Source organism: Anaerosporobacter faecicola, from assembly GCF_012070565.1.
Taxonomy (GTDB): domain Bacteria; phylum Bacillota; class Clostridia; order Lachnospirales; family Lachnospiraceae; genus Anaerosporobacter; species Anaerosporobacter faecicola.
In genome coordinates, this window is record NZ_JAAQRO010000042.1 from 1 (window position 1) to 57,671 (window position 57,671).

Genomic DNA, 57,671 nt, shown 5'->3' on the forward strand with positions numbered 1-57,671 from the left:
AACGAATCAAAAAATACAAAGAAAAATGGTGTGCATAAAAAATGACCATACCTCATACGAAGTATGGTCATTCAGTAAACACTCATTTTAGATATTTAACCTGTCTACTTGACAGGGGGCATATCAATTTAAACTACTACGCTTTAAAATTCTAACATTTGAGGTCACATCAACACACTTCGGACGCTCCCTTTTTATATAGAAGTTATTCTTTTCTCAGTCCTTTATGCATCAGAACATTTTATTAAAGCATCAACTTCACCCTGCCATAATGTTCGTAAGTATCTATTTCTTGAAAGTTAATATAAAGCTTGCATCTAAAATATAAATACACGAGCAACCACTACAATGATTGGTAACGTAATAATCGTTCTTTCAATAAATAAAATAAATATTTCCTTCAGATTGACCGGAATCTTACTAGCAAGCAGCAACGCTCCCACTTCTGATAGATAGATCAGCTGACAAACCGACACTGCAGCAACGATAAAGCGAGTCATATCATTGGAAACATTTGCGATCAATACAGATGGTAATAACATATCAGCAAAACCTGCAAAGAGCGTCTGGGATGCCGCAACCGCTTCTGGTACTTGCAACAGTTTTAGAATTGGTATAAAAGGAAGACCTAATATCTTGAACACTGGTGTATATTCCGCTATTACTAAAGCAATCGTACCGACTGTCATAACAACAGGGATTACTCCAATCCACATATCGATCACATTATGAAAACCATCTACAAAAATGCTCTTCATCATTGGTAAACCCGATACTTTTTCTAAAGCTCTTTCTATTCCATATCGTAAACTACTTGTATGAGCAGGTAGTTCCTCTCGATCATTGCTATGTGATCCATCAACATAACAATCTTTCTTTTTTGATAATGGTGGAATCTTAGGAAGAAGAATTGCCACAACGATACAAGCAAACGTGATTGTTAAGTAAAAAGGGATAAACATATGTGGTAATCCAACCGTATTAATAACAACTAAACTAAAGGTAATGGAAACTAAGGAGAAATTCGTTCCAATAACACACGCTTCCCGTTCTGTATAAAATCCTTCCTCATACTGTTTACTTGTAAGCAGTACGCCTATCGTCCCATCCCCCAACCACGACGCAATCGCATCAATTGCTGCTCTACCAGGTAAACCAAACACAGGACGCATAACTTTGATCAACAATGCTCCTGAAAATTCTAATAACCCAAAGTTCAGTAGCAATGGCAATAAAATTCCTGCAAGAAAGAATATAGTAAAAAGAATAGGTAACAGATCATAAAATACCAAAGCTCCCGTATCTCCAGATGAGATAGCATTCTTATCACCACCAAATATTACAAGCAATCCAAATAGGAAGGCAATTCCTCTTGCCACTAACCATAGGGGAGATACTTGAAAAAGATTCTGCAATAAACTTTTCTTTTGCTTCCCCTTCTTTTTCTCCATGCCCATAAGTTTCCAAGCAACAGCTCCTCCAAAGGAGATTGTTAAGATCGCAAGTAAGATCCACTGTATATATGGTGCAATCCAACCTTCCAACAAACCAGATAAAACGGCTATTGGGATTGTCACTTTCCCTTCTTGTATGATGGGACACATGAATAGAATCATTCCAATAAGAGATGGTACAATAAATTTTATATAATTCTTACAATTTTTCACATTCTTTTCTCCTTTGCATATTTATTACTTTTATTCATAGTCTTTTCTTCTTTTGTATAATTATTACTTTTATTCATATTCGATTACCTTACCAAAACAAACATACGTCTATAGTTTCAGATTATGTGTGCTAATTACTATATCGAATTATGTATAAATAGTCAATACAAACACATAAAAAACCAGTGGTATGTTTTACCACTGGTTTTTCGTTATTGATGTTATCCTATTTCATTTAAAGTCTTGCTCTAATTTTTGTTTTAAACATTTGCTATTTTTTGTTGTGCTTAAAATTCATGTTCAAACGTTTCACCAATCCTTGTTAAACACTTATTCAAATCATTGCTCTAGCTCGAATCATTGTTCTAATAAGAAACGATATTGTGACATATATAATTCTCGGTATTCTCCACCATAACGGATTAATACATCATGGCTACCTTTCTCGATGATCTCCCCTTTATCAACATACATGATACAAGTAGCATTCTTAATCGTTGACAAGCGATGGGCAATTATAAAGGACGTACGATTCTTTAAAAGTCTGTTTAATCCTTCTTGTAAAGCTATCTCTGTCTCTGTATCAATACTTGATGTTGCTTCATCAAGAATCAAGATTTTAGGATCTGCTAATAATGCACGGGCAAAGGAAATCAATTGTCTCTGTCCTGCCGATAAACGATTACCACGCTCATTTACCTGTGTTTCATATCCGTTCTCCATCTGCATAATAAACTCATGTGCCCATACCGTTTTTGCAGCTTCAACGACTTCTTCATCAGTTGCCGTCATATTGCCATATCGAATATTATCCATAATCGTTCCAGAGAAGATAAAGCTGTCTTGTAACATTACACCCATTTGGGAACGCAAGGATTTAATTGTTACGGTATTAATATCAATTCCATCTATCAAGATCTGTCCTGAATCTAAATTATAAAATCTGCTTAGTAAGTTGATAATCGTCGTTTTTCCTGCGCCTGTTGGTCCTACAATTGCGTACGACTCCCCTTGCTTTACTTGGAAGCTGATATCTCTCAATATAGGATTACCTTCTTCGTAACTAAAGTTAACATTTCGAAATTCCACATCACCATGAATTGGAGGCATTTCAATTGCTCCTTGCGCATCCTTGACATCCACTGGTTCATCAATGGTTTCAAATATACGCTCCAGATAAGAAATCGCCGTAAGTAAGCTATTATAAAAACTAGCGATGTTCGTAATCGGCGCCCAAAACCTACCAATATAGGACGCAAATGCAACAAGAGTTCCAATGGTAACACCATAAAAGCCATCTACTAACCACGAGATTCCTAGTACATAGATAATGGAAGTCGTGATTGTGGATATATTATCAACCAATGGAGATAGCATAAAATTATAGTGTACTGCGTCCAACCAGGCAACACGGTAATTATCACTTAACTTATTAAAGATATCGGCGTTAGTTTCTTCTCGCACAAATGACTGGGTAACACGGATTCCATTCATACTTTCCGCTATATACGCATTCAAATTGGATGATTTGTTACTTAACTTCTGCCATGCTTTTCTCTGCTTCTTCTTAATCGTGATTAAGAATGCAACCATAACAGGAATACCACACAAACAAACCAGTGTTAGTCGAACATTAATCATTAACATGAATAAGATGATAAAAATCAAGCTAAACAGATCCGTTATCGTATTGATAATACCATTAGAAAGAAGATCACTTATATTGTTCACATAGTTAACGACACGTACTTGAATCTTCCCATGTGGTCGCTCATCATAATAGGAAAATGGTAATTCTTGCAGATGTACAAACAGATCTTTTCGAATCTGGTGTATGATATCTTGCCCAATCTGCGCCATTAATTTGATCTTAATCTTTAATGTGACAACAATAACCAGTACGATTGCCAAAAAGAGGAGACTCATACGTACAATTCCACCAATATTATTATGTGGAATATAGTCATCCATTACAACCATCAATAATCTTGGATTTAACATGCTCAATGCACTTGCAGTCAACATGATGATTACGACAAAGATCATTTTTTTTCGATAGGGTTTTATATAATGAAACAAACGTTTCAATTGGTTCACGTCAAATTGTGTTTCCAACGATTCGTCGACATCATATTTGTTTCTTGCCATTATCTCATTCCCTCCTTCATCGCCTGAACACGATCAAACTCACCATATTGATGATTGAATACCGTATAGTAATATCCCTTTTTCTCAAGCAAACTATCATGATTTCCCGACTCCACGATTCGTCCATTGTCTAGGACAAGGATCAAATCAGCATCCTTAATTGAAGAGATTCTATGTGCTATCACGAATACCGTTCTCTCATCTGCAAGATTCTTCAATGCATGTTGGATCTGTGCCTCCGTCTCCATATCGACTGCAGATGTGGTATCATCAAGAATGACAATGGAAGGATTCTTCAGTAAGGCTCTAGCAAGTGATATTCTTTGTTTCTGACCACCTGATAATCCAACACCTCTCTCTCCTACAATGGTGTCATAGCCATCTGGCATCTTCATGATAAAATCATGGGCATTTGCAATTTTCGCAACCCGTTCTACTTCTTCAAACGTACAGTTTGGACGACCATACGCAATATTCCCTTCAATAGTATCAGAAAACAAAAATACATCTTGCATCGCCATACCAATATGATCTCTTAGATAATGCAGATCCATCTGTTTTACATTAACACCATCTACACAAACCTCTCCCTTTGTCACATCATAGAAACGACAAAGAAGATTCATAATTGTTGATTTCCCCGAACCCGTTGCACCAATGATACCAACCGTCTGCCCTGCTTTAACCGTAAAATCGATATCTTTTAAGATAACATCATCCTGTGCTTTGTAATTCACATGTCGAAATTCAATATTTCCACGAATCCGTTTTCCTTTGTAAGCATCTTCTGGAACCTTAATATCTGGTTCTTCGCAGAATGTTGCATAGATTTTCTCTACGGAGGTTACAAATCGCTGTACATCATTCGTCAACCAACCAGCCATACGAAGTGGATTATTCAACATCCATAAGTATCCATTGATTGTAAACAAATTCCCCATCGTCATTTGCTTTTTTACAACCATGATTCCACCAACCAACATCAAAATGACATATAACATATTTGAAAAGAATTCAAATATTGGTATGTATTTGCTCCAAATTGCAGTAGCTCCTAATTCTGCTGCACGAAATGCATCATTTTCTTTATCGAACTTGGAGATTTCATAGTCTTCTTTTGCAAATGCTTTTACCACACGGTTTCCACTGATGTTCTCCTGGGCAAATGTATTCAAGCTAGAAAACTGATTTCTTATCTTATGAAAGGCTGGCTTAATGTTCTTTGACTGAAAATATGTCGTCAATGCCGTAAATGGAAGAACAATGATCATACAAAGTGCCAATCGTACATCCACTGTAAAAATCATGACTAACGCAATAACAAACAGTAATACATTCTCATACAATGAATAGATAACATAAGCTACAAAATGTCGGATGGCATCCATATCTCCTGTCTGTCTGGACATCAGATCTCCCGTACGATTCTTGTTGTAAAATTGAAAATCCTGTTCCAATAAACGTTTATACAACGCATCCCTCATAGAATATAAAACCCCTTGGGAGGATTTTTCAAAAATCATTAGGAAGAGATAACGCAGGATCGAACGTAATATGGTAATGCTAATTATGATCAGGATCAACTTAGGTAATAAACCATGCTTCCCTTTCTCAATTACATCATCAATCAACATACCCGATACGTATGGATTGATAATCGCAAGGATTGATGTAACTGTTACCAGGAGTAAAGCACAAAACAAACGAAACTTGTATTTCTTAACAAATGTATAAAACCATTGCATTGCTGTCATACGGTTTCTTTTCCTCTCTTTCATCAAAGTTTAACTTCCATACATTATAGGTCAATCAACTCTGAAATTCTAACATTTTCATTGCATTTTCTAACATTTTCATTGCATAATCTACGTACAAAAAGTCTTTTTATTATTGTAGAAGAACAATATACATAAAAAAAGCAACCTTCATAAAGGTATCCTGTCTCCCGCACTCATTTTGCGCTTGTTTAAGGTCCTTTTTGAAGATTGCTTTTTAATTGTAAATTAATATATGGATTTAGCAGCCATATAATTCATTGTTCTTAGTACTCGTCTGGTTCTGCATACAAGATTGCTTCTTTCACAAAATCAGGAATCTTATCGTATGGAATTGAATATTGATTCTTATCTACATTTCCATATTCATCTGTCTTCGTTGTTACTGTGATTGACAAATAGGTATCATAATTCAATAAAACACCATTATTCCATGCATAACTAGACTCAACTAGATAAGGCAGGATCTGTTCGATTTCCTCTTTCTTGGTAAGGTTCAAGGTTATATCATATGGCATCTCCGGATGACTCTCTGCATATTGCTGATATTTTTCTTGATCTCGCAAATTATAAGGAACGGTATACTCTAATTCCACTTCACTTACCTGTTCTAAGTCAAATGTCTTGGTAAAATCAAATCCATGATCGGTAAGGAATGTCATCGTCTTTGTAAACGTTGGATAGATATATTCTTCTCTATCAACATAAGCATCACGGAATACGATCGTTGCAATTGGAGCCGCTGCCTTAATATCTGTAATTGATAACGAGGTTAACTCCTCCTTATATAAAGCCAATAATTGTGCTCTTTCTTCTGCTGATAATGTCAAATCCAAATTCTGGAACCGGTTATAACAACTGATACTATTCGCTTCTTTCATCTGATAAATCAAGAAGATTCCTTCTTTATACTCATCTGACACATATAGTTGATCCATTAGGTCTACGATTGGATCAAGCATAATTTCATAACGTCTATTAACCTTTCTACCCGAACGTAAACGGTACTGAACTGTCATTGTAACCCATTTTTTGTTCCTACTGTAGTCTTCTTCCATTACTGCATATTCTTCACTTGCTGCAATTTTCCCAATTTCATATGCGATATCAAGATTCTTAATCCGCATAAATCGATTCGCGTATTCTGTTGAATTCATATACAAGAAACTATCATTATCCACATCGTACACACGATAATCATGATTATTTTCTAACTCCATGAAGGAGATACTCATAGTCTCAATGCTGTTCTTTCCTGGAATATACGTATCATAATGAAGGAGATCAAACTTAAAGGTAAAGAAGATAACAAACATGAATACTGCACCAATCAGTAACTGTAGTTTACTCTTTAATGCTGCTTTAAAATCAAAATGATAAATGATTTCCATAATAAAGCTACACAGCAAATATCCACACACCATACCAAAGATCAACCAAAACGATGTGTTGGTATCCGTTAAGGAAGTGAAGATAATTCCACTAATCAATCCAACTGGTACACACACAAAGGTTTTGATAATTGGTTGCAGCTTTGGATAAGAGATCGCTTTTCCTGCTGCATCTGATTTTCTTCGATTATTCAAAAAAAGTGCCAAAGCAAATAAAGCAACTGCCACTACAAGATAGAGCAGTACCGCAACTCCACTTAGATTATCTTTGCTCACACCACGAGTCAAATACGAATAGGAACTGATTGGTGACAACTTAAATATAAAGGAATCATAGACAGAACTTTGATAGTAATAGTTGGTAAAGTATTTACTCCCCAATTCTCTTCCTAGTAACACCACCATAGGAGCATACCCAAAGAATACGGCGCAAGCTAATAAACTAACAATTAACTGTCCTGTTAACATAACGGCAATGATTACAACGGAATATGCGATACAGTAACCTAAAACATTAATACCAAATGTCTTCCATGCTGTCATCCACACACTTCCATCATATGCTTGATTTGCTGCTGCAATCACAAAACTGATGCCTAACATGATTACATAAGGAATTACGTAGATCAATAATCCATTCACATAAGAAGATACAAATAATTCTTTTCTCTTTACTGGTAAACTATGATAAAAATCTACCTTTCTCTTTGATTGCAAATACATGAATCCCGTTATTCCACATATCACAGCAAGTAATATTGTAATGAAAGCGATTGATGTATTCCTTGGACCAAAACATTTGGTTGCTGTTTGTATTAGTATCCAATGCTTATCCTGTGCCGTCATACCATCTTCCAGATAACGTACTGCTTGTTCTAACGATGTTGCAACATAGATTGGAAGCAAGAATACAAATACGAGAAAGGAAATAGCTAATGACCAGATTCTTCTCTTTCCATCTTCTTTCATCAGTTTACACAATAAGTTTTTTGATATCATATCCAACAACCTCCGTTTCACTGATGAAGATTTCTTCCAAGCTTAATGGTAAGATCTCCAGAAATACTGGATTTCTCTTCTGTAGTATTGCAGTAATCTCTTCACAGTCTCCCCTTGCTGTGAACGTATATAGAGATCCCCTCTGTTCTTTTTTTACCAGATTCAGTTCCTGATCAATGGTATCCACGGGATCATCTGCCTGGAATACGCATTGAACCTTATGAATGCTACATTTCATATCATATAAATCCTTCGACAATAATATTCCTCCCTTATGCAATAATCCCACACGATCGCAGATGTCTTCCAATTCTCTTAGATTGTGAGAAGCAATGATCGGTGTCATCTCCCTCTCTGCCAACTCTTTTGCAAAGATACTTTTGACTGCCTGCCGCATCACTGGATCTAATCCATCAAAAGTTTCGTCACAAAACAGATATTTCGTATTGGCACAGATTCCACAAATTACAGACACCTGTTTCTTCATACCTTTGGAAAAGGTATTGATCTTCCGATTCAAATCAAGTTCAAACTGTCCAATTAATTTGTTAAAACGATCCACATCAAAGTTCTTGTAGATTCCACGATAGAATTCCCGCATATCCTTTGGCGTTGCATTCGGAAAAAAGTACTGCTCATCGGATATATAATAGAAACGTTCTTTTGCAGCGACATTCTCATAAACTTCCATTCCATCTAACTTGATCTGACCGCTATCTGGTTTTAATATTCCACTCATCATTCGTAAGAAGGTACTTTTACCAGCACCGTTGGTACCGACTAAGCCAAAAACATTCCCCTCTTTGATGGTTGCAGTAATCTGATCGACTGCCTTAATCCCATCAAATGATTTGCTTACATCAATCGCTTCAATCATCGATCTGTTCCTCCTTATATATTGCCTGACAAGTCTTTTCAATCTGAGAATACTCGATTCCGGTCTTCTTTGCCTTACTCACAGCTTCTTCCAACTGCTTTAAGACTTCATTCTTCTTAAATTCCATAAGCTCCACATCCCCTGCTATAAAACTTCCCTTACCTTTTACTGAATAGATATATCCTTTTTGCTCTAATGTTCCATATGCTCTTTGTATGGTATTGGGATTAATCGATAATTCAATCGCCAAATTACGTACAGAAGGTAATTTAGAATCTGGTGGTAAAGCACCATTTAATATCAGCTCCTGAAACCGTTCTACTACCTGTTCATAAATCGGTCTCCTGTCTTTATAGTCTATTACAATCATCCAACTCTCCTTTCTTGTAATATACATGATGATGAGGTAAATGATATCTCCGCATCCATACTAACTGTATTAACACTAGTAATACAGTTAGTATAGTCATAGTATACTCCTTTGTCAATAGAAATATGTAAATATTAACAAAAAAATGTTCTGACCGTTTGTTACTCTAAGTCTTTATACGCCTTTCTTCCCTTTCGTGAGTAGAGAACGTGCTTCGATTTGTAGTTTTTTATTGTGAGTTTTAGTCAATGTTATAGTTACTCTACTAAGAACAAAGTGTACTTCGTACACTCTCACGTTAATCTGCTTCAAAGTACACTTTGTTCTTTGCGCCGAGCACGGTCAGTTTCGAGTGCGCAACCCCCGAAGGGTTTATTTAATAGGAAAGTTGGACTTTGGCTCGTTGCTCGCGTAAACTATGATAAACACGTTTTGCGAGTTTATCAAGTTATCGCGGCAGTCCCCAAGGTCTCAAGTAAACTTGGATTTTGGCTCGTTGCTCGCGTAAATAAAAAAGCTTCTGTATGAAAGAGATTGAGACTCTCTTCATACAGAAGCTTTTGGTTTTTTTTTCGTTCAAAACATTCAAGGGCGAAGTTTGTTTCCTTATCTTTTTGTCGCTTTAATCGTAAATGTCTTTGGTATCCCCTTGTCATACTGTTCACAGGACATGTTCGGTTCTTCATCAAGACTTTCAATGTGAAATCCAACTTCCGCCATAGCCGTAATGATTTCTCCTAGGTTCCATTTACGTAGATATACTTTCTTCGTCTCACTATCAGGCATATACTTCGCATAGGAAATTTCACTCTCCACTAATTCTGTACTGAAGTAATCTCCTGTTACCTTATGTTTTCGAATCTTTGCAGTCGTACCACGAGATGTGATCAGCTTGTTACTAACTGGATGAAAATCTCGTAATACAAAGATTCCATCTTTTTTTAACAACTGATACGCTGTTGTAAACAGAGGATGAAGATCTGTAAAGTAATGCAGGATTCCAATTTCTGCAAAAACAAGATCATAATCGCCTGTTAATTCTTCTTCTGGTAGCTCCACAATATTCTCTAAAACATAACGAATTGAAACACCTGCTTCCTTCGCTAATTCAAGCGCATAACGACAATTACCTTCCGAAAAATCCATAACGGTAGTCTGTGCACCCATTAACGCAAGGGCAACAGCCTTCGTACCATTGGAACCCATGAGATTCGCAATTTTCTTTCCCTTTACTTCCCCGAACTTAGGAAGTAATACTTGTAGCATCTTCTCTGGATTTTTTTGAATCTTCGCTGCTGCTTGTTCACAAGTTCCAAACTTATGGATCCATGCTTCATATGTTAACTGATTCCATGCAACTTCATTCTCTTCCTTACAGATCTCTGCTGTCTGCTCTTTCATGGTCTCATTCATTATTCTTCCTCCATCTTTACGTAATCCAATCTTCTGTCTACTATAGCATAGCTTCTCTGACTTTGCAATTACAGAAGCTTTTGTTGACATTCTCCTATGATGGAGATTCCTTTCGCAATCTCTTCTATTGTAACCCTTGATAATCCCAACCGCAGTGCCTGATCACCACTTTGATCTAGTGAGAACACATCTCCTGGCATGAAGATCACCTTCTTCTCATAGCATGCCTTTAGCAGCTTTCTTGCTGGCACCTTCTTTAGCCCCACATATAGATGTAAACCTCCATCTCCCCAGATATAATCCGGATCCATATATTCTTCCACACAATCCTTAGCCCATTCAAATCGTTCTTTATAGGACTTTCTCATTCGCTTCATCTGTCGCTCCAATGCATTGGATTGTAGATATTCATAGAGAATTCCTTGATCAATAGAAGATGTGTGGATATTCTTACATCGCTTCACGCTTTCTAACAAAGAGATAACTCTCTTGTCTCCCATGATCCAACCTATTCGTAGTCCTGGGAATAAAATCTTCGAAAAACTACCAATATAGATCACTCCATTTCCAACCCGATCAAATGAAGCGATTGGCATCACATGACTGCTTCCATATAACAATTCTTCTGTAAATCCATCTTCAATAATCGGCACTCCATGAAAACGACAACATTCGTAGATCTTCGTCCTCTTTTTTTCTCCGATTACAATTCCTGTTGGATTATGATACGACGGAATAACATAAATAAAACGAATGGGATACCGTTGTAACAATCGTTCCATCTCATCTACATTCAAACCATCTTTTCCCATTGGAACACCAATTACCTTTACACCATGTAAATGCATGATTCGCAATGCCGTATTATGCGTAGGGTTTTCACAAAGAACATAGTCTCCTGGATTCGTAAATGCTTCAACCATCATCTCAAACCCTTCTGTGAATCCATTGGTAATTAAGATGTCCTTCTGTTCCCCACTTACCCCTTTTTCCGCCATATATTCTTTCAGGTATTCAATCAAAGGCAGGTATCCCCTCGCATATCCATAATTCAAAATCTTATTTCCTTCCACAGATAAGCGATAGAGAAACGACCGTTTAAATTCTTCCAAATCGAATAACTCACCATCAGGTGAGATACTTTTAAACGAAATCAAATCCTTACTCCAAGGGATTTCATTCTTAATTATATCCATCTTTTCTGCCTGCAAAGCATATGTATTGGCTTTGCTATTCCAATCCACACGCCAGTCTGGTTCTTTTTGAATTTCTGGTTTCCTCTGCAAAAAAGCATTCCCCGTTATAAAGGTTCCTCTTCCCTTTTTCGTCTGGATCATGTTTTCTGCTTCCAGATTTTCATACGCCTGTATTACTGTATTCCTGCTAACACCCAAAACGTGAGCGAGCTCCCTTGTGGAAGGGAGCTTACTATCTGGTGTCACCAGATTATTCTGTATGGCGTATTGTATATGTTCCATAATTTGTTCATAGATTGGTTTTTCTTGATTAAGAATCAGGTCATGAAATAACATACGTACCTCCTACCTGTAAATTACTTGCAAAAATGTATTTGTCTAGCAACTCATTATCCTATTTACTGTAATGAATACTCTATAATCTTATCCAACAATTCGGGATATTCCATTCCTTTGGCTTTTGCACTCTTTGGAATCAAACTTGCACTGGTCAAGCCCGGTAAAGTATTCGCTTCTAGTACATATGGTACACCACCACTTATAATCATGTCAAATCGTACGTAGCATTTACAATACAATTCTCTCCACATGGTTTTCGATGCTTTCACAATCTTCTCTTGTAGAATTGGTTCGAATTCTGCAACTTCCTCCTTCGCACCTTCCACATTATATTTGGATTCATAATTAAAGAACTCTCCCTTATTCGCTTTGATTCGTAATGTTGGAAATACTTCCCCATTTAGCACAAAAGAAGTAATCTCATCTCCCTCTACATATTGTTCTATTATGGCTTCTGAATCATACTTGAGCACTTCATGAACGGCCTCCTTCACTTCTTCCTCTTTTTGCACGAAGAACGTTGCTACGCTAGAGCCACCATGATTCGGCTTAATGAATACGGGATATCCTAATTTACGCATTTCATCATAATTGATTTCCTCAAGACTCCGATAGGTTACCCACTCTGGTGTAACCAATCCACATTGCTTAACAATTGACTTCGTTAATGCTTTGTTCATGCAGATGGCACTACTTAAAACACCACAACCACTATAAGGAATTCCCAATGTCTCCAATGCCCCTTGTATGGTTCCATCCTCTCCAAATGCACCATGTAAGGCAAGGAATGCAAAATCAATTCCCTTTACCCGCTCAATTACATCTTTTTTCTCATCAATCATAATCGGAACAACTTGTTCATACTTATCTCGATTCATGTATTTCATTACTTCTGCTCCTGATTGAAAACTAACTTCTCTTTCTGTTGATATTCCACCCATAATTACACCGATTCGCATTCTAATCTCTCCCATTCTAATTTTCATTTTTCCTTTTATAACTCTTGCCCTTGCAGATTGTTACGACTTTGTAGTCTCACATTTTCGCTCGGTCACAATATTTGTGTATCTAGTATACTAGTATACTCATTTCTTAATATAATGGCAGTACCACCAAAGAAACGGTTTCTTTGATTCGTGGTTTCACTTTTTATTTCGTTGACAAATGTCATCAAAACATATTGACATTTGTCAACAAAGGAATTATAATCCAATTATGCGATGTTAACATCTTACATTTTTACTGTGTACTTCACGAAAGGAAGGCAAGACATGGAGGTCTAGCTACCTAGGGATGAGGCCGTATTACCAATCGTTGATGTTTTGTCAACGTATACATATGGATCCGTACTGCAACACGACTGGAGTTTTACACATAACCAAAAGGAAAGGAACAGGCATTGTTGGATTATGAAAAAAGAAGAAGAAATAAAAGTAGATTTAAAAGAAGAGAATATGAAATTACCAGATTCCGAATTGTTTATAATGCAAACACTTTGGAAAGCAGAACCTCCTGTAGGAACAGGAAAGATTGTGGAATTGATCACACAGTCTAAAGATTGGTCCCGATCCACCATTCAAGTATTGTTAGCCCGATTGGAAGAACGTGGATTTTTACGTATGGAAAAGCAAGGTCGACTGAAATACTACTCACCACTTGTGAAAGAGGAAGATTACCGATTCAAAGAAACCCATTCCTTTGTCAAACATTTTTATCATAATTCTTATAAAAAATTGATTGCTTCCCTAGTACAAGATCAGCATTTATCCGATGAAGATTATGATGAATTACTGACAATTATACAACAAGCAAAGGAGCGTGAATGATGTGCAGACTTTTCTCCGATCATTGATTTCTGTTTCCCTCTCTGTTACCTTACTCTTTTCCTTGGTAACGATTGCAGATCTCTTTTTGAAAAAGAATTATTCTCGGCGTTGGAAACAAATTGCGTTGATCCTATTGGGTATTCGGCTCCTTATTCCCATTAACTTAGGAGTCTTTACGTTACCTGTACTTCCTTTGGAGCAATCCGGAAGTTCTACATCGATTAATCCCCCAGAATCTACCGTCGCTCTGGATAGCACTACTAAAATACCAACTTCAAAGGAATCAATTACTAATACCGAAACTACTACTACTTCTGTAACAGATTCCACATCAGAGTCCACAACAGATTCTACATTGGACGCCACACGAAGCTCTGCTACAAGATCTCCTGATGACCAGGTATTAGCGGATCCCCATTCAACACGTACGAATTCTTCAATAATAATTTTTTCCATTTGTTTCGTCATTTGGGCTGTTGGTTTTCTATGCTTACTTGTCCTGCACTTGTTATCATACAGGAATTTTCTTCATTATATGAAGAAAAACGCCATTGTTATTGATCAACAGGAACTATTATGGCTTTTACAGCAAGAAAAAGATGCGTTACATATTACGAAGGAGATCTCCCTCTATTATCAAAACGGGCTCTCCTCTCCCATGTTAGTTGGTTTACTGCGTCCTCGGATCTTACTTCCGACTTGTACCTATACCAATGATCAGTTTTCTTTTATATTACGTCATGAATTAACACATTATAAACATCGGGATCTATGGTATAAATTCATATTCCTGTTAGCCAATGCCCTACATTGGTTTAACCCGATCATATATCTGCTTAATAAAAATGCGTCTCTTACAATGGAACTCTACTGTGATGAGTCCGTTACCAAACAAAAACCGCTCTCCTACCGAGAACAATACAGCCTCACCATTTTACAGATTTTAAAACAAGGGTCATCATCCAAGCAAGTAATGCTCTCAACTGGTTTTACCAATTATGCGAGACATATGAAGGAACGTTTCCAACACATAATGAATACCAAAAAGAAAAAGCGTGGAAGTATCCTACTTTTATTATGTATCCTATTGATTTTTATAGTTAGTAATATTGCAGCCGGACAAAAGAATGCAAAAACTCCTGCCGATACTACAGCGGATGCAAATGAATCGCAACAACAAGTACAAACAAAAGATACAGAACAAGAGACCAAAACTTCCTCTCTTGCAGACACAACGAATCTACTGGTTATCGGTCTTGATTCCCTTTCCAAACAATCAATGGAAAATGCCAGACCAGACAGCATTCTCTTATTAACTATGAACAAAAAAAAATAATACCATCACGCTTACCACGATACTTCGCGATCTCTATGTAACCTTACCAAATGGGGATTCCGATAAATTAAGTTCCGCATATTCCCAATATGGGGAGAACTCCGTTAAGGAAACCATCGAAGATAATCTAAATATTAAGATTGATCATACCGTTACTTTCACCATGGATGGATTTGAATCTTGTATCGATCAATTAGGTGGAACAACAGTAACCCTAACTACAAAAGAATCGGATTATCTAAACAATACAAACTATATATCGAAAAAACAGTATCGGAATACCATCGAAGGGGAACAACATCTTAATGGAAATCAGGTCCTTGGATACCTGCGAATCCGTCAAGTTCCTACTGCAGATGGAGATAATGGGGATTATGGACGTACAAGAAGACTTGTTCAAGTTTGGCAACAGCTCAGTAAGCAAGTATTTCAAAGTGATCTTCCAGTAATACTTTCTCTTGCCAAGGAAGTTCTTCCTACAATAAAAACGGATCTATCCGCAGACGAGATTTCCGAATATCTGGAAGCATTCTCATCACAAGATACCACTCTGCAGAATTTCTGCATCCCTTGTGTAGAAGATTGTAACGCACAAGTTATTGATGGAAAATCAGTTCTAGTTACTGACTTAAACGCAGCATCCATTGCATTACGTGCATATATGGAATAGTACCAGATTTTATGTAAATAAACAGTGCCAGATTGAATCTGGCACTGTTTATTTTGTCATTTCTGTATCTTTTCGCAAAGCCAAACATTCGATATAGTATGATGCAAGGGTCAAAAGGTCATATTCACATTGTGCTTGCACAAATGGGAATATGACGTGTTGACCCGCTAAACATGAGCAAGTAGCGCTTTTTAAGCGGATTGCGAATGTTTTAGAATTGTGAGAGTTGCTATGCAACGGAACAATTCGTGCATCTGCAAGGGTCTTCTATGGAAGAAGAATCTCCCTAGTGCACGGGGAAGATTACCATTCCATAGGGTCTCTGAATTACGAAAGGATAAGGTACTTATTATGAATAATAAAACGAAAAAAATAGTATTTGCTGCACTTATGGCAGCGTTGGTTTATGTTGCAACTACGATCATACGAATCCCAAGCCCGACAGAAGGCTTCATTCACCCAGGTGACGGTATCGTGTTCTTATCTGGGATTCTACTTGGACCACTCTATGGTGGTATCGCTGCGGGAATTGGCTCTATGTTTGTTGATCTTCTTGCAGGGTATACCCATTATGTGCTTGGTACATTACTGATCAAATTATTTGCAGCGATGGCCTGTGGAGCTCTTTTTAAGATCCTTTCTACTACATGTAAGAATATTGTTTTACGAATCTCCATCAGTTCACTTGTTGGTGCTGTCATTATTGTTCTTGGATATTTTGGATACGCCAGCCTCTATCTTGGAAAAGGTATCGCAGCTGCCGCAAGTATCCCGGGCAATATTGCACAGACGATCTTTGGTGTTGTCACCGTTTCCATTCTATATCCTGTACTCATGAAAACGAATCTCTTACAGATTCTATCGGAATAAGGTAGAAAATTAATTTGTGCGATGCAGTTCCCATTCTAACTACATCGCACCATTATCCTATCCTACATAAGCTTTTATAATTTCTAAGAAGCGTTCCCCATATCGTTCGTATTTAACTTCTCCAACACCGGATACGGTTAACATACTATCCTTGGTTTTAGGAAGTACACTACACATATTAACTAATGTTTTGTCTGCAAATACCAGATATGGAGGAACCTTTTCTTCTTTGGCAATCTTTGTTCTCATCTCTCGTAATTGTTCGAATAATGTATCATCAATCGCTTTCTCACTATGGGCTTTTTTCTTTGTAACCTTCGGCGTTTTCTTCTCTTGTTCTAATGGTACTTTCATAAGAAGCATTCCACCATTTTCCAGATAATCTTCTGCTAGTTCTCCTAATTGTACCACCGGATATTGCGACACAGACAATTCCAGATACCCATGATGAAGTAGATAATCCATAATCTGTCGTAATTTTGCTATGGTGTAATCCTCTAAAATGCCAAACTGTGTATTCTGATCCATACGATACTGTTTGAGTTTCGCATTCTTACTTCCATGAACCGTATCCAGTATAATAGTGATTCCATAGCGTTCCCGGCATTCCTGCACACAGGTTAGGATTGCTGTCGTAGCTTTGGTTATATCCATCTTTTCAAATTCTACGAGACAATTGGAACAATTTCCACAGTAAGGTTCTCCCTGTTCTCCAAAATACTGAAGAACATATTCCCGCAAACAATCTGTTGTCATGCAGTAATAAATCATCTTCTTTAGTCGTTCTCTGTCACGTTTCCGTACCACTTCTAGTGCTTCAAAATCAAGTGCTTCATTTTCTCGATTTTGGTCAATAAGAAATTGATTCATGATTACATCCTGTCCACTATACAGTAGGATACATTCCGCAGGCTCTCCGTCTCGTCCTGCACGACCAGCTTCCTGATAGTAACTCTCGATATTCTTCGGCATATTGTAGTGAATCACATAACTGACATTGGACTTATCTATTCCCATACCGAATGCATTCGTTGCAACCATGACTGGTTTTGTATCATAGATAAAATCATCCTGGTTTTGTCTTCTCTCATCATCTGATAAACCAGCATGGTATCTGGTTACCGCCACCCCTTCTCGTTGTAAGCGATTGCTGACTTCTTCTACACTTTTCCTTGTCAAACAATAGATGATGCCACTTTTATCTGGATTATTCTTCACATATTGACTGACATATGCATACTTATCCGCTGGTTTCGCTACTTGATAGGACAGGTTGTTCCGATCAAAGCCTGTGATCAATAAACGTGGTTTGCGTAACTTCAAGATTTGAACGATATCTTCCTGTACTTCCTTTGTTGCAGTTGCTGTAAATGCGCTAACAACCGGGCGAACAGCTAATTGATCAATGAACTCCACAATTTTCAAATAACTTGGTCGAAAATCCTGTCCCCATTGGGATACACAGTGTGCTTCATCCACACTAATCATGGCAATGTTAGCCTCTTTGGCAAACGTAAGGAATTCTTCTGTGGTCAATCGTTCCGGCGCCACATAGATGATTTGATATCTCCCTTGTCTCGCATAATTAAGCGCCAGGCAATACTGGTTATAACTTAATGAGCTATTCAGATAAGCTGCATGCACGCCAGCTTGGTTTAGTGCACCTACCTGATCTTTCATTAAGGAAATCAGTGGAGAGATTACTAAGGTGATGCCGTTCATTACTAAGGCTGGTACCTGATAACAAATGGATTTTCCTGCCCCAGTGGGCATAATTCCCAAAGTATCTTGTCCGTCTAGAATGCTGTCGATCAACATCTCCTGCCCTTCCCGAAAGGTATCATATCCATAATAATGTTTTAACACTTCATATTTATCCATTCTAATCTCCATTCAACAACGCTCCCTAAGCGTTTCCCCTTTTCTGCTTATTTCCTATCTTTGATGAATAAAATGATACTGATTTTTTCCTGCTTTTTTTGCGATATATAATGCTTGATCTGCTTTTTCCATAATTTCTTCATTGGTCGTCCCATCCTCTGGATAACAAGCAATTCCAATGGTAACGGATAACATCTGACAGGAGGCTCGTTCTTTCTCAATCTTTGCAGCTAACTGTTCTGCAAGGTCTTTTAACTGCGCCTGGTCTTTATAATTCTTCACAAAAACAATGAATTCATCACCACCGAATCGTCCAATAATTTCATCCTGCGTAAATACTGTCTGCATACAATCTACTAACAACAAGATCAATTGATCGCCAATCTTATGTCCTAACGTATCATTTACTTTCTTAAAATTATCAATATCAATAAAATAATACGCATGTTTTCCTTGTCTTCCTTCCTTTTGTTCCTCTGCAAGCAATTCATCGATTTTACGGATAGTAGATACTTTATTGTATACCTGTGTCATTGCATCTTTCTCCACAAGAATGGAAAGTGCTTCTAGTTCTTCTTTTTCTTTTTGAATATCTTCTAATTTCCCGATGACTCGATTCCCCATTCGCTCTGTTCGAACGGAAGTCACCTTTCCACGAAACCATCTTGTTTCCTGTTGATTAACAAGCCGTAATTCCATCTCTTCTTCACAACTTCCCAGTTCAAGCAATGTTTTCTTTCTAAAGTACTGCTCTCTGTCGTCCGGATGAAGATAGGTCTCGAATTCTTTAATTGTTTTTGGTTTGGATACACAGAAAATATCTTTTAGATTGTTAGAAATATAGAAACTATCCTCCGTGGAATAGTATTCAAAGATTATATTATCCATTCCTTCCGTCGTGACACGATATCGTTCTTTTTCAATAAATAAGGCGTCATTACTTTTATCTTTAATTCGAACAACCTTAAAATGAAAATAAATCATAATCGCAGCTAATGTTATAATCAAAAGAAGAAGTATAGCAACTGGAAACCGAATCGCATTTCGAACCGTCTGGATTGAACTACTTAGTTCTCTTTTTCTTGTTAATGCTACCATTGTAAAACCAGTAAGTGAATTCTCACATGTATATATATAATACGGTGTCTTCAAATAAGTAAACAATAATTGATTTGTATTCTGCTGCCCTACCGATACAATCCTTAGCTCCGGTAGATTGTGTTCCATTTTCGTAAATATCTTTTCCAAATAATCGAGTTTTACCTTATTTTTCTCTGTACTGGCTATGATTTTGCCTTCTTGGTCCAATAAGGAATGAACCATATGTTTCTGATACTGCTGTTTTTCAAGTAATTCTTCTAAAACCGAATAAGAATAGAAACAACTGAGATATTCTTTGTCCCCGGATTTTTTTTCAATTGGTATTGTAATAAAAAGTTGTTTACCATCCCGATCCACATATACCTCCTGCTGCCGGATTTCATCCCAATTTTCTCTATATTCTTTCCATTCAACATTTTGTTGTATATACTGAAGCTGTCCTTCTTCATCAACAAGTATTACATTAGATGGAATAAGAAGCGTCGAGTGCTGAAGGGTTTGACTTGCTGTATCTAAATCGACAGCTTCTTTTCCATAGAGATTTCCCATAATTGTTGCATAGTTCTTCATCTCTTCTATTCGATCAGATAGTTGCACATCCGATTGATTTAATTCACTCATAATCTGCATCTCAAGTTGTTCCTTTAAAATTGTATTCAATGCTTTTTTCAGATACGATGTTGAACAACTGAGTGCAACGCACGCTCCAATAGCGACTATAATTATGATGATATTTCTTTTTTTATCTGTTAAACACAAACTGTAACTCCTATTTCTATTGGCAGATCATATTGGAAACATTCTGATAGATCTTCTTAGCCACTTCTGGTTTATTCATCGAATAAACATGTACTGCATTCACACCATTCGCATACAGATCAATAATCTGATCCGTCGCATATGCAATTCCTGCCTGTTCCATTGACGCCTGATCATCCCCAAATTTCTCAACAATTGCTTTGAACCGTTGTGGTAATACCGTACCAGACAGATCACAGATCCGTTTTATCTGTTTTGAATTGGTCACGGGCATGATTCCTGCAATTACAGGGATATGAATTCCTGCTTCCCTTAAATGAAATAAGTAATTATATAGGATGGAATTATCAAAAAACATCTGGGTCGTTAAGAAATCACAACCACAATCCACCTTTTCTTTTAGATGAAGAATATCTTCCTTTCGATTGGCAGCTTCTACATGTCCTTCTGGATAACAAGCGGCTCCAATACAAAAATCTCCTGTTTTCTTGATTACCTTGACAAGTTCACTTGCATATTGATACTCTGCTCCGCTTATCATCTCTTTCCCAAGAACTCGATCTCCACGTAACGCTAGTATATTCTCAATTCCTTTTTCCTTCAGGCGAGTCAGTTGCATGGCAACCTCTTCTTTTGTTGAGGAAGCACAGGTGAGATGTGCCAACGGGGTAACCCCACATCGATTCATTAGATTTGCAGCAATTTCTACCGTATGTTTACTTGTTCCGCCACCGGCGCCATACGTAACGCTCATAAAAGCCGGATGTAAACCAGCAATCTCTATGGTAGCTTCTTCAACTTTTGTATAATCACTATCCTTTTTTGGTGGAAATACCTCGAATGATAACGTTGGTTTTTTCTTACTTAATATGTCCTTAATCTTCATCGTTATGTTTACTCCTTCAAGTATATGACTACTCCAAAACTTTACTCCTTATTATAGCTTTTTTTTTACGGTTTTTCCATAGGTTTCTTTTCTATTTTCTCTTTTTGCAAGTTTTTTCTCACGTTCTTGCATTTTATGATTTTTATTATGTGGTAATATTTATATAAACTTCGTATTTTTCCCATTTTCCCTACTCTTTTATCTATTTTTTCACCATTATACGTCATTATATTCCTTTATTCATCATATATTCTTTATTTATCCATTTATGGAATAATTGTTACGTTGCGGTTTCCACCATTTTCAGTGATGATATATATAGCAGACAAAAATGACAGTATTTTAGAAAAGGTAGGATAGTTATGAGAAAAAACAAAAACAATCAACAGACGAAAGTATCCTTTATCGAACGCGTCGGATCTAAGATTCCTGATCCTGTTATCATCTTCATATGTTTATACATTTTTGTTATGGTGATCACAGGTATCTTTGGAGGAACGACATTCGAAACGATCGGTAACGATGGTTCTAATGTTGTTTATGAAATAAAGAACATGTTTCAACGCGAGAATGTTCTTTGGATCTTTAACAATGCACTACTAACAAACTGGTTGGCATATGCAGGCGGAATTCTTGGTACCATCTTAATCGTAATGTTTGGTATCGGAATTGCAGAAGAATCTGGTTTACTTGCTACATTAATTCGTAAGATTGGTGGTAATATTCCAGAACGTTTATTACCTTATCTTCTTGTTTTCCTAGGTATTATGAGTAATATTGCAACTGACGCAGGTTACATCATCTTAATTCCACTTGCTGGTTTGCTTTACTTAGGACTAAAGAAGAATCCATTGATCGGTATGTTTGCCGCATTTGCAGGGGTATCTGCTGGATTCAGTGCAAATTTAGTACCTGCTACCGTAGTAGACGTTATTGTTGGTAAAAACGCTCAAAGTTTTGCCGAAACACAAGGTGTACCTTTTGTATCTTACTTAGGCAAAACAATTAATCCATTCATGATGCACTACATCTTCATGATAGCATCAACATTATTACTTGTTGTATTAGGTGGATTTATTACAAACCGCGTAATCCGTCCAAAATTCGAAAAAGTTGAATATACAATTCCAGATGATTTTCAACTTGGTGAATACCAGGTTTCTAAAGAAGAGAAAAGAGCATTACGTTTTGCCGGATTAGGATTTATCCTTTCTGCTGCTCTTTGTGTTGCATTAGCATTTGGACCATTATCTTCTTATTATGACGAAGCTGGTACAAAAGTTATGCCTTACTTAGATAATATCATTCTATTGATCACCTTCGTATTCTTTACAAGTGGTCTCTTCTATGGTATTGCAATTGGTAAATTCAAATCTGCATCTGATGTTGTTACAGCGATGTCAAAACAAGTAGGTGGTATGGGTTATACCATTATCTTAACGTTCTTCAGTTACAATTTCTTAGCATTATTAACGTATAGTAACTTAGGAACCTATATCACTTATCTTGGAGCAAACCTATTAGAAGCTTTAAATCTTGCAAATTCTCCAACCTTATTGATCATTGGCTTCATCGTGATTACCGCAATCATCAACCTTTTCGTTGGTGGACTTACTTCGAAATGGATGTTACTTGGGCCAATTTTCATTCCTATGTTATACCAAGCCAATACAAGTATGACTCCTGATGTTGTAGCAGCTGCTTATCGTCTTGCAGATTCCTCTACCAACATCATCACTCCATTAATGAGCTATGCAGGAATCATCTTAATCTATATGAGAAAATACAAAAAAGACTTTACCGTTGGTAACCTTGTAAGTGCTATGTTCCCATACTCGATCACATTCCTAATCAGTTGGACTTTACTTCTACTTGCGTTCATCGGTTTCAAAATTCCATTAGGATTCTAGACTCAAATGCCCTCGTTCAATTTGTGGCCCAATTTGCACAGAGGCAAAGGGCTTTTGATGTCCCTAACCAGTTCTAAATAGAAAAAGCCCGAAGTTTTATCTTCTAAGGAAATATATCTGTACTCTGGATATTCCCAAGAAGAAATGCCTTCGGGCTTTTGTTGTATGCTCTTATATTCCAAGCTTCTATATTATGATGTAAGTGTCAAAAGTAGATTTTATTCTACACTCTTTAGTGATTCAACCATGTCAATCTTCTTGACCTTCCAAAACATACTACCGTTAACGATAATTGCAAAGAAAATGGTAATCAGTATGCTATAAAGATAACTCATTCCTTGTATCTGCCGTCCAAACATAATGATATCAATCTCACAGGTTTGTATGATAAAGCGATGTAAAAAGATTCCTAACACTACACCAAAACCAATTCCTACAATGGTTAAGATTCCATTTTCTCGATAGACATAGCCTGCCAATTCCCCATCATAAAAACCAAGTACTTTGATGGTAGCTAACTCTCTTCGTCGTTCCATCATATTAATATTATTTAGATTATACAACACGATAAATGCCAGCAACCCAGCGGAAGAAATCAGCACCCACATAACCATATCTAAACTCTTCATCATATCCTTCACTTTTTGATCTAGTTCTGTAACAAAGGTAACGGACTGAATATGTTCTTGTCCAAGTAACTGTTTGCCCAGTTCTTCCTTTTGTTTTTCGTCTATATCATTGAGCTTCATATATAGCTGGTTATAAGAAGGTTCCTTCCCCATCAGTTTCTCATAATACGCTTTGGTCATATAGACATAGTGATTCATATAGTTCTCCGCAATCGCAGTAATCTTTGCTGTACAATTCTCATATGAATCAAGATCAATCGTTATGGTATCTCCTACCTTCAGTTCTAGAAGCTTAGCAAGTTTTTCTGTAACCACAACGCCGTCCTCTTCGATCTGATAGTGCTTTTTCGTAACACGATCCTTCAGAACAACAAAGGAAGTTAGCTCCTCTAAGGAATTTGGCACGAAAAGATTGGCGGTCTTCGTTACTCCATTCGCTGTTACTTCCTTGCTTGTGACCATCGTATATAAGGTTTGCTCCACCTTTTCATGGTCTTCTATATTCTTTCCTAGTTCCTGTAACTGGGTTTGGTCTCCCTCTTCAATCGTAGCATAGGCATCATAGGTCCAGATCGTTGCATACTGGTTGTCTACAATTGCCTGGATAGAATCTCGTAATCCATATCCAACCATAATCAATGCCATACAACCACCGATACCAAATACCGTCATAAAGAACCGTTTTTTATATCGAATAAGATTTCTTGTTGTTGCTTTCCAAGTAAAATTAAACCGCTTCCATAAAAATGGAATTCGTTCTAACAAAACACGTTTTCCTTGTTTTGGAACAGCTCCTCGCATTAATTTCGCTGGTGTTGCGAGTAATTCTTTGTAGCAGGCAATGACCGTAGCCGCAACTGTACAAACTACACCTAATCCGATTGCTAACAAGGAATACGAGAAATTAATCGGTGTTAATTGCTTTGGAATGTTCACATACATCATTCCATACGCCTGTAAAATTACACTAGGCAATACTTTACTTCCAATCAATGCACCAACAATGCTGCCTATAAAACTCGCAAAAAAGGCATAATAGAGGTATTTGGATATGATTGAAGCTTTGCCATACCCTAACGCCTTCATGGTACCTATTTCAATTCGTTCTTCCTCTACCATTCGTGTCATGGTCGTCAAACTCACTAATGCCGCAACAAGGAAAAAGATTACAGGAAACACATTGCCTATGGCACCAATTCGATTGGCATCCATGCCATATTCTACATAGGATTCTATCGTATTACGATCCAGTACATACCACTGGGCTTCCTTCTCTTTCGCTAACGTTTCCAACCTTCCTGCAACCTGATTCACCTTGTCCTCATATGATTTCTCATAACAATTCAGTTCTTTGGTTCCTGTAGTATTCACATAGATTCCTGTATATACAGGACTCAAGAAACAGCTCTTAGGTAGACCGATAAAATAATCAACACTTCCTGTACCAATACTTGCTGTCCCACGGGAATAATTCAGATATTGTGCATAGTCTCCATAACCAACGATGGTATAGGTCTGTTCTTTCAACATGGCTTCCATTGGAACCGTGTCATTCCCCGTTTGCAAGGTAATGGTATCTCCTAGTGCATACCCTTGTTCCTCCATGAACATCTCGTCCATAAAGCATTCATTTTCTTTCTCTGGTAGTTTTCCTTCTACCACTTGAAACGTATTCAATTCCTCTCCTACAGAAAATACATTTGCCACGAACTTGCTATCTTCCGATGCAATAAAAGCCTCGATTGCATAGCTTCCTTCTACATGACGAACACCCTCTACCTGGCTAATCACTTCTACGTCTTCTGCCGTGAAACCTTGCGTTCCCAGTATCCGTAGATCAAAGAAATTCATATCATCATAATACGAATCTACTGTCAATTGCATATCTGGTTCAGCTGAACGAACCCCCGCATAAAATGCCACACCAAGTGCAACGATACATAAGATAGAGAGGAAGCGATTTTTTGTATTCCACATTTCTCGAAACAAATCCGTTCTTTGTGCTTTCTTCATCTTCTCACCTACCACTCTATCGTATCAACCGATACGGGTTTTTCATTCATTCGTACATGACTAACTTTTCCATTCTTCACTTCAATGATCCGATCTGCCATTGGCGTAATCGCAGAGTTATGGGTAATTACAATTACTGTCATATTCTTTTCTCTACATGTATCCTGGAGCAACTTTAATATCGCCTTTCCTGTCTGATAATCCAAAGCTCCCGTTGGCTCATCACAAAGTAACAATTTCGGATTCTTTGCTAGCGCTCTGGCGATTGAAACACGCTGCTGTTCTCCTCCTGATAATTGAGCTGGGAAATTATCCTTTCGATCCTCCAGTCCAACTTCACCTAACACCTTCTCTGCATCTAATGGATTCACAGCAACTTGTGAAGCCAACTCAACATTCTCAAGAGCTGTCAGATTTTGTACCAAGTTATAGAATTGGAATACAAAACCAATATCATTCCGACGATACTTTGTCAATTGTTTTCCCTTATAGGAACCAATCTCCTGACCATCCACCCAGACTTCTCCGCTAGTGATTTGGTCCATTCCACCTAAGATATTCAATACGGTTGTCTTACCTGCACCACTTGGTCCAACAATAACAACAAATTCTCCTTTTTCAATGGAAAAATCAACTCCATCCACTGCATGAATCGCAATCTCACCCATATGGTATGTTTTTCTTACATTCTTTAGTTCAACAAATGCACTCATTGGAAACCTCCTGTTTCGTTTTGCTATTGATTTTTTCCCCCGTTATTAAACAGAACATTCCATCCTAATCATTAGAATACTATCTCACCTAATGATATGCAAGGAGTTTATAAACTTTTTATCCTTTTTTTAGTTGTATATGGTACTAATTCTTTACATTTGCAATTAGTACGGTATAAACGTAAAGCAAGATATAATTTATTCTTGACCCTTGCATCTTCATTTACAAATATCAAAACATACAACAGTACCGTCTGTCCCATTTTTCTAAAATTCGGACAGACGGTACTAAAAATGCAGTATAAAGAAGTTTCCAAATCTTCTATAATAATGATACAAGGGTCAAAAGTACCTTTTGACCCTTGCTGATGCACAAATTGCTTCGTTGCGTTGCAACTCTTGCAATTCTAAAAACATTCGCAATCCGCGTAATAACGCTACTTGCTCATATTTTGCGGGTCAAGATGTCATGTTCACTTTCGTGCAAGCACGAAGTGAAATGACCTTTTGACCTTTGCATCATAATAATAAGCTCTTAACCATCTCTGGTGTATATGTAACGGAACTGACATGATCTACTTCAATCTGATATAGAGAATTCGCTACAAGATGCTCTGCTGCCTGCTCTAGATCTCGAATTCCGCTTGTATTCGCATAGATCTCAACCACAGTTTTCACTGCCTCCTCTGGTATTATACATTCGTCTGCTTTTAAACTCATTCGTTTTAATACCTTCGGTAAGACGAATTGCGAGAATATAATCTGCTTCTCCTTTGTTGTATAATCTGGAATATCGATTACTGCAAAACGAGACATCAATGGAGCACTAATCTGGTCTTTGTCATTCGCAGTAGCAATTGGATAAACACCAACCGTAGGCACCATACACTCTAAGTAGTTATCTGTAAATCCTAGGTTATCCAATAGGGTCAAAAGTACATCAGCCGGATTACCATTTCCTTTTCCTGATGCTGCCTTGTCCAACTCGTTAATAATGAACACAAGATTGGATTCCCTTGCTACAGAAAATGCTTCCATGATTATTCCTGGCTTTGCATTGGAATATATTCTTGAACTTCCGGTCAACTGCTCTGGATCATTGATCGAGCTCATATCTAGCGTGGTCCATGGAAGTTTTAGAATTCTTGCTACTGCATAAGCAATCTGCGATTTTCCTGTTCCTGCAGGTCCTACCAACAATAAGCCATACGCAGGCAAGGTATGGGTTCGATTGATCTGAATGATCGTCTCCATAATTCTCTGTTTTACTCGCTCCATTCCATAGAGTTCTTCATCTAAGATTCGTCTTGCTTCTTTTGGATCAATCGCTTCAAAGTAATTGCTCTTCCACTGTATATTCATCATGATTGATAGCGCACGTTGTGCATGGCGTCTTTCCTCTGGTGAAACTTCATTGGAGCGAGCAACTGCAAGATTTCTTCTTGCCCAAAGTTGAATATTGTCAGGTAAAGTTCTTCCTGCACAACTGATAAAGTCCGTGATGCTTTGAATACTGGTTAGTTTCATATCATCTCCTGCTTCATCAATTTCCTCATCATTCAACTCCTCTGCTGGTGCATTGCTCGCCAACAATCGTTCAATCATAAATTGAAGGAATCCATCTTCTGCGGAAAGCTTCGTTCCACCACCATGAGCAATTTCTCGCACCTTATATACCGCATAGCCTTCTTCGGTATTAACGCCTGACAAACGCACATTGATATGATTCTCCCCAAGCCACTTAAGGAGACTAACAAAACGCAGATCAATCTGTAATATATCTGCTGCTACCACTCCATCTTCTTCCTTGAATTCAAAGGTTGTTCGTTTATTTGGATTGGTGAATACCCCTTCTTCATGATGCTTCCATTGACATTTCTTATTATCAAGAAGAATGATTGGCTTTTCAGGTGTCATTGTTCTCTCGTTGGAACGAAAAGTTGTATAGGTACATTCCGACATGTTCTTATTATTTGGTGCATCTCTAAAATCGAATACTGGCATGTTCTTACCCCTTTGTATATGTATTAATTAATCTGGATTATAGCACATTTTTATTAAAATAACGACCATTAGATTCAATCCCTATGGTGAATTTCAATGAATAATGCTATATTCTTATTCATTGTCCTTTCGGAAACCACGGAATACAGCGATTCACTTTCTTACAATAATCCCTGTATTCTTGACCATATAATTCTCCTAACCATTTTTCTTCTGTGCATACCATAAGAATCGTCATATATAACCAATATACAAATGGCAAAATTATTAACCACAAATTCGCATACAACAAGATTGCTCCTGTACATACCAGAAAAAATGCAGAATAGCAGGGATTTCTTACCCATGCATATGCGCCTGAGACAACAAGATGATTGTTCAAAATTCCATCATCAATCTTGGCACGAAAGACAGCACTACACCAAAGTAAAATACCTCCTACTACCAACAGTCCTCCCACTATTCGTAAGCACCAAGTTAGTGTTTGGATTCTTGCAACTGGTAGTATCGAAAGACAACTCAGTATAATTGACACAATTGTTACTCCAATAATTCCTATACCATAAAATGGTCCGACTCCATACATCGGAAGATGCTTCTGCTCTTCTTTCATATTTACCCCATCCTTACAAGTATTTATATTACTTCTAATAAGTCTAAAATCTGTGATGCACATTCCTCAGTTGAGTATTTATATGTATCAATCGTTCGATCATAGCCTTCTTTCGGATACAAATATTGATAGGATGCTTCCGCTGATCCTATACATCTGTTTCCTCGTTCCCGTTCCCTCTTATTTAAAACCTCTAATGGACAGGTTACTTGTATCAAGTATACATGATAGTCTGCTAGGTTCTCCTGTAAATAAGCAAATATCCTTTCACTGGTAATGACATGGTCAATAATAACTCCTGTCTTGTTGTCAAGATATTCTCTTACCTTATTACATAACATAGGAGAGATTTCATATACATCATCCTCATAGATAACTTCCTCTTTCGACATTTTAAGAAAATCATCAATAGAAACACTGGCATAGTCTTGTCCTTTCTTTTCTTTAATCATTTTCTTTAGAATATCCACTAATGTAGACTTTCCACTACTTGATGGTCCATTCAATACGATCACACTTTTTTTCATTTGTTTGATTCCTTTCTCTAAGAATTTATCAATAAACGATATTTTATCCCTGTTTTATATGTATTCCAATTGCATATATAGCCTTATCTTATTAGCGTGCCAACTACCGAACAGATGAAGCCTACTAATGGACAGACAAGAAAAGGCCACAATATCCAATGCTCTGGTATGGCTAACGTCTTCATCCACTCTTTGGTTTCCCATGCTTTACAATGTTCTGTCCCCGTAATCATAATCTTGTCTTTCAGTTTCTTTCGAAAGAACCAATCTAAACCAAAGAAATCTCCTATATTAACAAACATCATTTCGATATACCCCATCCAAAACATATTCCAGAAGCCTGTAATGCCAGCTTGATACGCACTAGCAATCATATAAGCAAAAATAAGTATATATAATGGATATAGAATACTTGCCAGTAATGCAACTTCTTTTTTTTCCCTTTTGGGTGCAGCATTCTTTATCTCTTTTGGTAGCATACTGGAATAAGCATTCGGCATTATCAGCCAGAACATCCCTACTGTTAAGTTAAAAACCAGTGCTACCACAATACCGTCCAATATCATTCTTGACCAATTCATAACATTTCCTCCGTAAAATGAAACAACATTCATTCCATCACAAGAATAATTCTTTGTTGGAATATATAAGATATTAATTGCCTGAATAGTATAAGGGCGTGGTTACATAAACCACGCCCTTATACTATACCATATTCACGAAGAAAAGTCATGAATGTAATTACCAATGCCTGTTGTTTTAGTTTACACGATTTACTTCTATCTAGTATTTCTCCATCTTTTTAATGTAGGCAGATATTCTTTCAGCATTTCCTTTGCTTCTTCTATTGTCTTACAATCCCCTTCCTGAACCATAAATGGTGCACAACTCTCAATCATCTCTTCTAAGGTTTCATCTTTCCCAAAAGAGCCATTGCTGTAACAATACTTACAATACTCTTCATTCTTTGTACCATCAGCATTGGTACCAAATTGTTCCTCTTCTGTCATTGGCATTCCACAACTTTGACAAATCTTAACTTCCTTATTCATACGTATTCTCCTTCGATCTAGTTAGTATTTCGTACATGAATTGTTTGAAAGATTGATTCATGTTTGATAGGGTAAGGATAGCATGTGGAATATGACAGGGAATGTCATATTTGGAATGTTTTATATGTTTTATTAATGAATGCTCCAATACAATCGGTTTAATCGTAATGATTTAACACTCGTTAATATGAAAAGCCAGTAGATTTTTACGTCTACTGGCTACATGGCACCCATTTTTTCTTTTTCATTCAATCAATCTTATTTTATTATCCATTTTATTATCTATTTAAATATCCTATTTAAACCCATCCATGCTTTTGGGGTAGTGCTTTGGGTATTGATTATGTTCCTTTATCAAAAGGATTTTCATCTGGCAATGTGGAAATGATGCAACATGTGCGTCACTTAACACTAACTATAATGTGCATTTACCAGTTTGTCAGTAAACAGCAGTATGATACCACTAATCAGTTTCTTGGGATAATTTATAAACATTTTTTTTAATAGTAAGAGCCACTATCAAAAACAGCTGGCTCTTACTAATGGTTGATTAAATTGCCTTTTTATCTTCTTCTGCTATCCATGACAAAAAAGCTACATCTCCTCCGCCCATTTTTACAACTCGTTCTTTATGTACTATAATACCATAATCATGGTCTTCATCCCAACTACATCTAAAATGAAAGCCTAAATATACCATACCATCTTTTTCAACATCTAAAATATAAACTCTCTTTGGTTCCATTATTTCTTTAAATTCTTGTATATTATCAACATAGGGCATAAATTCATTCAGTTCCTCATCTTCATATCCATATTCTTCTTGCATAATAGGATACTCCACTAATAATGCATTTAATATGGTTTCTAATAATTTCGCCTGATTGGTTACAAGATATTCATATGCAAATTTATGTCTTGAATCAATACACTCTATCAACTTATCCCCTCCAATGTTTAAATCAATATCCATTTCCTTTTCAAAAAAAGTGTTCCATGAATCCAAACTTACATGCCCTTTCCAAATTCCATTTACTTGTTTTACTTCAGGTATTAACATAATTTTCCTCCTATGGTCTTACTCCTTTTCTTATTAATGAAGCACCACCAGTATGCCTTACTGCACCATGCAAGTCACTTGGAACAAGTATCATTGTTCTACCATCTTCTACATGATGCCATGTATAACCTGTAGGTGTGCTAGGATATCCTGCTACTTCATTGGCTTTTATAAAATCATAGTATGCATCCCCTTCAAGATTATTCACTGTAACCTTCTTTATACTATAAGGTTCAAAATCAGGGAAACCTTCACTACTAAATTTGACTCCGCTTGAATATTTTGTTTCCAAGCCTCCGCCCAATTCATAGGTTTTACCTGCATACTTTTTATTTATTATTCTTATACCATCTAAATCAGAAGCGCCTCCACCCTCACGAGCCATATTAAGTGCAGTCGTACTCCTAGTTGATCCATCTAATGTAGCTGGTACTCCGGCTTTCGCCATCATATCATATGGATCTGCATCCGCAAGGCTATATCCGTCCATGGCAAACTTGATCTGCTTATCCAGTCTCATCTGTTTACTCAGTGCACCGATTCCATTTTTCATCTGTTTACCAGATAAAACACAGCCTACCGTATCGACAACCAGCCCCATGACCTCCATGGCACCTTTTCCGTCAAATTTTTCTTTTTTTACGACATACTTATCAAAAAGATTAATTGCTCTCTCTGTTGCACTACCGGCTGTACGATATAGAGTAGCAGCTCCCGCTGCGATGTTACTGATTGCTTCAACATATTTGGCTGCTTTCAGTGCCCACTTGGCACCTTTACTTGCTATTCTAATGGTATTTCCAATAGTGGAACCAACAAATGGAACTGCAGATATTAAACATGTTAAGGCTTCTTTTGTATTTCCTTCCGCTGCATACCAAGCGGCATTGATTAGGTCGGCCATATCTCCAACACCTGGTATGAAACCTACCACATTCAGTATGCTGTGTCCTAATGTAGTCAACAAACTCTTCGGATTCGTTCCAAATGGATCTATGTAGATCAACGGATTTCCCACTACATATGCATATCGGTTCAGACTTGCACTATCGCGAATATCCCCAATGACATAATCTTCACTAATGAAACGTCGACTATCTACATTATAATATCTTTCCCTTATATAGCATAGACTGTTTTCATCGGTTATAACACCATATTCACCGACGTATAAGAAACGGATTGAAGGAGAGTTCTCGTCTTCATTGGCTTCCGGCTTCTATCAATTTTTAAATAATAAAGCCCAACAAACCACATCTTTGGAATTATCATCTTGAGTCTCATCGATATATTCGATATCTGTCAGCAAGATATGCAAATGCCAAGAATTTCGTGTGCCTCACCTTGTGGCTCGGTAACTGTGATACGTTCGGACTGCTTTTGCCCCTTCTGGTATCTCAGGCCATTGTCCGCTTCTGTACAACTCAACACAATGTAACTTAAATACAAAATTGTATTTATCAGTTCTGAAAATGAACTTATGAAAAAATACCACTTTTCTATTAGAATTTTTTGTAGCAAATTTTGAACTTCAATTTCTGACTATTAAACAAAATGAATGCAGTAATCTAAGACTACTGCATCCACTGCATTACTTATTCAATTTCCACATTGTTTTTCTGTGATGTAATAATTAAAAATCCTCTATCAAAATTTCTCGCACTTCCATTAAAATATGTCCTAACATATTTTTCCCATCACCTTTATTTCCACACCCCCAATAATAATCATTTGTTGTTTTTTCAACTATCAACACATCACCAGTAGCTAACAAGATTTTTCTAATATCGTAATTCTGCTGAAATTTTGTTAATACTGCCTTTCGCATAATATCATCTTTTACGCTCTCCCAATCTTCTCTCAATGGTAAATCGCGATTTCTTCCCATTTCTGCTACTTTCATTGGATTATCTAATAATCTAATTTCTTCCTCATACATAGTTCCATGAAACTTTTGCGCTTGAAAGTAATGTTCACTTGTCATCCACCATTTTCCATTAAGTTCAAATCCATAATGCGAAAAGTTCGAAAAGCATCCATATTCATCACTGATTTTATAAAAATAAATTGCCATATAAAATTACTCCTACTTAAAAGGTGAATCCCAAAATATGTTATCCAAATAATTACCCATTTTCCCAACTGCCAAAAACAATTTATCACGATAATCATCTATTTTCATTTCACATTCCAACGAACAATACACAAAAAAAAGTAAACCTACAATATTTCGTGGTATATTATCTTTCCCGATGTATTCTCTTTCAAGTTCTTCTAATATCTCACACAGACTAGCAAATGCTTCTTCATTAAGCTTTTTTTCAACACGTGCTGGAATTAATAAATCTTGTACAAGATTATTTATTTTTTCGTAATAGTTTTCCATTCTACATTCTCCTTTTTATTTTATATACCCAACAATTGCTTCCAGTGGAATACTATTCTTAACGGAAACCTCTTGTTGCCAAACTGAATAATGATATGCAAGTCCTTCTTGTCCATTAACACGTGGAAATATCTCAAATCCTTTAAAGCTTTCATTTGATACTTTACTTAGATCAATTTTTGCTATACCCAAGCCATTACCAGCTTCATTAAAACCTTTTGCAACATTAATGTCTAATGTAGTTGAGATAAACGGGTCATTTGCCCATGCTTTTGGATTTGTTCCAGAACCATTTACTATATGTTGTTGTAATGTCCATGTACCATCTGGATTTCTTGCTTCAAGCCCAAGTCCATTAGATAGTCTTTCATAATCTTTTTGGTTAAGTGCTCTATATACATAATTTTCAGAAGGATCACCACCCTTACTATCCCCTACAGATGGCATACCTCTTTTCGACATCATATCATAAGGATCTGCATCCGCAAGGCTATATCCGTCCATGGCAAACTTGATCTGCTTATCCAGTCTCATCTGTTTACTCAGTGCACCGATTCCATTTTTCATCTGTTTACCAGATAAAACACAGCCTACCGTATCGACAACCAGCCCCATGACCTCCATGGCACCTTTTCCGTCAAATTTTTCTTTTTTTACGACATACTTATCAAAAAGATTAATTGCTCTCTCTGTTGCACTACCGGCTGTACGATATAGAGTAGCAGCTCCCGCTGCGATGTTACTGATTGCTTCAACATATTTGGCTGCTTTCAGTGCCCACTTGGCACCTTTACTTGCTATTCTAATGGTATTTCCAATAGTGGAACCAACAAATGGAACTGCAGATATTAAACATGTTAAGGCTTCTTTTGTATTTCCTTCCGCTGCATACCAAGCGGCATTGATTAGGTCGGCCATATCTCCAACACCTGGTATGAAACCTACCACATTCAGTATGCTGTGTCCTAATGTAGTCAACAAACTCTTCGGATTCGTTCCAAATGGATCTATGTAGATCAACGGATTTCCCACTACATATGCATATCGGTTCAGACTTGCACTATCGCGAATATCCCCAATGACATAATCTTCACTAATGAAACGTCGACTATCTACATTATAATACCTTTCCCTCATATAGCATAGACTATTTTCATCAGTTATAACACCATATTCACCAACGTATAAGAAACGGATTGAGAGAGTATCCTCTTCCTCATTTGCTTCTAGTAATTCTCCGTAAGGTCCATACTTGTAATTTTGTACTACTTCTCCATGTTGATCCGTTATAGCAGTGGTACTTCCAATGTTATTGAAGTGATAGGTCAAATAACCGGAATCCTCCGATTGTTGAGACAGTAATCCAACACCATATACATAGGAGGTAGCTCCATTTTCTATTGTTGTCTCTGCCTGCTCACCTTCAACATCTGCGGTATTATCGATCTTACTTTCCGTTACTGTTAATACCTGAGAGTATGTCGTATTCGAGTTGATTACATAATCCGTTCTTATACCTGCTTCAATGACTGCAATTCTCTGGTTTTCTGCATCGTATTCATAGCTGACATCCCCTGCTTGAATCAAACGGTTTCTACAATCATATACATACTGTACCATTTCGCCATCTAGTGGTCCATACACCATATTACCATTGTTATCGTATTCAACCTTTTCACCATTATAGGTTAAAAGTCTATTTTCCTTATCATACGTCATGGTTACTGGTTTCACATCTTTTGCACGATCCGCTGTGGCACCATCGTTTGCATTTTTTGTAATTGTCGTAATCTGACCAGCTTCATCATATTGATAAAGTTCCTCTGAGATGACCTCATCCGTGTCGATTCGAATATCTTTCATGGATGTTTTACGACCAGCTGAATCATATTCATATAATACTGCTGTTCCGTCAGGACGGTCCATTCGGCTAATCTGTGAGATACTCGTATACGAATACTTGGTTACTCGTTCATCCCAGTCAACAACCGTTTCCAGATTTCCATTATCATAGTAAGTATACCGAACTATTTCTCCACCAGGATATGTTAATGAAATCAGATTTCCTAATTCGTCATAGCTGTATTCTACTGTTTGCCCTTTATAATCGGTATAGGTTTTTACCCGATTTAATGCATCATATGTTCGTTTTATTGTACCATTTTCATCTTTTACCTCAATTACATTGCTGTTCTTATCATACTTGTAAGTAATGTTTCCAAGTACATCCACCTTCTTGCAGATTCTTCCTAGTGCATCATATTCATAAGTGGTTGTATTCTCGTTTGCATCCTTACTTTCCTCAAGTAAACCATCTGCATTATAAGAGTATTGGCTGGTTTGTTTCTTCGTATTGCTCCTACTTGTTACTCTACCAGCTTCATCATACTCATAAGTTAATCCTCCATCAAGTGGATTCGTAATACTTGCAACATTACCTGTCTCATCATACGTACATTGGCTTACTCCATTCAATGCATCCGTTGACTCTGTCAATCTCTTTAATTCATCATAGGAATAGCTTGTAATCTTTTCTGCATTGGTATTGGCATATTCAATCATCTTTGAGATGGAATTCTGCCCTTCCACATATTCATAGATTGTCTGTACACCATCTGGGCTTGTCTCTGACTGTAATTGATTCCATACATCATATTCGTATTCAACCGTTTGACTTTCTTCTTCACCCGTCTGCTCATTACTTCCACTTGTTTGAACACTCTTACAATTTCCGTGTTCATCATAGTTTGTACGAGTCTTCGTACCATCTGCTTTCGTTACACATACGATTCTATTGAGAGCATCGTACTCGTACGATTCACATATGTCACCGGTCTTTGCCTTAATGACGATACGAATTAGATTTCCACGGTTATCATAAGCGAATTCTGTAACCTCATCGAGTGCATTGGTTTTCTTAATACATTCGCCTTTCCTATTATAGGCATACTTCGTAACATTCCCCATTGCATCCGTGGTTGTAATCATATTCCCATATTTATCATATGTAAAATGAATCGTATCACCTAACTCATTCGTAGATGCAGTAACATTACCAGATTCATCATACTCATAACTGGTTATTCCCCCCTTATTATCTAACGTACTTGCTAAACGCCAATTCTTATCATACACATAGCTTATCCAAGTTCCATCCGGGTTTGTTACTTTTTTGATACGGTCATTTGGATAGTACTCCTTCTTCGTTACCAGACCGCCAGGCTCTTCCATCTTAACCAACCGGTTGGCCTGATCGTACACGTAGTTATACACTAGTTCATCATTATGAATCGTCTGCACTACATTTCCATTTTTATCATACTTCGATGTAGTCGTACTACCATCCCAGTTTTCAACTTTCGTTACACTTCCTTCATTATCACAAGTAAATGTAGATTCGTAAGTTGTGCCCTGTCCATCTGTTTTTGTTTCTTTTACAAGATTACCATTTTCATAAGTATAGGTTGTTTTAATACCATTTGCTGTTACTGTTTTTCGGTTTCCATCGCAATCATATGTATATGCAATTTCGTTCCCAAGTTCATCAATCTGTTTGATCAAACGATTTAATTTGTCATAGGAGAACTTCTGTGTAAGACCATCTGAAGTTGTCGTTTCTATCACATTTCCGTATACATCATACGTATAATTAATGGTATAATCCGTCTCTCCTCGTTTATCAACCAACGAAACCAGTAAGCCATCCTTGTATGCATAGGATTTGATACACTCCTCATCCTCATATTCCAGTATTAATTGACCGTTCTCGTTGTATTCATACCGTTTTGTCAAACCACTTGCTTTTGTTTCTTTCACTAGTTGATTATGTTCATCATATTCATAACTAGTAACAACACCATAAGGATCCGTTACGGTTGTTACATTCCCCTTCTCATCATAGGTCATCTTCGTTTCATTCTTGTAGCAATCAATTATTTTATCTCTATTACCATTTTGGTCATATTCATAGTACATGGTAGCATCTGATAACATCTTCTCCCAAGTAAGTTGATTTCCATTTTCATAGTTGTAGATCTGTGTGCCACCTTCTGGTTCCACAACTTTCAAGACATTTCCATGTTTGTCCGTTGTAAGAGTAAAACTCTCTCCATTCCGATTCGTTAGGACCGTCTCCGTTATATTACCTTTTTCCTCATACGTCATCGTAACATCCGGCGTGTCTGGATCGGCATCTTCCTGCTTTACGACTCGACCTTTGGCATCATAATAATTTGTGTAACGAACAATTCCATCCGCATTGTAGGAAGTCTTTAATTGCTTGTCCTTGTCATATTCATATGTTGTCTTCTCCCCAAGTGGATTTGTTACAGATTGTAAGCAACCATCTTTGTAGGATAAGGTTGTTTTTCTACCAGTTCCATCCGCAACACTGATTAATTGTCCCTCTTCACTATAATTTAATATTAAGTTCTGGTTTGATATTGGATTCGTTATCACTGTTTTATTCGTGGAATACTCTAAATCAATCTCTTTTCCATTCTCGGTCTTCATTTTTCTAAGTTGACCAGTTTTATCGTAATAACTCGTATCTCCATTTGGGAAAGTCACAACATAGCAATACTTCGCATTCGTATCTTTCGTTATGTGACATTTTTCCGTTCCATAGGAGATTCCTTCATATGTAATGGCACCTTGTCTGTCATCTACTTGAATTGTTCCATCTACAATCACACCATTCACCATTCGTTGTATTGCATCGGAAGGAACAGCCAACACGTATTGTCCTGGAGACTGATATACTTTTATGGAAGATCCATTATCCTCAATATAAGATTCATAATTATGGCTCCAGCCGTATCCTACTTCTCCTTTTTCCTCTGCTGCTAACGAGTTATAGTCCAAATCTAAGGACAATGTGGAATCACTTGTCATAGCCATTGTTTCATACGTATCTGTAAAAGCACCTGTTGCTGCATCAATTGGATCAGCCCATGTCATATCAATTACTACGGTATGAACAATGTATTTGCTAACATGACTTGCAATGGTATATAAATTAACCGATGCCTCGGTATTAGAACCTTTTAATACACGAACAGCTGATTCAGCCAGTTCATAGTATTCCTTATCTGCATCTCCCGTTCCTGTAAATGGAACACAATACGTTCCAAATATACTTTCTCCCGGTAACAAAGCTTTCACATGAATCTCTTCACCACCATATAAAACAGGAATACTATTACAAGAACTTGGATAATCCATCGAATAAACAACCTGTTCCTGCTCTACTGTTTGAACTTCTCCCGTCACATAATCTTCTACCGTTACCTTATATTTTGGCATCTGAAAAGCAGGAAATGACGTTTGTACCCCATAGATTGGTTCTGATGAAGTATTGGTAACCTGAAACTGCATATAATAGTTTTCTCCAATATATGCACTATCTTCTGCATAAACGTTTATTTCAAGCCCTGTTCCCTCTTTTTCAAAATTGTACTCTTTTTCAAATTCTGCATGAACTGCACGTTTGAAAGGATTGAGAATACCATCAAAGGATGCCTTAAGTGTCTTATTACCTGCATCTTCTGACATTACATACCAAGAAGCATACTTTTCCTCTTTTCCTTGAATTGTTCCCATTGATTGTACGAGACTTTGTCCGTTTTTTGTTGCTGCTAATTTTACTCCTTCCGGTAATTCCAGTGTTGCTCTCGAATCCGTTATCGTAAATTGGGGATCTGCATTATTAAGAATTCCCAAATCAACTTGATACATCTTCTTCAACCAAGATACAGATTGCAGTGTATGGATATAAGCCAGAATTGGTACATCTTCTTTCTTAACTTCCCCCGTACTATTCTCCTTGGTACTCACGTAGGTTACTTCCATATTATTTTTCTTTGCAATCTCTTCTACCTTATCATTTATTGGTTTTACTTTGACATTATCCTCATATTCAAAATCTCCAATAACATAATATTCTAACTCTACTGGTATTGGTTTTTTCTGAAATGCTAAACTTACAGAAAAAGTAAAGGTTTCCATATTATCAGGATTACTTAAATCAATTCCCGCTACGAGCATTTCTTCCAATGTCATTCGATGAATATTCAATTCTCCTGTTATGATATCTCCCTTCTCCAATTGCAGTTCAATTTCATTTTCCTGTTTTTCATAGATCATGACCAATTGATCTGCTGGCAGATATCCATTATCATATGCAGCAATTCGATGCGTTCCTTCCTCTAACGTAACTTGTATCTCTCCATTATAATCTGCAACAAAGCTCTTAACTTCATCCTCTTCTTCAATGCATATGTTCGCATACGGAATTGGACCTCCTGATTGACTTGTTACGCGAATCGTACTTTGTCCCATCTTCGGTTTTTCTTTAATCTCTACCTTTATCGTACATTGTCCTTTATTATTATGGGCATCTTTAACTGTTAATGTAACTGTATACGTTCCTGCTTTCTGATATGCGTAGATCGGATTTGGTCCTTCCAACGTAGTTCCATCTCCCATATCCCACTGGTATTGCATGATTCTTACATTATCCGTAGACATGGTACCATCAAACTTCAATACTTCATCTACTACCCCTTGCATATACTCACCAGTTATGGCAACAGGTGGTGTCGTATCCTCATCCAGTGCATAATTTTCTAGTTCCTCCGATTCCATGTAATTCCCGCAGGTATCATAGACACGTATTTTATAGCTATATAATTTCTCTGGTTCAACATCTGTATCTGTATAAGTATTCTCCTCAAGCGATCCTAATAAATCAAAAGATTCTTCTCCTTCTGCTTTCTTATAGATCTCGTAATAAGAAAAATCGTCTTCTGTACAAGCGTTCCAATCTAACTTTAACTCCCAATTTCCTTGCGCAACTGCAAAGTTCTCAATTTCTTCAACATGATTATCTAATGTCACAGTAACATAAGAGTAGTCACTTGCATTTCCTACTTGATCCGTTACTTGTACACGAATTTGATAGGTTCCATCTTCCATTCCTGACATATCCCATGTTTTCGAATACAGATAGTCTTTGCCCGTAAGTGTCTCTGTAACGATATTTTTCCACTGATCTGATTCATCTTGTGATTTAAAATCGATAATAATCTGTTGCAATCCCGTATTATCCATTGTTGCAACTTTGATTGCTTTACTGCTGTTCATCGTTGTTCCATCTTTTGGTCCAATTCCATAGATTACAGGCTTTTGTGTATCTGGAGTTGAAGAGGTGACCGTCTCCGCTGATACCGCTCCTTCATTCCCCACAACATCAATTGGTTGTATCTTGTAGGAATAAGCTGTATTACTTGTAATACTGGTGTCAATAAAATTCTTAGTACATACATTTTCTTGATAAAGTTCGAATATATCAGAGTCTACGGCTCGATAGATCTGATACGCTTTTATGTCCTCATCCTCGCCCTCATCCCATGTAACTTCTATATACCCATCATATCCCGTAGCTTTCACTCCTGTTGGTTGCTTTGGAGCTGATTGGTCAATAAGATATTCCATAATGACTTCCGGTTGATTACTTACTTTATTCCCATTCGCATCAAACGCTTCGAATTTGACATAGACTGTTCCTGCAGCCAACTGCGATATATCAAAATCAGTCGTATATGTAGTACTCTGCTGTAACTGATCTGATGTAATCTTTTTGATTAGTTTCCAGTCATTTTTATCATAAGAATAATAAAAACTTGCTTCCTTGGTTCCAATATTATCTGCAACCGTCATCGTAAGAGGTATAACCTCCTTCTGTTGCTTAATTGTAGGACCAACAATCTTAATTACTGGTTGTACTTCATCCGCTTTCGTCGTTACCACAATCTCTTCCGAAGGTGTTCCTCGATTTCCAGATGTATCATATCCTACAACTCGGAATGTATATTCTGTAGCGGCTTGTAGATTCTTCACATAATACCCAAGGTTTTTGCTTTCTTGGGCAATCTCTTTATAGGTATCACCCGTTTTCTGTTCTACTGAAAAGTACGCAAAATCTTCCTCTGAAACGTCATCCCATTCTAATTTAATATAGGAATCATATGCATTCGCACGTAACCCTTCAATTTTGTTAATTCCTTCATTATCTACAATATACGTTCCCGTAATTACTTCTGTACTTCTATTGCCTGTCCCATCACAAGCTATGGTTTTTAGTTGATAATTACCATTTAGATTACAAGTATCCCACGGAATACTACATGTACCATCTTTTCCTTCCCCTTCATAAACTAATATCCACTCTGTGTCATTTTCCTCTTTCCCGTATAACAAGTAGGTTTCTACACTTATATTATCCTTTGCAGTGATCTCTACTGTTGTTATACCACTTACTCGTCCAGATCTTGGGAAAACTGCAGATACATATGGTGCAAGATCATCCGGTTCTACCATGATATTATTTTTTTCACTACGAAGAGACTCTTGTCCATACTTATTCGTAGCAATCATATAGTAATCATACTCGACACCTTGTTTTGCAGTTTTATCAATATACATAACTTGCTCTAAATCTGTTATCTTACTGATCTCTGTATACTTTGTTTTGTCTGACTGCTTTCTATAGATTGTATAGTAATCAATATGTTGTGAATTTGAAGGAAGCCAAGTAATATATACAAGACCTGCTTTGGAGTTTACTGCAAATGCATTGACATTTGCCGGCGCATCTTTATCAATATAATACGAAACAGTTTTACTTACTTCATTCCCATCTGCATCAATTACTGTATACTTAACATAGTATTCTCCATTCGATGGAAGTTTACTGATATCCCATGTATACTGTGCTTGATACTGTAAAACGTTATATGCCTGTTGCCCAACATAGATTGGATTAATTCTAGTCCATTCCTGCTGATCAGTAGAGTATTCAAAGCTTACTTTGTTATTATTACTGTACCCTATATTCTTGAATCTCACATTTAGTTCTGCATTTTTCCCACTTATTGTAGATGCTTGTGGCGGAAATACAGAGATAATTCTTGGGTTTTCCAGTTTTGAAACAACTGCTTCACTTAATTCTGATTTATTACCTGCATTATCATATGCCTTTATCGTATAAGAATACTCTGTGTTACTACTAACTTCCTTATCCTGATAAAAGCAGTCTGTTGTTGTTGTAAGGTATTCACCATTCCTATATATTTCATAGCCAACTGTCCTAACATTATCAATTGCCATTGTCCAACCAACTGTAATGGTAGATCCTGTCCGATTAATGACGGTTGTATTCCCTGGAATTTCTGGTGATTGCTCATCTTGTGCAGTAATAGCAATGACTTCCTCTGATGCCTCTGCTATATTTCTCTCTGCATCAAATGCATATACGACATAATGATATGTCTGTCCTGGTTCTAGTCTTGTATCCTTACAATATGGATCAGTAGTTGTTACTATCTTTTGTCCATCTCGGTATATTTCATACCCTAGTACTGCTGTATTATCTGTCGCTGCTTGCCAAGCTAGTCTAATTTCTGAACTATTCGCAGATGTTACCTTAAGATTTACCACCTTTGTTGGTGGTTCCTGATCATCAATATCAATAACCAGTTCCGCCGCTTTGGACGAAAAATCACTACTACTATAATATCCACTGTTCAGATTCTTTGTTAATATTAATTTGTTAAAGCTTGTTTTCGTATTCACAGCAACGTTTTGCACATATCGCCGACCATTCGTTATTGATTTTCCTGAAAGGATTGTGGAATGTTCTCCTGTTGAACTATATGTTCCGGTGACTGTAAAATCGCCTTTTACTTCTGTCTTACCCTTCTCCGCATATATATAACCACCAACAGAGAGGTTGCCTCCAACAATAATCTCGTCTGACGGATTTTTCTGATATAGAGAACTATTCATTATCATGTTTTTATGTGCAATTATTTTTCCTCCCTCTAAGTAAGTACTTGATTTAGAGGCTGTGATATATCTAGCTGTTATGGTATGTCCATTTAAGTTATATATCGCATTCCTATTTTCATATCCTCCCAAATAGAAGTAGTCTTCCACATAGAAATCTTCCTCTAACTTATTATCACCAACTATATAAAGACTTCCACTCCAATACCCATCTGTTACTTGATTGAAATAACTTATATTCACATAATAGTTCCCACCTACATTCTTACTGATATCAGTTAATGTTCCATTAACACATAAACCACATAAAATGTCAACCGTGGAATTGCTTTGATTATTAATCACTAAATTTTGTAATACTATACCACCCTTTAAAATCTGCTTCTTTGTTCCACTCATGGTTACAGTGAAACTTTTGCTTGCCCAAAAATAGTTACGATAGTCATCTGCAATAAAATTTCCTTCTAAGTACATATTTCCCGCTGTAAGATCACTAAAATTATAACTTCTGGACCATGAGATAAAATCACCTTTTACCGTTATACAATCTTTCTCATTCGTCATCTTGATCGTACCGTAACTGATTGTTGAAGTATTGGTTGGATCTTCATTCAATCCAACGACCAGATAATCTCCTTCAACCGTAAGTTCTCCACCATTAATATACACGCAACCGGCAGGTTGTTTAAGATTTCCTTGAATTGTAAGATGATGTCCATTCAGATCTAACGTACCTGCTCCTAGGATAAGATCTCCACCAATTGTCATATCTTCTGTTAATTTCCAGCCAATAGTAATCTCCTGTCCTGCCATAGTAAATCGACAGCCATTGGTTATAATCTGGTTATATTTGATCTGTACCTTCGTATATACCCCTTCTTCACTTGTATTGGCAAGCTCTAAAATTGCAAACGTTCCAGCCGTAATACATTGCTTCTTCGATCCACTTAAGATAACACGGTGATTGCCTGAAGCTGTACAATATCCAGCATAGTCTCCTTTTACTTCTAAAATACCATCTGTTAAAACAGCTGGATTATTATTAAAGGAGAAATTCCCCTCAACTAAAATATAATCTTTTGGGTGAGTCATATAGAAAGATTCACAATCACCAAACCATGATGATCCTATCAGTTTACAATCACCGTGAACTGTAAGCTTACCTTCTTCCATATACAAGCTTGCATACCACCCATTAGTTAGTTCTCCTAGTATATGAATATCTTCACCTGCAACATACCAGTCTTCAGACAATGATAAATTCCCACCAAATGTGACATTGTCAGATGTTGTAGTTGGTTTATTAATATTAATATTCGTCATTGTTTTATTATTAGTAAAACGTGTACTATTACAGATATTTACTGTTCCAACAATAGCCTTTCCTCCATCGTCGAATGTACCTGTAACAAGATTATAATATGGAAAGGTAACGCTCTTATCCTGTGCATTCTCTATTTTAATATTGGCTATATCAATAAAGGATGATTTCTCTAATTTCTGATTTTTGGTGCCTTTGAATACAAGAGTATGATTCTTTGTAAATTGGAATTTTTGAGTCAACTCAATTGATACATCCCCACCTACACGTAAGGTTCCATCGCAAAAATCATTACCAACATCTTTGATGGAATTCCACGATAGATTTCCATCAATATCAACAATATCCTCTGCCTTTTCCATAATAAGACGGCCGGTACTGATCGTATTATCCTCAGCTTTTTGAATATAATTTCCTTTTACAAGCAGTGATCCATTATTTACTTTTACAACACCACCCGATTGTATGAAATCACCTTCAACTGTTAATGTATGACCATTTAGATCAAGGATACCTTCTATAAATGGGTAATCCCCTTGATAAGTTTCATCTTCTTCCAGTGTTCTTCCATATTCCCCTGCTTCATTGGTACCAATGGTAAACCGATTCCCATTCGTTATTAATTCACTATATTGAATCGGTTTTGCTGACCAAACTCCCTCCTCTGATTCATTCAAGATTTCAAGAATACCAAATCGAAATTCCTGCCTTACATTAATCGTTTGTTTCTGTTTACCTGTGAATTTGAAATGAACAGTATGATCACGACTGATACAGGTATCACCGCCGTTAAAATTTGAACCGCTAAATTCAAATTCACCTGTTACTAATTCCATTCCACCATTCCAGTTGAGATCACCTTCTAGATAGATATAGTCGTTTTCATGTGTTAAACATATCGTTCCATTTCCCTGAAGACTCTTCCTAACCAGTAAGGCTCCATTCCGAAGGTATATTCCACTATATTTTTCACAAATTACATTACCAAGTACTTCAATTTTTCCTTCCAGATAAAGTTTGTTATTCAGACGTAAATCCCCATGAATAAGAATATCCTTTGAGAAATTTCGATTTTCACCTCCATTTAACAGAACATTTCCGAATATCTCATTATCTTGAAGAGCCGTATATGCATCTAACTTTAGTAATCCCTCAAATACCGTTTTATTGAGTTGAAGCTGATTTGTTACATATATTGAACCATTTATAATAATTGTTTTATCTGGTTCATTCGTCACCTCAAGATTTGCGATCGTATTCAAATTATATGTATAAGTATTCTCTATACTCTGGCTTTTTTCTCCATCCAAAACCACTTTGTGATCTTGTGTAGAGCAAAATATATATTGATTATTCGTTGCATCAGAACAGATATACACATTTCCTGCTATATTCATGGTTCCGCTTGTCAATGTAGCTCGTGTATCAATATCCGTTGCAGAATAGAAATTTCCCTTTATGATTACGGTATCCTTTGCATTAAACATTGACAAGTAACCAGTCGATTTCTTATAAACATAGGTATCATTCTCTTCTACTCGTGTTTGGATTCGATAATCTCCCTCAATGATCAAGGTACCTGAATTTATTGACAGTTCTCCACCTGATTGAATCAAATCTCCCTTTACTGTAAGTGTATGTCCATTCAAATCTAGCGTATCTGTTGACAAATAAAGATCCTTATTAATGATCTCATCTTGTTGAAGGGTCCAGCCATAATTTCCTTCTGACTCCTCTACAATTAAAAATTTCGTTCCATTACGAATTAATTTATTGTATTTAATTGGTTTTGCAGAATAAACTCCTTCTCCACTCGTGTTCTGTAATTCTAATATATTAAATTGAGCTTTATCACCGGCTGTTATTATCTGTTTCTCTGTACCACAGAGTAATACTCGGAATGTATCCGTCATCGTCATATTATTGCAAGTAAAATCACCCTTAACCTCTAGTGTCCCCGCACTTAATTTACCATAGCTTGCAAATTTCCAATTACCATGCACCAAAATATAGTCAGTATCATGTTCCATATATATTTCTGAAGAATCAAACTTTAAATCCTTCATTACTTCCAATGACCCATTGTTCATTGTAACAATCCCATTTCGTTCTACATTAACCGAACCAGTAATCGTTAATTTTGAAGATATTACACACTTTGCATTGATTGTTACATCTCCATCAATTGTATATTCACTTGCAAGTTCCGTATAATATCTATATATTATATTAGCTCTTACGATACCATTAGCAGGTACAGTAGATGACATGAAATATAGGTTTCCTCCAATCGTTCTTCCCCCATCATCTACGTTTTTTCTAATATATAACTGCCCCGATACAACACTTCCCGCCTCAGATATATTCTTATTAATCAAATTACTAATTGTATTCCCAGTACAAGTAACTACCTGTTTTTGTGTTCCTTGCAGAATAAAATTATGGTTTCCATCCGTATTAAATCCCAATCCTAGATATACGTTTCCTGTTAATCGTAAATCACCATTCAGTAAGGTACATCGGTTTTTATTATAGGCATCAAAATAGCAATCGCCTTTTACCTCCACTACGTCGGATTCATTCGACATGATGAGCCTACCAGTTCCTCTCGTATACTGTCTCGTTAACAGATCAAAATTCTGCATTCGGTAATCTTTATCTACAATTAATTTACCTCCATTAATCGCAACCTTACCACTAATCTGTATAAGATTCCCGTGAATTGTTAGCGTATGGCCATTTAGGTCAAGTGTATCCTCCATCAGTATAAAGTCACCTTGGATTTCCGTATCCTGCTCTAGTTGATAACCATAGGAGTATGCTGGTATTGTCCCATACCGTATGTTATTCCCATTTCGTATCAGCGTATCACATAGAATAGGTACTGCAGAATACACTCCTGCATCTGACATATTTGTTATCTCTATGGTTGAAAATGTTATCCCCTCAAATGGATTTACTGCTTGAATCGTTTGCAAAGCATCACCACTAAAGATTACATGACATTCTGTCAACGGTTGAAAATAGTTTCCTTTAACCGTCTGATAAAAATCTCCCTTTAACTCTAAGGTTCCTGCTTCTAATCTAGAATAATTGCCTCCCCAATAGACATTGCCTTTAACAAGCATATAGTCATTGGTCTTTAGCATATATAAATACCCACCATCATTAATCGAAAAATCACCATCACATTCCAAATAACCATTATAGAAGGATAATGCTCCTTTATTGATAATCACATCACCATGAACAATTAAGTTATAACCATTTAAGTTAAGTTCATACGAGTTAATGATTAGATCACCAACTTCCATGTTTTCTTCTAATGATCTATATTGGGAAATGATCATATCATCATATGTTGTTGCACGTACTATATTACTAACTTCTACTACAGCACCAAACGCATCAATTGCTTTAATCTGATACTCGTATATTGTATTCCCACTTACTTCTTGGTCAATATATACTTCTTCTGCCTGAGATGCTATCTTTTCATTATTACGATAGCACTCATAGGTATAGGTTTCATCTGTCGTTTTTTCTTCCCAATTCCAAATTAACTGTATCTGCTTACTGTTTACTTTTCCAATCTCCAAGTTCATTGCTGATTCTACTATATCCGCAGTTTCAGAATTTTGTGTTTCATCATTATTTTCGTCTTCTCCATTGCCTTGCGAATCCGTTACTTCTTCTGATTCTTGCATCTCAACTTCATCTTGGATTTCTTCTGTTTCTTCTGACTCTTCTGATACATCTTCTTCTATTGCAGCTCCTGAACTGCTAATCACATTCTGTTCACTTTGGTCATTCGAATCCATCTGATAAGTAATATTATCTTTAGCCTTTATGAAATCACCATCTATCAGTACGGTGTTCAATAAGACAATTATGCACAACATAAAACTTATCAATCTACGATATTTTTTTGCTCTCTCCATTATCCCACTCCTATACATTATGTACTAATTACTAGTTTTAATATTCGTGATATTTCCATTTGCATCATACTCATATTCAATGTAACTACCATCTTCATAAATAACTTTTATCAATCTTCCCAACTTATCATACGTATATGTTGCATCATTCTGTGTTGTTGTTACTGTTTCTTCTTGTACTTCAGAATTACAAGTAACTTCTTCTGTTTTTGATGCATTAACATACAGACGAATACCAAGTATCCCCATCAATACTACACCAACTATTACAATTCTTTTTTTCATGTTATTCTTTTGCCTACTGTGGGTTATTTCCCGTACTTATTAGAAACTATGTACGCTAAGCACAATATGCGATACTCCTTCCCTTACTATTTTGTACTATTTTGGTATATAAACTCAAACTTCGCACATAGCAACCACATACGCGCTCAAAAGGTTCAAGTGCAAAGTTTGAGTTATAAAGTTATAGTCCTTATCTTAACACAACATTTCCCATAATTGTTTAATTCCTGACAGACGACACCATTTCCTGACAGATGACATCGTTTTTTCTTTACGAAACAATTAATTTGTTGAATATAGTATTTTTTTATTCTCATTATTCATCATCACAAGAATTATGATCTTTCTACACTTCTTAAAAATCAAATTCCGATTACCTATAAAAAACGCACGTTGCAAAAATCTGCTCCTTCTCCCAAGCTTGCCCACCAGATATATAGCAATGCCCTATTTCTAGCATAAAAAAAAGACCCTAAGATTTCACTTAGAGTCTCTACTATATCAATCCTACATTCTTTGCAGCATGTTAGTACGATCTATTATTATCATTTTCTTCTTTTTATCATTTTCTTTCCTTTATCGTTCTCTACTCACCCTCATATCGTTCAAGAATTTCGAGCAAATAGGTGCGAAATTGATCTTGCAACCAAGTTGGTTCAAGAATCTTCACATGACTTCCATAGGAAAGGATTAATCCATATACCCAGTCATCTAATTCATATGTCGCTTTTACAAGAAAGTCCCCATTCTCCATCTTCGTAATGTCACCAAGATCAAAATTATCATAAACCCGATATCCTTGGGAACGTTCGATCTGTAAGGTTAAGGTGACAAGGTTTGATTGTCTACCTTTTCCCTTGTCTATTATATGATCTTCATGCTCTTTTGATTGTTCCTTTAATAGTTCTACCTTGTCTTCTCCCTCTTCCTTCTTCCCTTGTTCCGTTTCCGACATGGTTTTCTCTTCTTCTAATAAAGCAATTCTCTTGCCATACTCCTCTTCAAATGTTTCCTCTAATACAACTACCTGTTGCATACGACATAATTTGAAGATTCGCAGACCTTTTTTTATTACACAATAAGCTTTGAGATACCAGGTATAATCCTTGAACCACAGCTGTAGAGGTTCTACCACTCGTTCCGTGATTTCCCCTAGTCGATTGTAATATTGAAACCGTACTCTTTTATGATATATGATTGCTTCTTTGAGATTCCCATACAGTTCCTGTCTTTGATTACTCCAATCAGAGAAATCCATGGCTAGCCATCTGGGTTGCCCTATTTGAAAGATACTACTCAATTTGTCAACAATGGCATCTGTACTGCCCTTATCCACTTCCGCCATACTCTCCAGTGCAGCCAGGATATCTCTCTGCTCTTTCTTCGAAACTAAGCTTTTGTCGAAAACAAAATGATCCAATAGATAGATTCCACCATACCGACCTTTCTTCGTATACACAGGGACGCCTGCCATGCTAAGTGCATCAACATCACGATAAATCGTCCGTATGGAAACTTCAAACCGCTCCGCTAATTCCTTGGCAGTAACACATCTTTTTTGTAACAATATATATAAGATTTCAAATAAGCGGTTCATATTGTATTCCTCTCCTCATTTTCTAAATCGATCAGCTCTTTTATGTATTTACAGGCCCAAATTAGTAACTACAACGCTGGAACTCATTGGTTCATTGAGCTATCTTCTAGTATCGTTTGAATTGCTTTTCCCAACCTCTTAATTCCTTCTTCTATCATAGTAGCATCCGAATTGGTATAATTCAATCGCAATGTGTTTACCTCTCCCTCTTTTGTATAGAAGGGATTACCCGGAACAAATGCGATATTCTCCTTGATTGCCAACTCGAATAATTTCATACTGGAAAGTCCTTGTGGTAATTCCGCCCACATGAACATTCCTCCTTTTGGTCTGGTAACTTTGACTTCTTTAGGAAAATACCTCGCAATAGCACGTAGCATCGCATCGCTTTGGGAGTGGTACAATTCCTTAATCTTCGCAATATGTTCTTTCAAGTCATTGTGCTCTAGATAATCGTAGATTAGATACTGCGCAAAGATATTACTATGAAGATCCGAAGCTTGTTTCGCAACGACAATCTGCTCCCTAATTGTTTGGTTCTTCGTACAGATCCAGCCCAAACGCAAACCTGGTGTTATAATTTTCGAGATGGAACCAAATACAACACTATTTTCAAGCACCCCTGCTCCCGCATAAGGTAGTACTTCCGCTTCAAAAGATAGGTCACTGTATGGATCGTCTTCAATCAAAACGGTATCATAATGTCGCAACAGTTCCCCCAATTTCTTTCTCTTTTCTAGAGAATAGGTCAAGCCTGTTGGATTCTGAAAGTTGGGTACGGTATAAAGCATCTTTACCTTATTCTCCTTTAGAACCCTCTCTAATACTTCCAAATCTAACCCGTCCTCTAACAAAGGAATTCCACAAAACTCTGGTTCATATAATGAAAATGCTTGGATTGCTCCTAGATATCCTGGTTCCTCCATTCCTACAAGATCACCCTTATTCAATAACACCTTTCCCATTAGGTCAAGTGCCTGCTGCGACCCTGTTGTTATTATAATATCCTCTTCTGTAACTTGAAGATGATATCGCTCCCTATAACGCTTAGCAACCCATTGACGTAATGGGCGCAATCCCTCTGTTGTAGAATACTGAAATACTTTTTGTCCGTACTTCGCTATGATTCGATTCATAGACTCCTGTAATGCTTCTTGTGGAAATGATATAGGATTTGGTAACCCTCCAGCAAAGGATATCACCTCTGGATTCTCTGTTACCTTAAGAATTTCACGAATAAAAGATGGTTTCGTATTTCGCATACGATTAGAAATGATAGAATAATCTTCGAATTGTTCTGCTTGCTTGTTTTGCATATATGAATTCCCCCTTGAATTTTTTTCAAATTATAGCATTGTAATTGTATGGTTTCAACGCTATAATTGTTTGCAATACAATATAAGAAATTGTTTGCAAGAAAGGAGAATCTCATGCCTGTTAATTCATTTGACGATTATCCAATGAGTTGGAAACCAAAGTTAACCAAAAGTAATAAACCTATTTACCAAGCTCTTGCATACCAGTTAGAAAGCGATATTAAGAGTGGTGCCCTGCTTCCTGGTACCATGCTTCCTCCCCAACGGGAGCTTGCGGACTATCTTGACCTTAATCTAAGTACCATCTCGAGAGCATTTAAATTATGTGAACAGAAAGGACTCCTCTCTGCTTCCATTGGTCGTGGAACGTTTGTCTCTTCGGATGCCCGCAGCAATTCCATCTTGCTGAATGTGCTTAATGATACCCCAAGTGAAGGTTTCATTGAAATGGGGGCGATTCTTCCAACCTTGGAGGAGGGTGACATGATCACCTCCTTTATGCAAACAATTCTAAAGGAACCCGGATCCTATCAATATCTGAATTATTCCAGTCCCATGGGTTCTCCCTTCCAACAAGAAGCCGCGAATCACTGGTTACAAAAAGGGCATTGTTTCGTATCCAAACAACAGATTCTGTTCTCCAATGGCTCACAAAATGCACTTTGCTGCATCTTAGCATCACTTTTTCAAACCGGAGACAAGATTCTCACTACCTCATTGGTCTATTCCGGAATTAAAACGGTTGCCACCATGTTAGGCATTCAACTTGTTGCTCTCCCTTTGAAAAATGGTCGCTTTACCATCGAACAGGTCCAGACTATCTGTAAGACAGAAAATATCAAAGGGCTATACCTCATCCCTGATTTTCATAATCCCACAACGGTTACGATGCCACTGTCACTACGAAAAGAGATTGCTGCCTTCGCAATAAGCAATCATTTGCTCATCCTAGAAGATGCCATTAATACACTACTTAAAACAGATGCTGCGATTTTACCCTCCATACAATCTCTTGCACCAGAGAATACGATCTATATCATGAGCTTGTCAAAAACCATATCCCCAGGTCTTCGCATGGCACTGATTGCCTCACCACAAGCGTACATAAAAAAAATCGCTGTAGCGATCTATAATAATACCATCTCCGTATCTCCTCTTATGGTCGAATGCGCAGCCAGACTAATACAATCTGGACTAGCAGAGCAGATTCGTTGCCATCGAAGATTGGAGATTCAGAAACGGAATGAACTAGCAGATTCCCTATTAGCAGGGTTTATCAGCCCCTGTGAAGCCGAATGTAACTTACGTTATCTACAATTACCGGATTACTTTACTGGAACAAGCTTTGAATTGTGTGCAAGGCAAGCTGGCGTACAAGTCTATGCAGCCGAACGATTCGCCGTCGGCAACTGTTCCGTCCCCAAAGCAGTACGAATCGCCATCACCAGCCCCGCAAGTACAAACGAGTGTAACGAAGGCTTAATCAAACTCCGTTCCCTATTAATAAATCCTCATGATTTTACTTATCTGTAGATGCGTAGCGTGTTTCGTGCAATTGTATCCCAGCGAGGAAGCTATTCACAATTAAGAAGAGTTTTGCTACCCCCGCCAATAAAGTAAACCAGCAAAACTCTCAACAACGTAAATCTGCTTCCCCACTGGGATACAATCGCTAAGAAACAATAGCGAAGCATCTTAGCACTTCTTCATGTGTACTCATCTCCCCAGGAAGGCGAGGCAAGGAGGCCTGGCCAGCCTGAGCTGAGGCACGATGCCGAATCGATGGCGGTTCCGTATCTCTTATATCAACTTCCCGTACACATGTAGAAGTCCTTTGATGCATAGCGTTTTTCGTGCGATTGTAGCCCAGCAGGGAAGCTATTCACAATTAACAAGAGTTTTGCTACCCCCACCAATAAAGTAAACCAGCAAAACTCTCAACAACGTAAATCTGCTTCCCCACTGGGATACAATCGCTAAGAAACAATAGCGAAGCATCTTAGCACTTCTTCATGTGTACTCACCTCCCTAGGAAGGCGAGGCAAGGAGGCCTGGCCAGCCTGAGCTGAGGCACGATGCCGAATCGATGGCGGTTCCGTATCTCTTACATCAACTTCCCGTACACATGTAGAAGTCCTTAAATGCGTAGTGTGTTTCGTGCGATTGTATCCCAGCGGGGAAGCTATTCACAATTAACAAGAGTTTTGCGTGACCTAAATAAGGACCTGTTGCCCGACTATTTCTCCATTACATCTTCCATGTAAGAAATCCTCGTGCAACAAGTCCTTAATTTTTATTTGTTATACTCTTCAATCATCGTATTCACAGCTGTATAAATGGCGTCAACTAAATCTTTCTTTGTATAAGTCTTCGCTGCATTTTTAGAAACCCAACCATTTACCTCATCTGTAAAATATACGATTGCGTCATATTCTTTATTTGCAACAACAGCATTTTCCTTTTTGCCACTAACGTTTGCAAAGAATACGACTTCACCATTCTGTGCATATGCACCAGCGTTAATTAATTCAGAACCTGAAGGTACAACTTCTTCTTTTGTTGTAATGAATTCACCAACTAGTTTTTTCGTAATACACTTAATCGTGCATTTTTCTTTCTTTGTTACTTTAGTTTCGGACTTACTTGCTGTCTTTTTTTCATTCTTCTTGTCTGTACTTGCTAAAGCAACATTCACTTTTACCTTATTGTTGAGAGATTTTTTCAACTGTCTTTTGTTCATAAGATTCTTTCCTTCCAGAGACTATTCAGTCAACATTTGATTTTTCCTACCCCTTCTATCGGTGATAGAGTTTCATTATGTGATGTGCAATTACATAACAATGTATTATGATATCATAACTTAATAATATCTGTCCACACAATTTTTTTCCGAATCATTACAAGTGGCTATCCGACTAATATTTTCTAAAACCGCATCTCCGGATAATAGCAGGATAAGCCCATCTTACACATGACTCTGCTTTCTTCGGGTAATTGCATCCTTTTTAGGAATTCTTCTTGGGATTTACATTCCGATGCGATTTCAATATTCTGCTTTACATATTGAATGTCCCGACATACATTACTCCATTCATCTGATCGTCCGACAATCTTACAGGCAGCAATGTTCATCTGCACAAAACGGTATATGGAGCACAGTCCACAAGCATATTCATGAAATGATCTTGTATATAATTGGTCATTCCATTCCACCTGATGACGTTTCTCAAAACTATCGTTTTTTATGTGAATCTCATTAGGCGCAGAAACCAAACTACCACATATAGAACATTGTTCATTTCGATGCATTCCCAAACAGTTGGAATCGGAAAACATACAGCCATTTCGCATCATAAAGACTTCATATTCCGCTTCTGGTACCTGCGTCACGATCTGCTCAATCTCATCCACCGATAAGTCTCTTGGAATAATAATTCGCTTGGCACCATGTTCCTGATAGAACTTAGCAATCTGTGTATTATAGACTCCACTAATGGTACTTACAACTGCGGGTAGATCATATTCTTTTGCCAGCTCCACAAGCTCAATACAGGAAACAATTACCCCATCTACTTCTGCTTCTTTCAAAATTATAAAATATTTTCTAATGTCATTTAATTGTTCTTCCGAATAGATGCTGGAATTAAAAGTGACATAGATCAATACGCCTTTTTTTCGAACATTTTTAATTATTTCTACTACTTCTTCTATAGAAAATGGGTTTGCTTTCTTTCGAAAACCAGACATTCGATTAATGTCCGCATACTCCCCATATTTTCTCCACCATTCTTCATCATAAAACCCAATATAGAATTCCCCTGCACCTGCCTCAATGTAATCATCAATGTGCTCCATATTATTAAGTGGTACCAATATTCTCATATAATTCCATGCCCTTTCATAAATCTAACAACCTTTCGCACACAAGCTTCCTGTGAATGACTCCTTACTTTACACGAATTTCTCCAATCTTACTGGGAAATAGATATTTCGATATTTATGGATTCCTTCAATATCACACTCTTGATTTTCAAAATAAACTGCACGTCCAACACGGATCCATTCCCTGTCATCCTGCAAATCATAGTGAATTATCGTATCCTGACATTCTTTCCCACACCCCTGGTTTGGTCGGAATTTCTTCTCTAACTGTTTATTAATGGAAGCATATTCGCAGATCTGCCCTACCGTCATATAGCAAAATGGGGTATGCATTCCAATAACGATTCCTTTTGGTTTCTTTTCCAAATTAACAGCTATGTTTGTCCGATCGAACTCCATACCATCAATCTGGTATTCTTCAATTAGGTGGGTAAGGTATCTTGTAAAGATTTTTGGTCGTAAAACTGTCTTAAAAAAATTCGGATATCGAGGATCTCTATAATCCTTCATGAATAACCGCCCCATATTCAAGCGAACATCATATGTTTCATGAATATAGGAAAGCATACCATAATCATTCACGGTAATCTCGTCCATATTCCCTTCAAAATAGTCTACATATCCTTCCACCTTCTTCTTTCCTTCCTCTAAATCTTTCTGTGGAAGAATCGGTATAACTAAGGTAACTCGAATTCCCATATGCTTCGCATATGCCATTACTTGTTCAACTGTAGAATCTTTCATATGGATAAAATATTGCGCACAAAAATAAGAGCCGATATAGATTCTCTCTACATGCTCAAATCCAGCCTTATGAGCGGCTTCCTTGACCACAGTCTCTATCGTCTCTTCTTGTTCCAACTCCTGCATAATATCACAGTAATTCAGACAATTGATCTGTTCCATATATGTCTCCCTTCTTTCCTCATTCTCAAAGGCGATGGCAGAACTTTAGGAAGTCCCGTCATCGCCAATTCCTTGATTACTAAGTAGAAATCTCTCAATAAGACATATATTTACCAATTTACTTTGATTCTATGCATTTAGTGTATTTCATAATAACGACATTCTC

At 37.1% G+C, this 57,671-nt stretch carries 38 protein-coding genes (1 of these 38 running past the window's edge); 6 read left to right on the top strand and 32 right to left on the bottom strand.

Annotated features, from left to right (window positions below; all coding sequences use genetic code 11):
* Positions 1-317: 317 nt before the first annotated feature.
* The 9 genes from HBB17_RS17135 to HBB17_RS17175 form a co-directional block, all read right to left on the bottom strand.
* Positions 318-1,667 carry a YjiH family protein gene (locus HBB17_RS17135; protein WP_330588270.1) on the bottom strand — a complete coding sequence of 450 codons (1,350 nt, stop codon included), beginning with the start codon at positions 1,665-1,667 and terminating at the stop codon, positions 318-320.
* Positions 1,668-2,024: 357 nt separating this feature from the next.
* Positions 2,025-3,815 carry an ABC transporter ATP-binding protein gene (locus tag HBB17_RS17140; RefSeq protein ID WP_167958722.1) on the bottom strand — a complete coding sequence of 597 codons (1,791 nt, stop codon included), beginning with the start codon at positions 3,813-3,815 and terminating at the stop codon, positions 2,025-2,027.
* Positions 3,815-5,593 (bottom strand): ABC transporter ATP-binding protein, encoded by a 1,779-nt coding sequence (locus HBB17_RS17145; RefSeq protein WP_330588271.1) that lies wholly within the window; start codon positions 5,591-5,593, stop codon positions 3,815-3,817. Before HBB17_RS17145 ends, HBB17_RS17140 begins: the two co-directional genes overlap by 1 nt.
* A gap of 263 nt (positions 5,594-5,856) precedes the next feature.
* A complete protein-coding gene (locus HBB17_RS17150) occupies positions 5,857-7,980 on the bottom strand; it encodes a DUF6449 domain-containing protein (RefSeq protein WP_167958723.1) in 2,124 nt (707 codons plus the stop codon).
* Entirely contained in the window at positions 7,955-8,857 is a 903-nt protein-coding gene (locus HBB17_RS17155) for an ABC transporter ATP-binding protein (RefSeq protein ID WP_167958724.1), read from the bottom strand. Before HBB17_RS17155 ends, HBB17_RS17150 begins: the two co-directional genes overlap by 26 nt.
* Positions 8,850-9,227, bottom strand: a complete 378-nt coding sequence (locus tag HBB17_RS17160) for a GntR family transcriptional regulator (RefSeq protein ID WP_167958725.1) — start codon at positions 9,225-9,227, stop codon at positions 8,850-8,852. Before HBB17_RS17160 ends, HBB17_RS17155 begins: the two co-directional genes overlap by 8 nt.
* 606 nt (positions 9,228-9,833) lie before the next feature.
* Entirely contained in the window at positions 9,834-10,730 is an 897-nt protein-coding gene (locus HBB17_RS17165; protein ID WP_238483785.1) for a class I SAM-dependent methyltransferase, read from the bottom strand.
* Positions 10,709-12,172: an aminotransferase-like domain-containing protein gene (locus tag HBB17_RS17170; RefSeq protein WP_167958726.1), complete on the bottom strand. Its 1,464-nt coding sequence runs from the start codon at positions 12,170-12,172 to the stop codon at positions 10,709-10,711. Before HBB17_RS17170 ends, HBB17_RS17165 begins: the two co-directional genes overlap by 22 nt.
* A 62-nt stretch (positions 12,173-12,234) precedes the next feature.
* Positions 12,235-13,149 (bottom strand): D-alanine--D-alanine ligase, encoded by a 915-nt coding sequence (locus HBB17_RS17175; protein ID WP_330588272.1) that lies wholly within the window; start codon positions 13,147-13,149, stop codon positions 12,235-12,237.
* Between the two features lie 435 nt (positions 13,150-13,584).
* Here HBB17_RS17175 and HBB17_RS17180 point away from each other — a divergent pair, with 435 nt between their 5' ends.
* Positions 13,585-14,001: a BlaI/MecI/CopY family transcriptional regulator gene (locus HBB17_RS17180; protein ID WP_238483786.1), complete on the top strand. Its 417-nt coding sequence runs from the start codon at positions 13,585-13,587 to the stop codon at positions 13,999-14,001.
* Positions 14,002-14,097: 96 nt separating this feature from the next.
* On the opposite strand, the gene HBB17_RS17185 is transcribed toward HBB17_RS17180, so the two are convergent.
* Positions 14,098-14,469 (bottom strand): hypothetical protein, encoded by a 372-nt coding sequence (locus tag HBB17_RS17185; RefSeq protein WP_167958721.1) that lies wholly within the window; start codon positions 14,467-14,469, stop codon positions 14,098-14,100.
* Between HBB17_RS17185 and HBB17_RS17190 the strand changes: the two genes are divergently transcribed.
* The 3 genes from HBB17_RS17190 (at position 14,357) to HBB17_RS17200 (ending at position 16,877) form a co-directional block, all read left to right on the top strand.
* Positions 14,357-15,337 (top strand): M56 family metallopeptidase, encoded by a 981-nt coding sequence (locus tag HBB17_RS17190; RefSeq protein ID WP_167958727.1) that lies wholly within the window; start codon positions 14,357-14,359, stop codon positions 15,335-15,337. The two genes, HBB17_RS17185 and HBB17_RS17190, sit on opposite strands and share 113 nt — an antisense overlap.
* 19 nt (positions 15,338-15,356) lie before the next feature.
* The gene (locus HBB17_RS17195) at positions 15,357-16,007 is read left to right on the top strand and encodes an LCP family protein (RefSeq protein ID WP_238483788.1); all 651 of its coding nucleotides are present in this window, start codon (positions 15,357-15,359) and stop codon (positions 16,005-16,007) included.
* 351 nt (positions 16,008-16,358) lie between these two features.
* Positions 16,359-16,877 (top strand): ECF transporter S component, encoded by a 519-nt coding sequence (locus HBB17_RS17200; RefSeq protein WP_167958728.1) that lies wholly within the window; start codon positions 16,359-16,361, stop codon positions 16,875-16,877.
* 57 nt (positions 16,878-16,934) lie between these two features.
* Here HBB17_RS17200 and recQ read toward each other — a convergent pair whose 3' ends face one another.
* The 3 genes from recQ to metF are packed head-to-tail and all read right to left on the bottom strand — an operon-like array spanning position 16,935 to position 21,504.
* The gene (gene recQ / locus HBB17_RS17205) at positions 16,935-18,758 is read right to left on the bottom strand and encodes a DNA helicase RecQ (protein ID WP_167958793.1); all 1,824 of its coding nucleotides are present in this window, start codon (positions 18,756-18,758) and stop codon (positions 16,935-16,937) included.
* A gap of 54 nt (positions 18,759-18,812) precedes the next feature.
* Complete coding sequence (locus HBB17_RS17210; RefSeq protein ID WP_167958729.1) at positions 18,813-20,618, bottom strand: sensor domain-containing diguanylate cyclase; 1,806 nt, start codon at positions 20,616-20,618, stop codon at positions 18,813-18,815.
* 16 nt (positions 20,619-20,634) lie between these two features.
* Positions 20,635-21,504, bottom strand: coding sequence for a methylenetetrahydrofolate reductase [NAD(P)H] (gene metF, locus HBB17_RS17215; RefSeq protein WP_167958730.1), 870 nt, complete (start codon positions 21,502-21,504; stop codon positions 20,635-20,637).
* Between the two features lie 362 nt (positions 21,505-21,866).
* Between metF and HBB17_RS17220 the strand changes: the two genes are divergently transcribed.
* Positions 21,867-23,414 (top strand): AbgT family transporter, encoded by a 1,548-nt coding sequence (locus HBB17_RS17220; RefSeq protein ID WP_167958731.1) that lies wholly within the window; start codon positions 21,867-21,869, stop codon positions 23,412-23,414.
* A gap of 218 nt (positions 23,415-23,632) precedes the next feature.
* Here HBB17_RS17220 and HBB17_RS17225 read toward each other — a convergent pair whose 3' ends face one another.
* The 15 genes from HBB17_RS17225 to HBB17_RS17300 all read right to left on the bottom strand — a co-directional run bounded on the left by HBB17_RS17225 (position 23,633) and on the right by HBB17_RS17300 (position 52,717).
* Positions 23,633-26,056, bottom strand: coding sequence for an ABC transporter permease (locus HBB17_RS17225; protein WP_167958732.1), 2,424 nt, complete (start codon positions 26,054-26,056; stop codon positions 23,633-23,635).
* 8 nt (positions 26,057-26,064) lie between these two features.
* Complete coding sequence (locus HBB17_RS17230; protein ID WP_167958733.1) at positions 26,065-26,769, bottom strand: ABC transporter ATP-binding protein; 705 nt, start codon at positions 26,767-26,769, stop codon at positions 26,065-26,067.
* A 519-nt stretch (positions 26,770-27,288) separates the two neighbouring features.
* Positions 27,289-28,773 carry an AAA family ATPase gene (locus HBB17_RS17235; RefSeq protein WP_167958734.1) on the bottom strand — a complete coding sequence of 495 codons (1,485 nt, stop codon included), beginning with the start codon at positions 28,771-28,773 and terminating at the stop codon, positions 27,289-27,291.
* Between the two features lie 118 nt (positions 28,774-28,891).
* Positions 28,892-29,386, bottom strand: coding sequence for a methyltransferase family protein (locus HBB17_RS17240; protein ID WP_167958735.1), 495 nt, complete (start codon positions 29,384-29,386; stop codon positions 28,892-28,894).
* A 23-nt stretch (positions 29,387-29,409) separates the two neighbouring features.
* Positions 29,410-29,913, bottom strand: coding sequence for a phosphotransferase-like protein (locus tag HBB17_RS17245; protein WP_167958736.1), 504 nt, complete (start codon positions 29,911-29,913; stop codon positions 29,410-29,412).
* Between the two features lie 83 nt (positions 29,914-29,996).
* On the bottom strand, positions 29,997-30,494 hold the full coding sequence (locus HBB17_RS17250) for a hypothetical protein (RefSeq protein ID WP_167958737.1): 498 nt from the start codon (positions 30,492-30,494) through the stop codon (positions 29,997-29,999).
* A 198-nt stretch (positions 30,495-30,692) separates the two neighbouring features.
* The gene (locus HBB17_RS17255; protein ID WP_167958738.1) at positions 30,693-30,965 is read right to left on the bottom strand and encodes a zinc ribbon domain-containing protein; all 273 of its coding nucleotides are present in this window, start codon (positions 30,963-30,965) and stop codon (positions 30,693-30,695) included.
* Between the two features lie 550 nt (positions 30,966-31,515).
* On the bottom strand, positions 31,516-32,025 hold the full coding sequence (locus tag HBB17_RS17260) for a DUF6985 domain-containing protein (RefSeq protein WP_167958739.1): 510 nt from the start codon (positions 32,023-32,025) through the stop codon (positions 31,516-31,518).
* 10 nt (positions 32,026-32,035) lie between these two features.
* Positions 32,036-33,208 carry an HNH endonuclease gene (locus HBB17_RS17265; protein WP_274380798.1) on the bottom strand — a complete coding sequence of 391 codons (1,173 nt, stop codon included), beginning with the start codon at positions 33,206-33,208 and terminating at the stop codon, positions 32,036-32,038.
* Between the two features lie 450 nt (positions 33,209-33,658).
* Complete coding sequence (locus HBB17_RS17275) at positions 33,659-34,099, bottom strand: NADAR family protein (protein ID WP_167958740.1); 441 nt, start codon at positions 34,097-34,099, stop codon at positions 33,659-33,661.
* A gap of 12 nt (positions 34,100-34,111) precedes the next feature.
* Entirely contained in the window at positions 34,112-34,411 is a 300-nt protein-coding gene (locus tag HBB17_RS17280; protein ID WP_167958741.1) for a hypothetical protein, read from the bottom strand.
* Between the two features lie 15 nt (positions 34,412-34,426).
* The gene (locus HBB17_RS17285; protein ID WP_167958742.1) at positions 34,427-49,519 is read right to left on the bottom strand and encodes a fibronectin type III domain-containing protein; all 15,093 of its coding nucleotides are present in this window, start codon (positions 49,517-49,519) and stop codon (positions 34,427-34,429) included.
* A gap of 24 nt (positions 49,520-49,543) precedes the next feature.
* The gene (locus HBB17_RS17290) at positions 49,544-49,804 is read right to left on the bottom strand and encodes an RHS repeat domain-containing protein (RefSeq protein WP_207717373.1); all 261 of its coding nucleotides are present in this window, start codon (positions 49,802-49,804) and stop codon (positions 49,544-49,546) included.
* Between the two features lie 586 nt (positions 49,805-50,390).
* Positions 50,391-51,401, bottom strand: a complete 1,011-nt coding sequence (locus HBB17_RS17295) for a helix-turn-helix transcriptional regulator (RefSeq protein WP_167958743.1) — start codon at positions 51,399-51,401, stop codon at positions 50,391-50,393.
* Between the two features lie 83 nt (positions 51,402-51,484).
* Positions 51,485-52,717: an aminotransferase-like domain-containing protein gene (locus HBB17_RS17300; protein ID WP_167958744.1), complete on the bottom strand. Its 1,233-nt coding sequence runs from the start codon at positions 52,715-52,717 to the stop codon at positions 51,485-51,487.
* A gap of 114 nt (positions 52,718-52,831) precedes the next feature.
* Here HBB17_RS17300 and HBB17_RS17305 point away from each other — a divergent pair, with 114 nt between their 5' ends.
* Positions 52,832-54,250: an aminotransferase-like domain-containing protein gene (locus tag HBB17_RS17305; RefSeq protein WP_167958745.1), complete on the top strand. Its 1,419-nt coding sequence runs from the start codon at positions 52,832-52,834 to the stop codon at positions 54,248-54,250.
* 760 nt (positions 54,251-55,010) lie between these two features.
* On the opposite strand, the gene HBB17_RS17310 is transcribed toward HBB17_RS17305, so the two are convergent.
* The 4 genes from HBB17_RS17310 to HBB17_RS17325 form a co-directional block, all read right to left on the bottom strand.
* A complete protein-coding gene (locus HBB17_RS17310; RefSeq protein ID WP_167958746.1) occupies positions 55,011-55,457 on the bottom strand; it encodes a hypothetical protein in 447 nt (148 codons plus the stop codon).
* Positions 55,458-55,642: 185 nt separating this feature from the next.
* Positions 55,643-56,599, bottom strand: coding sequence for a peptidase U32 family protein (locus HBB17_RS17315; protein WP_167958747.1), 957 nt, complete (start codon positions 56,597-56,599; stop codon positions 55,643-55,645).
* A gap of 69 nt (positions 56,600-56,668) precedes the next feature.
* The gene (locus HBB17_RS17320) at positions 56,669-57,505 is read right to left on the bottom strand and encodes a hypothetical protein (RefSeq protein WP_167958748.1); all 837 of its coding nucleotides are present in this window, start codon (positions 57,503-57,505) and stop codon (positions 56,669-56,671) included.
* 137 nt (positions 57,506-57,642) lie between these two features.
* Positions 57,643-57,671, bottom strand: partial view of an aminoglycoside phosphotransferase family protein gene (locus HBB17_RS17325; RefSeq protein ID WP_167958749.1) — the final stretch only. 682 nt of this gene lie beyond the right edge of the window; 29 of the gene's 711 nt are visible here — the last part of the coding sequence; the start codon falls outside the window, past its right edge; its stop codon occupies positions 57,643-57,645.

Excerpts from the sequence above, each read along its gene's own strand:
- HBB17_RS17300 (WP_167958744.1), bottom strand. The coding sequence starts at position 52,717 with ATGCAAAACAAGCAAGCAGAACAATTCGAAGATTATTCTATCATTTCT.
- HBB17_RS17145 (WP_330588271.1), bottom strand. The coding sequence starts at position 5,593 with ATGAAAGAGAGGAAAAGAAACCGTATGACAGCAATGCAATGGTTTTAT.
- HBB17_RS17170 (WP_167958726.1), bottom strand. The coding sequence starts at position 12,172 with ATGTTATTTCATGACCTGATTCTTAATCAAGAAAAACCAATCTATGAA.
- HBB17_RS17305 (WP_167958745.1), top strand. The coding sequence starts at position 52,832 with ATGCCTGTTAATTCATTTGACGATTATCCAATGAGTTGGAAACCAAAG.
- HBB17_RS17320 (WP_167958748.1), bottom strand. The coding sequence starts at position 57,505 with ATGGAACAGATCAATTGTCTGAATTACTGTGATATTATGCAGGAGTTG.
- HBB17_RS17235 (WP_167958734.1), bottom strand. The coding sequence starts at position 28,773 with ATGCCAGTATTCGATTTTAGAGATGCACCAAATAATAAGAACATGTCG.
- HBB17_RS17290 (WP_207717373.1), bottom strand. The coding sequence starts at position 49,804 with ATGAAAAAAAGAATTGTAATAGTTGGTGTAGTATTGATGGGGATACTT.
- HBB17_RS17260 (WP_167958739.1), bottom strand. The coding sequence starts at position 32,025 with ATGTTAATACCTGAAGTAAAACAAGTAAATGGAATTTGGAAAGGGCAT.
- HBB17_RS17150 (WP_167958723.1), bottom strand. The coding sequence starts at position 7,980 with ATGATATCAAAAAACTTATTGTGTAAACTGATGAAAGAAGATGGAAAG.
- recQ (WP_167958793.1), bottom strand. The coding sequence starts at position 18,758 with ATGGATAAATATGAAGTGTTAAAACATTATTATGGATATGATACCTTT.
- HBB17_RS17220 (WP_167958731.1), top strand. The coding sequence starts at position 21,867 with ATGAGAAAAAACAAAAACAATCAACAGACGAAAGTATCCTTTATCGAA.
- HBB17_RS17160 (WP_167958725.1), bottom strand. The coding sequence starts at position 9,227 with ATGATTGTAATAGACTATAAAGACAGGAGACCGATTTATGAACAGGTA.
- HBB17_RS17315 (WP_167958747.1), bottom strand. The coding sequence starts at position 56,599 with ATGAGAATATTGGTACCACTTAATAATATGGAGCACATTGATGATTAC.
- HBB17_RS17180 (WP_238483786.1), top strand. The coding sequence starts at position 13,585 with ATGAAAAAAGAAGAAGAAATAAAAGTAGATTTAAAAGAAGAGAATATG.
- HBB17_RS17240 (WP_167958735.1), bottom strand. The coding sequence starts at position 29,386 with ATGAAAGAAGAGCAGAAGCATCTTCCGATGTATGGAGTCGGACCATTT.
- metF (WP_167958730.1), bottom strand. The coding sequence starts at position 21,504 with ATGAAGATTAAGGACATATTAAGTAAGAAAAAACCAACGTTATCATTC.
- HBB17_RS17255 (WP_167958738.1), bottom strand. The coding sequence starts at position 30,965 with ATGAATAAGGAAGTTAAGATTTGTCAAAGTTGTGGAATGCCAATGACA.
- HBB17_RS17155 (WP_167958724.1), bottom strand. The coding sequence starts at position 8,857 with ATGATTGAAGCGATTGATGTAAGCAAATCATTTGATGGGATTAAGGCA.
- HBB17_RS17165 (WP_238483785.1), bottom strand. The coding sequence starts at position 10,730 with ATGTCAACAAAAGCTTCTGTAATTGCAAAGTCAGAGAAGCTATGCTAT.
- HBB17_RS17185 (WP_167958721.1), bottom strand. The coding sequence starts at position 14,469 with ATGACGAAACAAATGGAAAAAATTATTATTGAAGAATTCGTACGTGTT.
- HBB17_RS17245 (WP_167958736.1), bottom strand. The coding sequence starts at position 29,913 with ATGAAAAAAAGTGTGATCGTATTGAATGGACCATCAAGTAGTGGAAAG.
- HBB17_RS17250 (WP_167958737.1), bottom strand. The coding sequence starts at position 30,494 with ATGAATTGGTCAAGAATGATATTGGACGGTATTGTGGTAGCACTGGTT.
- HBB17_RS17225 (WP_167958732.1), bottom strand. The coding sequence starts at position 26,056 with ATGAAGAAAGCACAAAGAACGGATTTGTTTCGAGAAATGTGGAATACA.
- HBB17_RS17310 (WP_167958746.1), bottom strand. The coding sequence starts at position 55,457 with ATGAACAAAAGACAGTTGAAAAAATCTCTCAACAATAAGGTAAAAGTG.
- HBB17_RS17200 (WP_167958728.1), top strand. The coding sequence starts at position 16,359 with ATGAATAATAAAACGAAAAAAATAGTATTTGCTGCACTTATGGCAGCG.
- HBB17_RS17285 (WP_167958742.1), bottom strand. The coding sequence starts at position 49,519 with ATGGAGAGAGCAAAAAAATATCGTAGATTGATAAGTTTTATGTTGTGC.
- HBB17_RS17175 (WP_330588272.1), bottom strand. The coding sequence starts at position 13,149 with ATGGGAGAGATTAGAATGCGAATCGGTGTAATTATGGGTGGAATATCA.
- HBB17_RS17280 (WP_167958741.1), bottom strand. The coding sequence starts at position 34,411 with ATGGAAAACTATTACGAAAAAATAAATAATCTTGTACAAGATTTATTA.
- HBB17_RS17140 (WP_167958722.1), bottom strand. The coding sequence starts at position 3,815 with ATGGCAAGAAACAAATATGATGTCGACGAATCGTTGGAAACACAATTT.
- HBB17_RS17275 (WP_167958740.1), bottom strand. The coding sequence starts at position 34,099 with ATGGCAATTTATTTTTATAAAATCAGTGATGAATATGGATGCTTTTCG.
- HBB17_RS17230 (WP_167958733.1), bottom strand. The coding sequence starts at position 26,769 with ATGAGTGCATTTGTTGAACTAAAGAATGTAAGAAAAACATACCATATG.
- HBB17_RS17295 (WP_167958743.1), bottom strand. The coding sequence starts at position 51,401 with ATGAACCGCTTATTTGAAATCTTATATATATTGTTACAAAAAAGATGT.